The organism is Xanthomonas sp. NCPPB 2866, assembly GCF_041475745.2.
Classification (GTDB): Bacteria; Pseudomonadota; Gammaproteobacteria; order Xanthomonadales; family Xanthomonadaceae; genus Xanthomonas; species Xanthomonas arboricola.
Window position 1 is genome coordinate 1 of the sequence record NZ_CM192975.1, and the last position, 57,671, is coordinate 57,671.

Consider the following 57,671-nt stretch of genomic DNA (forward strand, 5'->3'; position numbering starts at 1 on the left):
ATGGATGCTTGGCCCCGCTGTCTGGAACGTCTCGAAGCCGAATTCCCGCCCGAGGACGTCCACACCTGGTTGAAACCCCTGCAAGCCGAAGACCGCGGCGACAGCATCGTGCTGTATGCGCCGAACGCCTTCATCGTCGACCAGGTCCGCGAGCGCTACCTGCCGCGCATCCGCGAACTGGTGGCGTATTTCGTCGGCAACGGCGAAGTGGCGCTGGCGGTCGGCTCCCGTCCGCGTGCGCCGGAACCGCAGCCGGCACCGATGGCCACGCCCAGCGCACCGGTTGCCGCGCCGATCGTGCCGTTCGCCGGCAATCTGGATTCGCACTACACCTTCGCCAACTTCGTCGAGGGTCGCAGCAACCAGCTCGGTCTGGCCGCCGCGATCCAGGCCGCGCAGAAGCCGGGCGACCGCGCCCACAACCCGCTGCTGCTGTACGGCAGCACCGGCCTGGGCAAGACCCACCTGATGTTTGCCGCCGGCAACGCGCTGCGCCAGGCCAATCCGGCCGCCAAGGTGATGTATCTGCGCTCGGAACAGTTCTTCAGCGCGATGATCCGGGCGCTGCAGGACAAGGCGATGGACCAGTTCAAGCGCCAGTTCCAGCAGATCGATGCGCTGCTGATCGACGACATCCAGTTCTTCGCCGGCAAGGACCGTACGCAGGAGGAGTTCTTCCACACCTTCAACGCGCTGTTCGATGGCCGCCAGCAGATCATCCTGACCTGCGACCGCTATCCGCGTGAGGTCGAAGGCCTGGAGCCGCGGCTGAAGTCGCGCCTGGCCTGGGGCCTGTCGGTGGCGATCGACCCGCCCGATTTCGAGACCCGCGCGGCGATCGTGCTGGCCAAGGCGCGCGAGCGCGGCGCCGAGATTCCGGACGACGTGGCGTTTTTGATCGCCAAGAAGATGCGCTCCAACGTGCGCGACCTGGAAGGTGCGCTCAACACGCTGGTTGCACGCGCCAACTTCACCGGCCGGTCGATCACGGTGGAGTTTGCCCAGGAGACGCTGCGCGACCTGTTGCGCGCCCAGCAGCAGGCGATCGGCATCCCCAACATCCAGAAGACCGTGGCGGACTACTACGGCCTGCAGATGAAGGACCTGCTCTCCAAGCGACGCACCCGCTCGCTGGCGCGTCCGCGCCAGGTGGCGATGGCGCTGGCCAAGGAACTCACAGAACACAGCCTGCCCGAGATCGGCGACGCCTTCGCCGGCCGCGACCACACGACCGTGCTGCATGCCTGCCGGCAGATCCGCACGCTGATGGAGGCCGACGGCAAGCTGCGCGAGGACTGGGAAAAGCTGATTCGCAAGCTCAGCGAGTAAGCCGGCAACGGTCTTGACCGCCCGCTTGGAGAAAAGCGTGGAAACGTTGGGGTCAAATGCGGGAGAATCTGTGGATAACGTTGCCTCGCAGGTCGGGCGGAAAACTATCCACAGGTTTTACCGCCAGACCAGGGGCACTAGTCCAACGACTTTCAGGCGCTAATTTGTCTTTGGAAACAAACAGTTATGGTGGTTATCCGCTGAAAACGGCCCTACCATCACCACCAAGCTTTTGATTTATTCCATTATCTTTTAAAGCATAGGGGCACGGAACCACATGCGTTTTACACTGCAGCGCGAAGCCTTCCTCAAACCATTGGCCCAGGTGGTCAATGTGGTCGAACGCCGTCAAACCCTACCGGTTCTGGCCAATCTGCTGGTGCAGGTCAAGGACGGACAGGTCTCCTTGACCGGTACCGACCTGGAAGTGGAAATGATCTCGCGCACGATGGTGGAAGACGCGCAGGACGGCGAAACCACGATTCCGGCGCGCAAGTTGTTCGACATCCTGCGTGCCCTGCCCGACGGCAGCCGCGTCACCATCTCGCAGACCGGCGACAAGGTCACGGTGCAGGCCGGGCGTAGCCGCTTCACCCTGGCAACGCTGCCTGCCAACGATTTCCCGTCGGTGGACGAAGTCGAAGCCACCGAGCGCGTTGCAGTACCAGAGGCGGCTTTGAAGGAGTTGATCGAGCGCACTGCGTTCGCCATGGCCCAGCAGGACGTGCGCTATTACCTCAACGGCTTACTGTTCGACTTGCGCGAGGGCTTGCTGCGGTGCGTGGCCACTGACGGCCACCGTCTGGCGCTGTGCGAGACCGAGCTGGAAAAATCCGGCGGTGCCAAGCGTCAGATCATCGTGCCGCGCAAGGGCGTAACCGAGTTGCTGCGTTTGCTGGAAGCGGCGGACCGCGAAGTGGAGCTGGAAGTCGGTCGTAGCCATATCCGCGTCAAGCGTGGCGATGTGACCTTCACCTCCAAGCTGATCGACGGCCGCTTCCCGGATTACGAGGCGGTGATCCCGATCGGCGCCGACCGCGAGGTCAAGGTGGACCGTGAGGCACTGCGCGCATCGCTGCAACGTGCGGCGATCCTGTCGAACGAGAAGTATCGCGGCGTGCGGGTTGAAGTGTCGCCTGGGCAGCTGAAGATCAGCGCGCATAACCCGGAGCAGGAAGAAGCCCAGGAAGAAATCGAGGCCGACACCAAGGTCGACGATTTGGCCATCGGCTTCAACGTCAACTATCTGCTCGACGCGCTGTCTGCACTGCGCGATGAGCACGTGGTCATTCAGCTGCGCGATGCGAACTCGTCGGCACTGGTGCGCGAGGCCAGCAGCGAGAAGTCCCGCCATGTGGTGATGCCGCTGCGTCTCTGACGTCGCGTTCCACGTGGAACACGAAGAGCCCGGCAAAAGCCGGGCTTTTTCGTTTTGGAGATAGAGAGCGCTGAAGTCGTTGCGGTGTAAGGCTTTGGGAGGCTTGAGCGTCCGTGGGCATCCGCTCTGCGCTGGTATTGGGTGCCCAGATGCGTCGGTGCCTTACCCGGAGCTACTTTGCCTTCGGGCATGAGGCTCAGAGCATCAATGCCGCACGTTTACCAAGCCAAGAACGGTTCGATAGACGCCACTCACGGATAGTCAGACTTCGACGACCGGACAAGGGCATTGGTTCGTTTGCTTGGATTGACGGGTGTGAGTTGGAACACGAGCGATATCAAAAAACTGGCATCAGTCCGGTGCGCTGCTGTCGTCAGCACGGATACTTTGCCCATCTGTGTTTCAGACATGCCCAAGGATCAGTGAGCTGTCTTGCCTAGGGAACGCGCCGCGTGAGATCGCTGTGCTCTGGGCAAGCAGGCAAACCCAACCGTGACCTGTCGAGTTACGAAGGCGTTGTTGGCACGTCCACGGGATACACGTGGAACAACGTGCTTTCTCCTCGTGTCACTCACCGCATTGGGACAAGCTGGTTTTGTCGCAGCTCCCGTGAGATTAGTTGGCCATACACGTTGCGGTTTGTCGTCCGGCGAAGTCGCACTGACTGGCGTCAGCCTGAATTAGTTCATGAAAGACAAAGTGGTCCGCTCCGACCGAGTACGTACAGCTGCGTCTGGCGTGAGCGTCCTTGAGCCGGTTTTTGAGTTATGCACATCGCGTTTTGCTTTTAAATCTATAAATAATTTAAGAGCTTGGTGGTGATGGTAGGGCCAGATTTCGCCGGAAACTACCCTATGTGTTTGTTCTTAAAACACTTTCTGGCCTCGAAACCCTGTGTCTAGACCCGTGTAGAGGGGGCGACAACCTGTGGATAAGCGGGAGCGGCTGCTCGGGCCTGCTTTTTATCCACAGGTTGTCCCCTGCCTGTCCCTCGGGTCGCCTCACGTCTGCACGGGCAGGATCCGCATCGATCACGTATCCTCCGCTCCGACCGGGATGCCGGATCACAGCGCAGAGCAGACCGATCGATGCACGTAGTGCGGTTGTCCATCCATCGACTTCGTCGTTTCGAGACCGTCGACCTCCACCCCGCCAGTTCCTTGAACCTGCTCACCGGCGATAACGGCGCGGGCAAGACCAGCGTGCTGGAAGCATTGCATCTGATGGCCTACGGCCGCAGCTTTCGTGGCCGTGTACGCGACGGGCTGATCCAGCAAGGGGCCGGCGATCTGGAAGTCTTCGTGGAGTGGCGCGAGGGAACCGCCGCGGTTGGGGAACGCACGCGGCGGGCGGGGCTGCGCCATAGCGGTCAGGAATGGACGGGGCGGCTGGATGGCGAAGATGTCGCCCAGTTGGGCGCCTTATGTGCTGCGCTGGCTGTCGTGACCTTTGAGCCCGGCAGCCATGTGTTGATCAGTGGCGGCGGTGAGCCGCGGCGGCGCTTCCTGGACTGGGGTCTGTTCCACGTGGAACCTGACTTCCTGGCGCTGTGGCGGCGCTATGCGCGGGCGCTCAAACAGCGCAATGCCTTGCTCAAGCAGGGCGCACAGCCGCGCATGCTCGATGCCTGGGATCACGAACTCGCCGAATCCGGCGAAACGCTGACATCGCGTCGCCTTCGCTATCTGGAGCGCCTGCAGGAGCGACTGATTCCGGTCGCAACCGCGATCGCCCCGTCGCTCGGGCTGTCCGCGCTGACGTTCGCACCGGGCTGGAAGCGCCATGAGGTGTCGTTGGCCGACGCGCTGCTATTGGCACGCGAGCGTGATCGCCAGAACGGCTACACCTCGCAAGGGCCGCACCGGGCCGATTGGGCGCCTGCCTTCGATGCATTGCCGGGCAAGGATGCGCTCTCCCGCGGCCAGGCAAAGCTCACCGCCCTCGCCTGCCTGCTGGCACAGGCCGAAGATTTCGCCCACGAGCGCGGCGAATGGCCGGTGATCGCCCTGGACGACCTGGGCTCGGAACTGGACCGCCACCACCAGGCGCGCGTGTTGCAGCGCCTGGCGTCCGCACCGGCGCAGGTACTGATCACCGCAACCGAAATGCCGCCCGGCCTGGCCGAATCCGGCAAGCTGCTGCATCGGTTCCACGTGGAACACGGCGAAGTGGCCGTGTTGACACCCTCCGCGTAACCGTCGGCGGCGCAGGTGGGCCGACTGGTATAATTTCCGGGCTATCCCCCTTTTCCCACGGTGCGATGCGGCTTCCGTCGCCTGCGCCCGTGTTGTGGAGCTAACGGCACACGCATGACCGACGAACAAAACACCTCGCCCACCCCCAACGGCACCTACGACTCCAGCAAGATCACCGTGCTGCGTGGCCTGGAAGCCGTCCGCAAGCGCCCCGGCATGTACATCGGCGATGTCCATGACGGCACCGGCCTGCATCACATGGTGTTCGAAGTGGTCGACAACTCGGTCGACGAAGCCCTGGCCGGCCATGCCGACGACATCGTGGTCAAGATCCTGGTCGATGGATCGGTTGCGGTGTCCGACAACGGCCGTGGCGTGCCGGTCGACATTCACAAGGAAGAAGGCGTCTCCGCGGCGGAGGTGATCCTCACCGTGCTGCATGCCGGCGGCAAGTTCGACGACAACAGCTACAAGGTATCCGGCGGCCTGCACGGCGTGGGCGTGTCGGTGGTCAATGCGCTGTCCGAACACCTGTGGCTGGACATCTGGCGCGACGGCTTCCACTACCAGCAGGAATACGCGCTGGGCGAGCCGCAGTACCCGCTCAAGCAGCTGGAAGCCTCGACCAAGCGTGGTACCACCCTGCGCTTCAAGCCGTCCGTGGCGATCTTCAGCGACGTCGAGTTCCATTACGACATCCTGGCGCGCCGCCTGCGCGAGCTGTCGTTCCTCAATTCGGGCGTCAAGATCACCCTGATCGACGAGCGCGGCGACGGCCGTCGCGACGATTTCCACTACGAAGGCGGTATCCGCAGCTTCGTCGAGCATCTGGCGCAGCTCAAGTCGCCGTTGCATCCGAACGTGATCTCGGTGACCGGCGAGCACAATGGCATCGTGGTGGACGTGGCCCTGCAGTGGACCGACGCCTACCAGGAAACCATGTACTGCTTCACCAACAACATCCCGCAGAAGGATGGCGGCACCCACCTGGCCGGTTTCCGCGCTGCGCTGACGCGTGTGCTGAGCACCTACATCGAGCAGAACGGCATCGCCAAGCAGGCCAAGGTCGCGCTGACCGGCGACGACATGCGCGAAGGCATGATCGCGGTGCTTTCGGTCAAGGTGCCCGACCCCAGCTTCTCCTCGCAGACCAAGGAAAAGCTGGTCAGCTCGGATGTGCGTCCGGCGGTGGAAAACGCCTTCGGTGCGCGCCTGCAGGAGTTCCTGCAGGAGAATCCGAACGAAGCCAAGGCCATCACCGGCAAGATCGTCGACGCCGCCCGTGCGCGCGAAGCCGCCCGCAAGGCGCGCGACCTGACCCGCCGCAAGGGCGCGCTGGACATCGCCGGCCTGCCCGGCAAGCTGGCCGACTGCCAGGAAAAAGACCCGGCGCTGTCCGAGCTGTTCATCGTCGAGGGCGACTCGGCAGGTGGCTCGGCCAAGCAGGGCCGCAACCGCAAGAATCAGGCGGTGCTGCCGCTGCGCGGCAAGATCCTCAACGTCGAACGCGCGCGTTTTGACCGCATGCTGGCCTCCGACCAGGTCGGCACGCTGATCACCGCGCTGGGCACCGGCATCGGCCGCGACGAGTACAACCCGGACAAGCTGCGTTACCACCGCATCATCCTGATGACCGACGCCGACGTCGACGGCTCGCACATCCGGACCCTGCTGCTGACCTTCTTCTACCGGCAGATGCCGGAGTTGATCGAGCGCGGCTACATCTACATTGGCCTGCCGCCGCTGTACAAGCTCAAGCAGGGCAAGAGCGAGCTGTATCTGAAGGACGATGCAGCGCTCAATGCCTACCTGGCCAGTAACGCGGTCGAAGGCGCGGCGCTGATCCCCGCCACCGACGAGCCGCCGATCACCGGCGAGGCGCTGGAAAAGCTGTTGATGCTGTTCACCAGCGCCAACGAGGCGATCGCGCGCAACGCGCACCGCTACGACCCGGCGCTGCTCACCGCGCTGATCGACCTGCCGCCGCTGGATGTGGACAAGCTGCAGGCCGAAGGCGAGGTGCATCCCACCCTGGATGCGCTGCAGGCGGTGCTCAACCGCGGCACCCTGGGCACGGCGCGCTACCAGCTGCGCTTCGACCCGGCCACCGATGGCGCCTCAGCGTCGCTGGTGGCGGTGCGCAGGCACATGGGTGAGGAATTCACCCAGGTATTGCCGATGGGCGCGTTCGAAAGCGGCGAGCTGCGTCCGCTGCGCGAGGTCTCGCTGGCCCTGCACGATCTGGTGCGCGAAGGCGCGCAGATCGTGCGCGGCAACAAGACCCACCCGATCACCAGCTTCGCCCAGGCGCATGCCTGGCTGCTGGAAGAGGCCAAGCGCGGCCGCCAGGTACAGCGTTTCAAGGGCCTGGGCGAAATGAACGCCGAACAGCTGTGGGAAACCACGGTCAATCCGGACACGCGTCGCCTGTTGCAGGTGCGTATCGAAGATGCCGTGGCCGCCGATCAGATCTTCAGCACCTTGATGGGCGATGTGGTCGAGCCACGCCGCGACTTCATCGAGGACAACGCGCTGAAGGTGTCCAACCTGGACATCTGAGCCACCGTTGCCCGTCGGCGCACCGCTCAGGCGCTGCGCTGACGCCTGCGGTTTTTTCAGGATGACGATGAGCGCAGATCCTTCTTCGCGGCCGGTAACGACGCCGGCCGCCGGCACCGGCCCGCTGCTGCCGCCATTGCTCGGCTTCGGTATCGATGTGCTGATCGCCACCGGCCTGCTGCTGTCGCTGAGCGTGGCCGGGTTTGCGCTCTGGGGCATATTCCGCGGCGTCAGTGCCGTGCAGGCCGCCAAGGCGCAGGGCCTGACGCTGTCCTCGAGCGAGATCATGGCCACCATCGGCCAACCCGGCGTGCTGGTGCAATTGCTCACCGCGTTGGTCAGCACCGCCTCGCCGGCGCTGCTGCTGTATTACTGGCGCCGCCGTGCGACCGCAGACGAACACCGGGCCTCGCGCGCCGCTGCAAGGCGTGCCTCCACCTGGGGTTGGACCGCGCTGATCGCGGTTGGCGTGTTCCTGCTCAGCAATCTGGTCAGCGTCGCGGCGTCGGCGTTGGGCATCAAACCGGTGCCGACCAACCTGCCGCTGATGGAAGAAGCCATCAGGCAATGGCCGCTGGCGCTGGTTGTGTTTGCCGTGGCGATCGCCCCGGCGTACGAAGAATTACTGTTCCGACGCGTCTTGTTCGGCCGCCTGCTCGCCGCCGGCCGGCCCTGGCTGGGCATCGCGCTGAGCAGCGCGATCTTTGCGCTGGTGCACGAAGTGCCCGGCGTCAGCGGTAACGGACCGGCTGCCATCGCGCAGCTATGGCTGGTCTACGGCGGCATGGGCGCGGCGTTCGCATGGCTGTACTGGCGCACCGGCACGCTATGGGCACCGGTTGTGGCGCATGGCGTCAACAACGCCACCGCCCTGGCGGCGCTGTACTTTTTTGGCATCGGCTGAGCCGTTTGACGAAAAGTTAAGACGAGCCTGCCAAAATGCCCCCAGGGTTCAAGGGGGATTGAATGAAAGCCAGGCTGTTGATCGTTGTCGCCGTCTTTGCACTGACGGCATGTGCCACCACAACCTCGCCGACCGGCCGCCGACAGGTGGTGGGAGGCGTCACGCAGGACCAGCTCGACAAGCTTGGCGCCGAATCGTTCGCGCAGACCAAGGCCAAGGAAAAAGTCAGCACCGACGGCAAGCAGAACGCCTATGTGCAGTGCGTGGTCAATGCGCTGGTGGCGCAGCTGCCGCCGCAGTGGCGCGAAACCCGCTGGGAAACCGCGCTGTTCGTGGATAACGAAGCCAACGCCTTTGCGCTGCCTGGTGGCAAGGTCGGCGTGAACACCGGCATCTTCACTGTCGCCAAGACGCAGGATCAGCTGGCTGCCGTGCTCGGGCACGAAATCGGGCACGTGATCTCCCGCCATCACGAAGAGCGCATCACCCGCCAGCTCGGCGCGCAGACCGGCCTGGGCATCATTGGCGCGCTAGCTGGTGCGGCCTACGGCGACGGCGCCGCCAGTGCGGTCAACCAGGTCGGCGGGATGACTGCCCAGACCGTGTTCCTGCTGCCCGGCTCGCGCACCCAGGAAAGCGAGGCCGATGTGGTCGGCCAGCGCCTGATGGCGCAGGCCGGCTTCGACCCTGCCCAGGCAGTCACGCTATGGCAGAACATGATGGCCGCCAGCGGCAATCGCCAGCCACAGTGGCTGTCCACCCACCCCGACCCCGCCAATCGCATCCGCGAACTGCAGGCAGACGTCAATCAACTTGAACCGGTTTACCAGCAGGCGCGACAGGACGGGCGCGTGCCGCGTTGCGGCTGATTTAGCAGCGCTTACGTACCGAATGTCGCAACACAGCATGGAAACCGTTTTCGGGAACTGAGACTTTCTGCTAAGTTTGCCGGCTCAGATTTTTCGTACAGCGTTTATTCCGCTTTTCGTACCGCCCGACGGCGGCTCGTCCGAGGTGAAACATGAAACTGCTCAACCGCAAGCAAGCCCTGTTGTCCCTGTTCATCGCCGCGTCCCTGGGCGGGGCTGTCGTCACCGACGCGGTTGCGCAGTCGGATCGGTCGTCCGAGCGCGCCAGCCGCAAGTCCAAGAACAGCGGCAAGGCCGAAGAGTTGTATCCGCAGTCCACCCGTGCCGCGCCGACGATCAAGCCCTCCTCCAAGATGGGCAGCAAGCTGCAGAAGCTGATCGAAACCTTCAACAAGGGCGAAGACTTCCCGGCCGTGCGCAGCCAGGCCGACGAGATCCTCGCCAATGGCTCGGCCAACGAAGCCGACAAGGCGCTGGCGTCGCAGCTGGCCGCCCAGGCGGCGTACAACATGGACGACACCGCCGCTGCCAAGAAGTACCTGCAGCAGGCGATCGGCCTGAATGCGCTGGACAACAACGGCCAGTTCCAGTCGATGCTGATGCTGGCGCAGTTGCAGATGCAGGACGACCAACAGGCCGAAGGCCTGGCCACGCTGGACAAGTATCTGGAAGAGAGCAAGTCGCAGCGCCCGGAAGACCTGATCCTCAAGGGCCAGGCGCTGTACCAGGCCGAGCGCTACAAGGAAGCCATTCCGGTGCTGAAGCAGGCCATCGCCGCCTCGCCCGAGCCGAAGGACACCTGGAACCAGTTGCTGATGGCGTCCTACGCCGAAGCCGGCCAGACCGGTGAAGCGGTGGCCGCTGCCGAAGCGCTCGCCGCCAAGACCCCGAACGACAAGAAGGCCCAGCTCAACCTGGCCAGCATGTATATGCAGGCCGACCAGATGGACAAGGCCGCCGCAGTGATGGATAAGCTGCGCGCTGCCGGGCAGTTGACCGAAGAAAAGGAGTACAAGCAGTTGTATTCCATCTACGCCAACACCGAGAACAAGGAAAAGGACGTCATCGCGGTCATCAATGAAGGTATGCAAAAAGGCATCCTTAAACCCGATTATCAGACATACCTTGCGCTGGCACAGTCGTATTACTACAGCGACGACGTGCCCAAGGCGATCGAGAATTGGCAAAAGGCCGCACCGCTTTCCAAGGACGGCGAGACCTATCTGAATCTGGCCAAGGTGCTGCATTCGGAAGGTCGCATCCCGGAGGCCAAGCAGGCCGCGCAGCAGGCAATCGCCAAGGGTGTCAAAAAACCTGATGACGCCAAGAAGATCATCAATCTGAAGTAAAAAAGAAAATAAACCCCCGAAATCCCTGTGTTTTTAGTGGTTACAGGACTCGGGATTGGTATAAGCTTGGGGGTTCCTGCGGTGTCAAAGCCGTCCGAAAACCTGGGGATCATCACAGTGATCCGGGGCCCCCACTGAAAGAGCCATTGGCGCATGACGGAACAACTCGTTATCCACAGGCATGACTATGATGCCGGGAACCAGGGTCTGAGCTGGGCCCGCATTATCGGCATTGCTTTCGTAATTGCCTTGCACCTCACTGCACTGATGATGTTGCTGATCCCTGCAGTGGCGCCGAAGGCTCCGGCAGAGAAGGAGCGCACCACCATGGTTACCTTGGTGGATGCACCGCCTCCTCCCCCGCCGCCGCCGCCGCCGCCGCCGCCGGAAGACAAGCCGCCACCGCCGGTCAAGAATCTGTCGCCGCCGAAGCCGTCACCGGTTCCGCCGCCGCCGGAAGCTCCGGTTGTCGATGTTCCCGAACCGCGTCCCAGCGATATCGTCACGCCGCCGAGCCCACCGGCTCCGCCGCAACCGCCGAGTGACATCGGCGCCAGTGTCGATATCTCGTCCAAGAACATGAACCCGCCGAAGTACCCGCCGGCTGCATTCCGTGCCGGTGTCCAAGGTGAGGTCATCCTGATCGTGGATGTGGATGCCAACGGCAACGTGACCAATGTGTCGGTCGAAAAGTCCAGCCGCAACCGCGACCTTGACCGTGCCGCGATGGACGCAGCACGCAAGTGGAAGTTCAACGCCTCCACTGTCAACGGGCAGAAAGCCGCCGGACGTGTCCGCGTCCCGGTCAACTTTGCTCTGAACTGATCCCACGGGCCGGCCACGGTCGGCCCAGGATCCTGTCTTCCTTTCGCTCCACCCTTCATCACCACACACAACAAAGGTAAGCGTCATGCTGCAGGAATTCTTTATCGCCGCCGCTGCAGGGGGCTCCAATCCGTCGGCCGCCCTGTCGCAGATGGGCTTCGAGCACTTGATTACTGAAATGACGTCCAGCCCCGGCGATTTCGCCGTGTCCTGGGTCGTTCTGATCACCCTGATCGCCATGTCCGCTGCCTCCTGGTACTGGACCGTCATCAACATCTTCCGTGCCACCCGTCTGAAGAGCGCGGCTGACCGCGTCACCACCGCGTTCTGGGATGCCCCGAATGCACAGGACGCCATCCGCGCCATGGAAGAGCAGCCGGCTTCCGAGCCGTTCTCCAAGATCGCACTGGACGCAGCGCAGGCTGCTGCTCACCACCAGCGCGCCGAAGGCAGCACCGGTGGCCTGGGCGAGAGCCTGAGCCGTTCGGAATTCGTCGATCGCGCCCTGCGTCAGGCCGTGACCCGCGAAAGCACCAAGCTGCAGTCGGGCATGACCCTGCTGGCCACCGTCGGTGCGACCGCGCCGTTCGTCGGTCTGCTCGGTACGGTGTGGGGCATCTACGGCGCGCTGATCAAGATCGGTGCAACCGGTTCGGCCTCCATCGACGCCGTTGCCGGCCCGGTGGGTGAAGCGCTGATCATGACCGCGATCGGTCTGTTCGTCGCCATCCCGGCCGTGTTCGCGTTCAACTTCTTCTCCAAGGTCAACAGCTCGGTGATCGCCAAGTTCGACACCTTTGCCCACGACCTGCACGACTTCTTCGCCACTGGTTCGCGCGTTCGCTAATCCGTAGTAAAGAACGACTTCGCAACGATTTAGACGGAGCCCGTTATGGCCTTCAGTAGTGGAAACAGCGGTGGCCCGATGGCCGACATCAACGTGACGCCCCTCGTGGACGTGATGTTGGTGCTGCTGATCATCTTCATCATTACGGCACCGCTGATGTCCCATAAGGTCAAGGTGGAGCTGCCAGAGGCCAACCTGATCCAGAAGGAAGATGCGGAGAAACGCGCCGCGCCGATCACCCTGGCCGTCAAGGAAGACGGGTCGCTGTACTGGAACGACGAGCCGATTTCCAAGGAAGCCTTGGAATCGCGCCTGTCCACCGCCGCACAGCAGACACCGCAGCCGCCGCTCAATTTGCGTGGCGACCGCACGACCAAGATGCGTACGATCAACGAGATCACCAAGATCGCGCAGGGTCAGGGCATGTTGGACGTCGGCTTCGTCGCAACCAAAGAGAAGGGGCAGTAAGCCATGGCATTCAGTACCGGTGGAAACCGCGGCCCAATGGCCGACATCAATGTCACGCCCCTGGTGGACGTGATGTTGGTGCTGCTGATCATCTTCATCGTGACCGCGCCGATCATGACTTACCCGATCGCCGTGGATCTGCCGCAGCGGGTGCTCAACCCGCCACCGCAGACGACCGAACCGCCGCCGCCGATCGAGTTGCGGATCGACGCCAGCAACCAGGTGTTCTGGAACAACAGCCCGACCCCGGTCGCGCAGTTGCAGCAGAAGATGGAAGAAGTGGTGCAGGCCGATCCGACCAATCAGCCGGAACTGCGCATCGACGCCAATGAAGATGCGGAGTACGAAGTGATGGCCAAGGTCCTCGCTGCGGCGAAGAACTCGCAGATGAAGAAAATCGGCTTCATGCAGTAAGACATCGCAAGACCGCAACACAACAGTCATGACGCGACTGCAACGCCACCGGAAACGGTGGCGTTTTTTTATGCTCGATCAATGGGGTGGTTGCTGCCGCTATGTTCGACGCGCATGCATGCGGCCGGCTGTTTGCCAGGACGTGATATCCGTTTCCCGGGCACCGGGCGAGTGATGCATGCAGTGATCCTCAGGTCGTCCGCACAAGCAAACCGCCGGAGCTGCAGCGGCAAGTCGCAACGGCACGCTTCGGGGCTCGGCCCGGCAGAGGCGTCTGCCCTGCCCTTCCCTCACTGCCGACCAGGTGTATGCTCGATCGTGCAGCACCCACGCTCATAGCACAGGAGGCAGTCATGGCTTTCAGTACGGCAGGCAATCGGGGACCGCTGGCGGAGATCAATGTCACGCCGCTGGTGGATGTCATGTTGGTGTTGTTGATCATCTTCATCGTCACCGCTCCGATGCTGGCGCGGCCGATCACGGTGGACCTGCCACAGCGCAGCGAGCAGGCCCAGTCACGCATGGACCCGCCTGCACCGATCGGGTTGCGTGTGGACGCCAGCGGGCAAGTGTTCTGGAATGCCAGCCCGATAACGCTGCAGCAATTGCAGCCCAGGTTGATCGAACAGATGCGCCAAGCAGCCGGCAATCAGCCAGAGCTGCGCATCGCCGCCAGTGCGGATGCCGAATACGCGGTGATGGCCAAGGTGCTGGCTGCAGCCAAGAATGCGCAGGTGGATCGCATCAGTTTTGTGCAGTAAATGGGTGATTAACCAGCCTGGTAAATCAGCCGCAAGTCATCGATAACGATTGCATCGGGGCAGAAGCCCTGCCCCGATGCAATACCTAGAAACTAGACAACGCATCCATATAATCGACTTGATTATCTCAAGCGCTGATCGATGCGCCGCGCAGTATGTCCAGATAGGCGCGCACGGTCGCATCCAGGCCTTGATACAAGGCTTCGCTGATCAATGCATGACCGATCGAGACTTCGAGTACGCCGGGGACAGCGCTCAGAAAGTCGCCGAGATTGGCCTGCGACAAATCGTGGCCGGCATTGATGCCCAGACCTGCGGCGGCGGCGCGCTGCGCTGCGTCGGAAAACAGCTTGAATGCAGCATCCGGCTGGCCGCTCAGATGCGCGTGCGCATATGGGCCGGTGTACAACTCGATCCGGTCTGCACCGAGTGCTGCCGCCTGCGCGATAGCGGGATTTTCGGCATCGACAAACAGACTGACGCGAGCACCGATGGCCTTGAACGAGGCGATCAGCGTGGCCAGTTGGGAGGTGTCCTGGGCAAAATCGAAACCGTGGTCGGACGTCAGTTGTCCATCGCCATCCGGTACCAGGGTGACCTGTTCGGGGCGGGTGGCACGACATAAGTCCAGCAGGCCCGGATAACCGTCGCGCGGCGGCGCGAACGGGTTGCCTTCGATATTGAATTCGACACCGTGCTCGCGTGTCAGCGCGCTCAGCGCCAGCACATCGTCGGCGCGGATATGCCGCTGGTCCGGGCGCGGGTGCACGGTGATGCCGTGCGCACCGGCGGCAATGCAGGTGCGTGCGGCCTGCACCACATCCGGATCGTGGCCGCCGCGCGAATTGCGCAACACCGCGATCTTGTTGACGTTGACGCTGAGCTTGGTGGTCACTGCGTCGGTCTCAGGCCTGCGGCTCGCCGTCGCGCGTGGCGTTGAGGGCGGCCGCCTTGCGGGCTTCGGCGATCTCGCGCAGGCGGCGCAGCTCGGCCGGGTCGATCAGGCTGCTGGTGTCGCGCTGGGTATCGCCCATGCGCGAGGCGAACCAGCCGCGCGTCCACAGCAACAGCAACAGCAGTGCCACCAGCAGCGAGGCCACCAGCAACCAGACGTGCGGCGTGCTGAAAGCCAGCACCAGCGCACCCAATGCCATAAGCAGAAACAGCCAGTGCATGACGAGCTCCCCGATCAGTGGCGGCAGTGTAGCGCCGCGCCCGGCATGGTTCCACGTGGGAGCGGCGATGCGGCTCAGAGCAGCGGTGACAGCAGCCGTGCGCAGGCTTCGGGCAGCCGCGATCGCCACAACGGCCGGTGGCGGGCGAAGCGCACTTCCTGCGCCTGCTGCAGGTCGGCGTCGATCAAACCGGCCAGCTCGGCGGCCACCGCCTGGTCGCGGAACAGCATCGACAGCTCGAAATTCAGGCGAAAGCTGCGGCTGTCGAAATTGGCGCTGCCGACGATGCAGACCTCGTCGTCGGCCAGCAGCGCCTTGGTGTGCAGCATGCGCGGGCCGTATTCGTAGATGCGCACGCCGGCCTCGAGCAGCTCGTCGAAATACGAACGCGCCGCGTAGGTGACCAGACGCGAGTCGCTGACGCGCGGCACCAGCAGGCGCACGTCCAGGCCGCCCAGTGCGGCCGAGGTCAGCGCCATGCGCGCGGCCTCGCCGGGCACGAAATACGGCGTGACCAGCCAGACCCGATGCCGGGCTTCGTGAATCGCAGCGACCATCAGCCGGTGGATGGACTCCCACGACGAATCCGGGCCGGAGACCAGCACCTGCGCGTCGACATCGCCCTGCGCACGGCTCGGCACGTCCTCGGGCCATAGCTGCTGGCCGTGGAAGGCAGCGCGGCCCTGCCCGGTGGCGTACAGCCAGTCTTCCAGGAACACCAGCTGCAGGCTGCGCACCACGTGGCCCTGCAGGCGCATGTGCAGGTCGCGGTAGGCATCGCTGCGGACCTGCTCGTTCTCTTCGTCGGTGACGTTGATGCCGCCGGTGAAGCCGATCCGGCCGTCGACCACGACCACTTTGCGGTGGGTGCGCAGGTTCAACCACGGCCGCTTGAACGGCTTGAGCAGCTGGGATGGATGGAACCAGGCGGTCTCCACCCCGGCCGCGCGCAGCGTGCGCAAGCTGCGCCGGGTCATCGCCGACGACCCCACCGCGTCCATCAGCAGACGCACCTTGACCCCGGCGCGTGCGCGCTCCATCAGCGCATCGCAGATCGCGGTGCCGCTGTGGTCGGGCTGGAAGATGTAGTACTGCAGATGGATATGGTCGCGCGCACCGCGGATGGCCTCGATGATGGCCGCATAGGTGGCCGCGCCATCGACCAGCCAGTGCACCTCGGTGGCGCTGCTGGGGGCCAGCCCGGTGGTGGACTGGGCGATCTTGGCCAGCTCGGTGCAGTCCGCATCCGGCGGGCAGACGCTGCTGTAGCTCTCCATGCCCGAGCGCGAACGGCCGCGCCGTAGCCGTTGGCGTTTGACCTTCTGCGGGCCGAGCCAGTAATAGATCAGCAGGCCCAGGTACGGCAGCGCCGCCAGCGACAGCACCCAGCTTAGCGTGGCCACCGGCTCGCGCTTCTGCAGCACGATCCAGCTGGCGATCCACAGCAGGTACAGCACGTAGGCGGCGAGGAGAAGCGCTTCGAGGTGGGGAATGGTGGCCAGCCACTCCCACGCGCCCTGTACGGATGCGAGCATGCGCGGATTCTACGGGGCGCACGCTCCGCTGCGGTGAGCGTGGGGACGATGCGATCGCCGCGCCGGGTCTGAAAGCTTCATCGTGGCGCGCCCCTGGTCGCATCGATTGAGACCTGCCGGCCGTACGATGCGGGGATGGCAACAGCGATCAAGGGCCGTGGGGCGACCGGCCATCTGCCCGGACGCTTCGAAACCACCACCCAACAACCGGTGGACGATGGCTGGTACGCCGACGACGGCGAGGAGTTCGCCGCGCCGGCATTGCGCACCCAGGTCACCGAGGAAACCGCGCGCAGCATCATCAGCCGCAATCAATCGCCGGACATCGGCTTTTCGCAATCGGTCAATCCGTATCGTGGGTGCGAGCATGGTTGCAGCTACTGCTTTGCGCGGCCTTCGCATGCCTACCTCAATCTGTCGCCCGGGCTGGATTTCGAGACCAAGCTGTTCGCCAAGACCAACGCGCCGGAGCTGTTGCGCCGCGAATTGTCGCGCCCGGGCTATGTGCCCAGCCCGATCGCACTGGGCATCAACACCGATGCCTACCAGCCGATCGAGCGCAAACGCGCACTGACGCGGCGCCTGATCGAGGTGCTGTGGGAGACCCGGCACCCGTTCACGCTGATCACCAAGAATGCGTTGGTCACCCGCGATCTGGACCTGCTCGCACCGCTGGCACGCGAGGGCCTGGTCAACGTGCATTTTTCGGTGACCACGCTGGACCCGCATCTGTCGGCCAGGCTGGAGCCGCGCGCGTCCGCACCGCATGCCCGCCTGCGCGCGATGCGGGCACTGCACGAGGCCGGCGTGCCGGTCGGGGTGATGGCCGCCCCGGTGATCCCGTGGATCAACGACCATGAGCTGGAAGCGATCCTGCAGGCCGCGTCCGCCGCCGGCGCGCGCAGTGCCGGCTATGTGTTGCTGCGGCTGCCGCACGAAGTGGCGCCGCTGTTCCGCGACTGGTTGCAGACCCATCACCCGCAACGCGCCGGGCACGTGATGAGCACGATCCAGCAACTGCGCGGCGGCAAGGATTACGACAGCGCCTTCGGCACACGCCTGCGCGGCCAGGGCGTCTATGCAGAGTTGCTGGCACGCCGCTTCGCCCTGGCCCACCGCCGCAGCGGTTTCGACGCCCGCGACATGCCGGCATTGGACACGACCAAGTTCCGCCGCCCCGCTCCGCCGGCCAAGCCGGTGCCGCAATCGCCGCAAGGCAGTCTGTTCTAGGGGCGGGGATTGGGGATTTGAGATTGGGGATTCGTAACAGCCGACGCACTGCAATGACCGGCCCTTATCAATCCCCAATCCCCAATCACGAATCCCCGCCGTACAAGGCACTCGCCGACTGGAACAGGATCCAGCTGGTGGCGATGAACTTGTCGCCGCCGACCGGGCGGTTGCCGCGGTGGGTGTGGGTGAAGGCGGTGGGGGCGATCAGCAGGCTGCCGGTGCGCGGGCGGGCCTTGCGCTGCTGGAACAGGAATTCGGTCTCGCCCTGTTCGAACTCGTCGTTGAGGTACAGCGTCCACAGCAGATGCCGGTGCAATGTGTCGGCGCTGGCATCGCGTGGATACAGCTCGCAATGCCAGTAGGGATAGCCGCCCTGGTCGGCGGTGTACCACTGCAGGTTGATCGCGCCCGGGCGCAGGCAGGTACGGGCCAGGTCGCCCAGCGCCTGGTCGCTCATCTGCGCGATGTCCTCGGCCACCAGCCGGTGCGGGCTACCGTCGGCGGTGGTGACCTGCAGCATCAGCGGTGAGATCAGGGCTTGTGGATAATGCCGCAGATAGGTCAGCACGCCTTCGAACACCGCTTGCTGCAGGCGGTTTTCCACCGCCGCCCACTCGGCTACGCCGCTGATGCGCAGGTCGCGGCTGTGTTTGAGTTCGGGAAACACGCCGCCACCGATACGGCCGGGATGCAGCTGCTGGCTGTCGCGCATGCGTTGCACGATGGCGGCGCAATCCTCGCGCGAGACGGCGTTGTCGGTGATCTGGATGAAGTCGGGTTGGCTCATGCGCACGACCATAGCAATCTGCGCTACCGCCTGCACAGCGCGCCCGGCGGCGCACGCAAGGCAGCAAAGAAAAACCCCGCCGAAGCGGGGTTTTTCGTTACACGCGTGGTGCTACGACGATCAGAACTTGTAGTTGACCGAAGCGGCCAGCACGTCGCCCTTCACCTTGTAGCTGCCCGCCAGGCGGTCGCCGGTGGCACTGCGGGTGTCGCTGGTTGGGTCGCTGGTGAACAGGTGGGTGTAACCGAAGTTGTATTCGGCCTGCTGCGACGGACGCCAGCTCAGACCCAGCGAGACCCACTTGCGGCTCGCATCCGGCACGCGCACGTCGCGGTGCTCGGCGGTGGTCGGGGTCTGGTCGTACGCCAGGCCGCCACGCAGGGTCAGCGTCTCGCTCATGCGGTAGTCGGCACCGATCGAGGCGAAGGTGGTGTCGCGGTAGGAGAAGTCCAGCACGCTGTCGGGCTGGTTGGAGGCGAAGTCCACCGTCACCTGGTCGAACTTGCTCCAGGCGGTGCGGGTGACGTCGGCCATGATCGACCACTGCTCGTTCACGTTGTGGGTGAAGCTGGCGGTGGCGCTGGCCGGCAGCTTGACGGTGGCGCGGCCCTTGGTGTCGACGAAGGTGCCCGGCGCGGCAACGCCCAGGACTGCCGCAGCCGGACCCGGCACGGTGAAGTCGGCATCGCCGTCGGTGATCTTGTGCTCCACTTCCGAGCGGTAGCTGAAGCCGATGTGGGTGTTCTCGTCGATGCTGAACAAGCCGCCGAGGGTGAAGCCCACTTCGGTGCTGTCGCCCTTGATGCGCGAGTAGCCATCGGCATTGCCCGGCGCGAAGCCCGGCACGCGGCGCGCGGCCAGCACGCTGCCGAAATCGACCGCATTGGCCAGGTCGATATCCAGACGCTCGGCGAACACCGAGGCACCGAAGGACACGTACGGGTTCACGTCATAGGAGAACGCGACATTGAAGTCGATCGCCTGCAGCTCGGTCTTGGTGCCGTGGTAGCGGCCGACCCAGTCGCGGTCGTATTCGGTCTTGAAGCCGAACGGCACGGTCAGCGAGGTACCCAGGTGCATGTTGTCGTTCTCGCCGAACGGCACGTGGAAGTACATCGCCGGGACCGGCGCGATCATGCCGGCGTCGCCGCCATTGCCGCCGGAGACCGGGGCGCCGTTGGCGTAGGTGGCGGTGTCGGGCTGGAACTTGGCCGAGAAGCTGATGGCGCTGACGTCGGCCTGGAACAGGCGACCGTCCAGCTGGCGCATGCCGGCCGGGTTGTTGGCGATGATCGAGGCATCGTCCGGGGCGCTGCCCGAACCGGCGAAGGCACGGCCAAGACCCTTGGCGCTGTTTTCCTTCAGCTGGAAGGCGGCGCCGTGGGCCTGGCCAACGGCGAGTACGCCGGCAATACCGACGGCCAACAGGGTGGCGCGGCTGAGAGTGGAAGCGGTAGACATAAGGTGGTGCTCTCCGGATAAAGACTGCAGTGGTCGGTACAGCGCCCGCGCCCAGCGCCAAGTGGCTGCTGGAGCGCGCCGGAGACCCCCCCCCGACATACGACGCCGTACGCAGTATACCCACCACAATTAACCGAACAATAACGAAGCACGTTTTGATCGTCTGGACAGGTTAGGGATGGGTTCAGGACCGTGAACCCGCTAGAGTGCCACTCCGATGTTCGTCTCTCTCCCTTCCCGCAAGAAACCCACCCCGCGCTGGGCAGTGCCGTTGCTGTTCGCAGCCGTCTGGCTGGCCTACCTGTGGTCGATCAGCCGGCCCGGCGAGGCACGCAATACGCTGTGGCTGGACTGGGGCGCGCTGTCCAGCGGCGTGTCCAACCTTGGCGACTGGTGGGCGACGCTGCGCGACGGCAGCGTGCTGCGGCTGTTCACCGCGTTGTTCCTGCATGCGGACTGGTCGCACCTGCTCGGCAACCTGGTGTTCCTGCTGATCTTCGGGCTGCCGGCCGAGCGCATCCTCGGGCCGTGGCGCCTGCTGTTGCTGTTCCTGGTCGGCGGCGCGGCCTCCAATCTGGCGGCAATCTTCGCGATCGGCACCCCGGACCGGGTGATCATCGGCGCCTCGGGCGCGGTGTCGGCGTTGATCGGCACCTATCTGGCACTGTTTCCCGGCGCCAAGCTGGGCGTGGTGCTGCCGCTGGGGCTGTTTCTGGAATTCATCCGGGTACCGGCGCCGTTGCTGATCGGCGCCTGGGCGCTGCTGCAGGTGGTGTTCGCCTATATCGGCCCGGCCTTCGGCATGGTGGCGTGGTCGGCGCATATCGCCGGGTTCGTGTTCGGCATCGTGTACGGGCTGTATGTGCGCGCGGCGATCGCGCGGCGGCTGCGCAAGCGCCACGGGTTCTAGCGCGGCGGCAATCGTGCAAGGCGCACCGGGGCGCCGTGTTGCGCCGGCTGCGCGCTGCGTCGCTGCGCGGTGGCGCGCCTATAATCGCCGCATGTCCAAGCCTCTGTACAAAGTCACCTTCCTCAATCACGGCAAGGTCTACGAGCTCTACGCCCGCCAGGTCACCGGCAGCCATCTGTGGGGCTTCAACCAGATCGGCGAGCTGGTGTTCGACGTGCACGACGGGCTGGTGGTCGACCCCACCGAAGAGCGCCTGCGCGAAGAGTTCGGCAACACCAAGACGCTGCATCTGCCGATGCAGAGCATCGTGCGCATCGAGGAAGTCGAGAAGAAGGGCCAGTCGGTGATCCGCGATGCCACCACCGGCGACAAGGTAGTCACGCCGTTCCCGTTGCCGACCAAGCCGCGCTGATGCGCATCCTGGTGCCCGACGATTACCAGGGCGCCGTGCGTCACCTGCCCTGCCTGCAGCGCCTGCACGGCCACGATGTGCAGGTGCTGGGCGCGCTGGCCACCGACCCCAACGAATGGGCCGAGCGGCTGGTCGAAGCCGATGCGCTGGTGCTGATCCGCGAACGCACCCGCGTGGACGCCACGCTGTTGCGGCGACTGCCGCGACTCAAGTTGATTAGCCAGACCGGCCGGATCGGTGCGCATGTGGATGTGGCCGCGTGCACCGAGTTCGGGGTGGCGGTGGCCGAAGGCGTCGGCTCGCCGGTGGCGCCGGCCGAACTGACCTGGGCCTTGATCCTGTCGGCCAGCCGGCGCCTGGGCGAGTACCAGCGCGCGCTGCACCAGGGCCGCTGGCAGGCGCTGGGCGATCCCGGCCTGGGGCGCGCGTTGCATGGGCGCACGTTGGGCATCTGGAGTTACGGGCGCATCGGCCAGCGCGTGGCCGGCTTCGGGCGTGCATTCGGCATGCAGGTGCTGGTGTGGGGCGGCGAGGCCTCGTGCGCACAGGCCTCGCGCGATGGCTTCGACATCGCCGCCAGCCGGCAGGACCTGTTCGAACGCAGCGATGTGCTGTCGCTGCATCGGCGCCTGACCGCGCAGACCCGCCACCAGATCAACGCGCAGGATCTGGCCTGGATGCGTCCGGATGCGTTGCTGGTCAACACCAGCCGCGCCGAGCTGATCGCGCCCGGCGCCTTGCTGGCCGCGCTGGATGCAGGCCGGCCGGCACAGGCGGCGGTGGATGTATTCGAACGCGAGCCGGTGCTGGATCCGCGCGACCCGCTGCTGCAGCATCCGCGCGTGCTGGCGACGCCGCATCTGGGCTACGTGGAGAGCGACAGCTATGCGCTGTACTTCGAAGCGGCGTTCGACAATGTGCTGGCATTTGCCGCCGGTGCGCCGCGCAACCTGGTCAATCCCGAGGCATTGGCGATTGCGCGATAGCGCGTGGTTGACGCGGTGGTGATCGTGCGATTGGGGAGGCTTGTCGCGACCGGGGTCGCTCCTACAAGCGCCTTGGGGTCCAAACCCGCCGGCGCTGTGGCGGCCGGGTGATCCAGGGATGCGTGCAGGTGGCGTGGCAGTGCCGATGCGTAGCGATCGGGCCTGGCGCGCAGCAGGTGATTCACCCGCTGCGCTGTGGCCGGATTACTTGACCGGTTCGGCCGGCGCAGGCGCGGCAGGTTCCACCGGCGGCGCGGGCTTGGCCTTGTCGGCCGGTTCGCTCGGCTTGTCGGCAGGCTTGGACTTGTCGGCTGCTGCCGGGCGCGCGGCGGCCGGCCTGGGCTCGGCTGCGGTCTTGGCGGCCTTGGCCTTCTGCGCTGCCTGTGCCTTGGCCTTGAGCGCGGCTTGCGCCTTGGCCGCCGAGCCGGGCTGTTTGAGCTCGGCCAGCGCGGAAGCGATCGGGCCATCGCCCGGCAGCACGTCGCCGGCTGTGTAGCCCTCCTCGCCTTCGGCATCGCCACGCAGATGGCCCGGCAGCGTGGCTTCGCTGAAGTCGGCCAGGCTGGCCGGCACGTCGGCATCGCCGGGCTGCGGTTCGGGGGTGAGCAGCACTTCCGGCACGATGCCGCTGGCCTGGATCGACTTGCCACTGGGGGTGTAATAGCGCGCGGTGGTCAGCTTGACCGAGTCGCCGTTGTCCAGCGGCAGCACGGTCTGCACCGAGCCCTTGCCGAAGGTGCGGCTGCCGATGATGCGCGCGCGCTGGTTGTCGCGCAGCGCGCCGGCCAGCACTTCCGAGGCACTGGCCGAGCCGGCGTCCACCAGCACCACCACCGGCGCGCCGCCGAGCAGATCGCCCGGGGTGGCGTCGAACTTGGCATCGCTGATGGAGATGCGCCCGCGCGTGCTGACGATGTTGCCCTTGTCGAGCAGGTCGTCGGCCACCTGCACCGCCGAGGTCAGCAGACCGCCCGGGTTGCTGCGCAGGTCCAGCACCAGGCCGCGCAATTTGCCGCCGGCCTGCAGCTGCTTGAGGTTCTTCTGGAAGTCGGCACCGGTGTCGGCCTGGAAGGTGCTGATGCGGATATAGCCATAGCCCGGTTCCAGCAGCTTGCTGCGCACGCTGGCCACGCGGATGGTCTGCCGCTGCAGGGTCACGTCGAACGGCTTGGGCGCCTTGTCGCGCACGATGGTCAGCACGACCTTGCTGCCGGATTCGCCGCGCAGCGGCTCCATCGCCTTGCTGGCGTCGATCGGCTTGCCGTCGATGGCCACGATGACGTCGCCGGCGCGGATGCCGGCACGTGCGGCCGGGGTGTCGTCGATCGGCGCGATCACCTTGAGCGTGTTGTCCTGCTGCTGCAGCAATTCCACGCCGATGCCGTCGTAGGCGCCGGTGGCCTGCTCGTCGAAGGCTTCGGCATCTTCCTTGTCGAAATAGGTGCTGTGCGGGTCCAGATCCGAGAGCAGGCCGCGCACTGCGGCGTGCATCAGCTTCTTGTCCTCGACCGGGTCGACGTAGGCCTGCTTGACCGCGTTGTACACCGCCACGAAGCGGCGGATCTCGTCCAGCGGCACCTTGGAGACGGCGGCTTCGTTGGCTTCCGGATCGTCCGCAGTGGCCTGGGCGGCGGCGGGACTGGCTTTCTGCGCCCAACCGGGTGAGGCGAACAACGCCAGCGACAGGGCAACGGACAGGACGGCTACGCGCATGAAGCACTCCGACAAAGAGATAAGACGCCCCGCAACGGAGCAGCCTGGATTATGCGCGAAGCCGCGGTAAATCCGCGTTGACTTGGCGGGGCCAGGTATGGCGGCGGTCATGCACCGGCACGCGCGCGGCGTGCGCGCCACTCAGCGGCGCTGCAACCAGCTCGACGGATCCACAGGCTGCCCGTTGCGACGCAGTTCGAAGTACAGCGCCGGCACGCCCTGCCCGCCCGAGCTGCCGACCTTGGCCACCGCTTCGCCGCGCTTGATCGACGCGCCGGCATCGCGCAACAGCGTGTCGTTGTGCGCGTAAAGGCTCATGTAGCCGTTGCCGTGGTCCACGATCAGGATCATGCCGTAGCCGGTCATCCAGTCGGAGAACACCACCGTGCCATCGGCCACCGCGGTGACGGTGCTGCCCTTGGGCGCGCCGATCAGCACGCCCTTGCTGGTATGGCCATCGGGCAAGGTGGCATTGAAGCGCGCCAGCAGGTTGCCCGCCACCGGCCAGCTCAGGCCGCCGACCTTGGGCGCCGGCGCACTGGCGATGACCTTGGGCGGGGTCTTGCCGGGACGCTCGGGGCGCTCGGTCTTGCTGCGTTTGGCCTGCGCGGCGGCTTCGGCGGCGGCGCGTCTGGCGGCGGCGCGCCGTTCGGCCTCGGCCTTGGCGGCGGCCGCGCGCAGGTTGGCGAGCAGCTGCTCCAGCGATTTGGCGTCCTGGCCCAGGGCTTTTTCGCGTTCGGCGCGCTGTTTGTAGCGGTCGTCCAGCAGCGCGACCGTCGCCGCCTGCTGCGAGCGATCCTTCTGCAGCAATGCGGCCTGCGCCTTTTGCTGCGCACGCGCCGCATCCAGTGCCTGGCGACGGTTGGCGATGTCCTGCTCCACCTTGGTCAGCGCATCCAGCTGCGTGGTCAGTGCCTGGATGCGCTGTGCACGCGCGTTCTGCACGTAGCGATGATCGGCCAGCATGCGCGTGGCATCGCCCACGGTGTCCTGCGACAACAACACCTTCAACGGCGCGTTGCGGCCGACCTGGTCGGCGGCGCGCAATAGCGCAGCCAGCTGCACGCGCTGGTTCTGCAGGCCGCGCTGCAGCTGCGCACGCTCCTGCTGCAGCTTGCCCAGATGCTGTTCCTGCTCGCGCATCGCCGTTTCGGTCTCGCTCAACGCACGCGAGGTCCTGGCCACCTTCTCATCGGCCTGGCGCAGTTGCTGGGCGGCAGTGCCGCGCTTGCCTTCCAGCTCGCGGCGGTCGGCGCTGATGGTCTTGAGTTCGTCGCGCAGCTGCTGCAGTTTGCGCTCGGTTTCGCGCTGGCTTTGCGCACCGGCCGCGGTGCTGCCCAGCAGCGTGCAGGCCAGCACGGTCGCCGCCAGCCACGCGCGGCAGCGGCCGGTGGCGGGGACGGACGGCAGGCGCGAGCGCGGGGCGGGCGACAGGGGCAACGAAAGGTCCAGTGACTTCAGGCAGGTGCGCGATTGTAGCCAAGCATGGTGTGATCACCGCCACGCCCAAGACAGCCGCCGCCGCGCAAGGTTCAGCATGAAGCCCCAGCATCTTCTTCTGGCATTGTCCCTGGTCTGCGCAAGCGCCTGGGCCGACGAGGACATCAGCAAGGTCAACGGCCGCATCAGCGCCGAGGCCGGCAAGGTCTATGGCGGGCTGGACACCGTCAATGGCTCCATCGAGGTCGGCGCCGGCGCGCAGACCCGGAGCGTGGAAACGGTCAACGGCAGTATCCAGATCGGCGACAACGCCCGCACCGGCGATGTCTCCACGGTCAATGGCGCGATCACGCTGGGGCAGAAGGTGGTGGTGTCCGGCGGGCTGGAGACGGTCAACGGCAGCGTGCTGGTGGAGCGCGGCAGCCGCATCAGCGGCGGTGTGGAAACCGTCAACGGCAGTATCGGCCTGGTGGAAACCGAGCTCGGCAAGGGCATCGAGACCGTCAACGGCGACATTACCGTCGGGGTGCGCTCGCATGTGCATGGCGGGATCGAGGTCACCAAGCCGAACTTCAGCTTCTCGTTCAAGCCTGCGCGCAAGCCGCGCGTGGTGATCGGCCCGGATGCGGTGGTCGATGGCCCGCTGGAGTTCGAGCGCGAGGTCAGCCTGTACGTGCACCGCACTGCGAAGATCGGTGCCGTCACCGGCGCCACCGCGCGCAGCTTCGACAGCGACGTGGCACCCAAGGACTGACGCGCTCACCACGGGGCCAGCGCCTAGAATCGGGGGACCTTCGCCGCACGAGGAGTCCCGATGCCCCGCAAGATCCTGTTGTGCCTGGCCGCGACGCTGGCCCTGGCCGGCTGCAAGCGCGAATCCGCCGACGCACCAAGCGCGCCCGCCGCACAGGCGCCGGTGGACACGGCGGCCAGCGCACCGGTCAGCCGCCACACCTTTTCGCCGGAGCTGACCGGCGACGACTTTGCCGAGCTGGTCAAGACGCTGGCCTCGGACGAATTCGAAGGACGCGGCCCCGGCACGCCGGGCGAAGAGAAGACCGTCACCTATATCCGCGATCAGATGCAGCGCATCGGCCTGCAGCCGGGCAACGGCGACAGCTGGTTCCAGGACGTGCCGATGGTGGAAACCACCGCCGATGCGGCCACCGCACCCAGCCTGCGCAGCGGCGAGCAGACCCGCACCCTGGCCTTCGGCACCGACATCGTGGTCGGCACCCGCACCGGCCAGGCCGAGGTCAAGCTGGACAACAGCGAGCTTGTGTTCGTCGGCTACGGCGTGGATGCGCCCGAACAGCAGTGGAACGATTACGCCGGACAGGACTGGAAGGGCAAGACGGTGGTGATGTTCGTCAACGATCCCGGCTTCCATACCGGCGATGCCAAGCTGTTCGACGGCAAGCGCATGACTTACTACGGCCGCTGGACCTACAAATTCGAGGAAGCCGCCCGCAAGGGCGCGGCCGCCGCGCTGATCGTGCACGACACCCCGGGCGCCAGCTATGGCTGGGACGTGGTCAAAAATTCCTGGGCCGGCCCGCAATACGACCTGCCGGCCAAGGACGATCCCGATCCGCGCCTGCCGGTACAGGGCTGGATCAGCGCCGAGACCGCCAAGCAGCTGTTCGCCAATGCCGGGCTGGATCTGGCGCAGGCCTACAAGGACGCCAGCAAGCGTGGCTTCAAGCCGGTGCCGTTGAAGGCGAGCTGGTCGGTGGACCTGAAGAGCACGATCGCGGAGAAATCCTCGCGCAACGTGGTCGGCGTGCTGCCCGGGACCACGCATGCCGACGAAGCGGTGCTGTACATGGCGCACTGGGATCACCTGGGCAAACACCCGGGCGAGAGCGGCGACAACATCTACAACGGCGCGGTGGACAACGCCACCGGCGTGGCCGGCATTCTCGAGATTGCCGACGCGTTTGCGCATCAGGATCCCAAGCCGGCGCGGTCGGTGGTGTTCGTTGCGGTGACGCTGGAAGAATCCGGCCTGCTCGGTTCCAAGTACTACGTGGCCAACCCGAGCTTTCCGCTGGACAAGATCGCGGCGGTGATCAACCTGGATGCGATGTCGGTGGCCGGGCGCGCACGCGATGTCACCGTGGTGGGCATGGGCAGTTCGGAGCTGGAAGACATCCTCAAGCCGATCGCCGCGATGCAGGGCCGCACCCTGCATGCCGAAGCCACGCCGCAAAGCGGCTCGTATTTCCGCTCGGATCATTTCAACTTCGCCAAGGCCGGTGTGCCGGCGCTGTATGCCGATGGCGGCGAAGACCTGCGTGAGGGCGGTACTGCGGCCGGGCGCGCCGCCGCCGAAGACTACGGGCGTAATCGCTATCACGCCCCGGGCGACGAATACGATGCGGCCAGCTGGAAGCTCGATGGCACCATCGAAGACCTGCAGGCGGTGTATGGCGTGGGCAAGGAGGTGGCCGCCGGCCAGCGCTGGCCCAACTGGTATGCCGGCAACCCGTTCAAGGCTGCGCGCGATCGCATGATGGCCGGCAAGCCCGCTGCGGGCGCCGCGGCAGCGGCGCCTGACGCCGAAAAGGACGCAGCTGCCGAGGGCAAGAAGGCGGCGCCGGCGCGTTGAACGACGCCAGCACCGCATGCGATGTCATGCAGCTACTGCATGGCGTCGTGATGCGGCCTGCAAGGGGCGCGGCAGCGGCGCGCCCGCGTATCGCGATCAACACAAAGGGCCTCCTGTTGGAGGCCCTTTGTGTTGGTGCGTCCTGATCGTTGCAGTTGCGGACGAGGTCACGATCCGTGTCGATGCAGTGCATCGATGCGGCAGATCACGTGCCACATCCCACTGAAGTATGTCTCTTCGTCGATGCTCTTCTGAGAGAGGATGCCACCGGCCTGGGAGAGGCCTTCAATCGTGCTGACGGCAATGCGTTGCCATCAACGCGGCGCATTGTCGGCGCGTCACCGACTCCGGGGGTGCGTTGGTCAATCGTTATCCACGCTCACCACGTGACCATCATCCGGGTCGACGTGCAGATCGACCTTCTGCCCACCGCGTTGCTCGGCATCGGCCTTCCACAAGCCGTCTTCGAACTTGAGGTCGTGCACGTTGGAATAGCCGCCGGCCGACAGCGCGGCGCGGATATCGGCCTCGCTCAGTTTGGAAGTGGTCTGATCGCCATAAACGCGGCCGGTCACCGGATCGATACGGACATCCACATCCTTGCCGTCGCCGCTGCGTGCGTCGGCGGTCCACACGCCATGTTCGAACTTGACGTCGTGCACCTTGGTATAGCCCTTGTCGGTCAGCATGCTGGTGACCTCGCGGGCGGTCAGCGCCTTGGCCGGCTTGTCGGCGGCGGCCTGCGCAAACGCGCCCTGCGCTGCCAAAGCGAGTGCGCCGATCAGCGCGGTCTTCATCAGTCGATGTGCCATGTGATGCTCCTGCAGTGAAGTGCGCCCATGCTGGACGCGGTCTTATCGCTGCCAGGTGAATGGCCGTCAGAAGCCGCAGCGAGAGTTCAGTGAGCTCAAGCTTCGGTGATGATGCGCTCCGGGTGCGTCCGATGGCGCACGCACGTTCGCACGTTCATCAGCCAGTGGTTTGCGGCATTGCGGTGCAATGGGCGCGTAGTGTGCTGGGAGCGACGTAAACGGTGTCACATCGAAACCGTCCTGCCCGGCCTGTCATCCAATAGATAGCCAGTGCGAAGATGCAAAAGAAGCGAGCCGCCTTGCGGCGGCTCGCTCGACTCAACCCACCTGCCTCACGTCACGGAATGGCGCGTGTGGCGCGCACCGCCTGCGGCGAGAGGATGGACATCTGCGGCTTGTCGGTGCCGTCCTTGTTGGGATGCACGCTGTACTGATAGCTGACATTCCACCACGAACCGGCAGCCCACCAGGTCCAGCCCGACCAGACATCTGCATTGGCATCGATATAGCGGAGCATGCCGCGCAGTGCTTCATTGCAGACGGGGTTGTTGGCGGTGCCGAATTCGCCCAGAAACCCGCGCCTGTGGTTGGTGCGCAGCCACTCGGTGAAACTACGCAGACGCTCGACACCGATGGTGGCACTGACGCAGACATTGGTGGTGCCGCTGGAATCGGCATCCAGGTATTGATGCACTTCGAACGCGTAGCGATCGAGCGGATCGTAGATCGAAACCAATGCGGTTGCGTTGGAATAGCCATCGTTGGTGGGCGAATACCAGCTGTGCGCACCGGTCCATAATGCGCCCGGCACCAGAATCAGGTTGTTCGCACCGGTGGCACGAATCGCATTGATGCCTGCCTGTGCAGTGGCAGCCCAGGCGCTGGCCGAGACGCCATTGGGCTCATTCATCAGCCCGAAGATCACCGCGTTGTCGCTGGGAAACGCCAGCGCAAGGCGGCGCCACAAATCGGCGAATGTGGCGATCGGCACTTCGTCGCCACCGATCTTGTAGCCGTAGTATTTGCCGTAATTGTGGATGTCCAGCACCAGATACATGCCCGATGCCTTGGCGCGTGCCACGGCTTGCTGCACCAGGGCCAGTTGGGTCGGATCCAGTTCACCGCGTGCACTGGGCTGCAGACGTTCCCACAGCACCGGCAGGCGGATCGTGTTCATGCCGACGCCGGCGAAATAGGTGTAATCGCTGGCCGAGGCATACATATAGTCCTTATTGAGGACGCCGGGTTTTTTGGACGATGCGAATTCGGCGCCGGATAAATTGACGCCGGCATACGTCAGTGCGCGTGTTTGTGCGTAGACGGGTGCGAATGTGCCGAACAGAATGCAGAGCAGGGCGCAGCGGAAAACGGTGCGCAGCGTTTGAGAGACAGCAGACATGAAACAACTCCTTCGACGACGGGGATGGTGTGTCGCAGCGGTTTGCGTGCGATCTGCGCGAGGTGCGCCACACCTGTCGTAACCAATGCATCTGCCGTGCCTAAACGCTCACCACATCGAATGTGAATTAAATGTGTAGGCTGGGTCGCAGTCACTTACCGCAAGGGTCACGTTCTGGAACAGCACGCTGTGACGCGCCGCGCTGAAAAGCGGTCGCGCACGCTTGTCGACACCGCCATCGCATGCATGGCGCTGTCGAAAAATCGGCGGATGGATGCGCTCGCCGTCAACGGCGCGGCGCCGGATCACCGACGCTGCACTGCTGTTGCGCACGCACACGTAGCGAGCGCTAGAGCGCGCGCTGAGTGCTGGCGTTTTATTGCGTGAGGACAGTGCTCACCGCGGCTGGGCACGGCTGCTGCCTGGCATCGGCATGTACCGGGCGTACATGCGTGAGCTGGGTGTTTGCTGCGCAGCGTGCGACGGTTGCCCATCGCACGCTGCTTGCTCCGACTACTGGGTGATGCGTTTTGCGCGCGCGCTCAGGATCGACATCTGCGGCTTGTCGCGGCCCTGCGCATCGGGCTGCACGTTGAAGGGGTAGCTGCGGTTCCACCACGCGCCGGCGGCCCACCAGGTCCAGCCCACCCATACGTCGCGGTTGGTTTCCAGATAGCCCAGCATGCCGTTGAGTGCGCTATTGCAGGTGGCGTTGTTGCCGGTGCCGAACTCGCCGAGAAAGCCCTGCTTGTGATTCAGACGCAGCCATTGGGTGAAACTGCGCAGGCGTTCGGCACCGGCGGTGCTGCTGACGCAGCCGGCACTGGTGCCGCTGGAGTCCGTGTCCAGGTACTGATGCACTTCGATCGCGTAGCGATTGAGGGGGTCGCGAATGGAGGCCAGCGCCACTGCGTTGGACTGGCCGGCAACGGTGGAATACCAGCTGTGCGCGCCACTCCATAGCGCCCCGGGCACCAGGATCAGATTGTTGGCACCGGTCTTGCGGATGGTGTCGATCGATGCCTGCGCGGCGTTGGCCCAGGATTGCGGATTGATGTCGTAAGGCTCGTTCATCAGCCCGAAGATCACGCTGTTGTCGTTCTTGAAGGCGATCGCCAGGCGTCGCCACAGATCGTTGAAGGTGCTGATCGGCACGTGCGCGCTGCCGATCTTGTTGCCGTAATACCGGGCGTAGTTGTGGATATCCAGGATCAGGTACACCTTGGCCGCCTTCGCGTTGGCCACGGCCTGGCGGATCAGTGCCAGCTGCGCCGCATCCAGCTCGCCACCGGCCTTGGGTTGCAGGCGCTCCCACAGGATCGGCAGCCGGACGATGTTCATGTGTTTACCGGCGAAGTAGCGGTAATCGCTGGCAGCCGGATACAGATAGTCGACGTTGAGCACCCCGGGCTTTTGCGAGGATTTGATTTCGGCACCGGAAAGATTGACGCCTGCGTACTTCAGGCGGTTCTGTGCCTGTGCGAACGGCACACCTGCAAGCAGCACGATGACAAGCAGCAGCAATGACAACGCACGGCTGGACAGCCGGCGCGTCGGCGTGGGGGAGGGCAACATGGGTGACTCCTGAAACATTCGCGGGGGAGATGCATTGCCCTGGCGTGGACCTGCCACGTGCATGACGACACTGCATCGCGTTTCACCCTAAGCGCATCGAGACATTCAAACTACGAATGCGAGCTATCACTTAATTGGAGCTGTGAGCGACTTCGCGTTTATTGCCAAACATGCGCACGCTTTGTTGTGGTAAGGCGACACCGCACGGTCCCACGCATTGCATGCCGATTGCAATCTGCGCCGAATGGCTGCGGAAATACGCCGCATCCCGCATCGCTGGCCGGCCGTGGTGCGATCGCAACGCTGCAGGTCGATGGCGCCGTGCGCCTGGCAGTGGTGCGCATCGCAATTGCGACGTACGCCGCATTGCGCGGGGAATTATCACAACGCAACGCGCAACGCGCGGCGCCACCTGCAATCGCCACCGCGCTGCTGTGCGATCAATGCGCACGCACATGCAAAAGTCACCTGGTGCGGTCGCGCAACCTCGGCACTTGCCATGTGCACCGCGCACTAGGTGTGGGCGGCGTCATGCTTTCGGCAGCGGGCAGCCAGTGCACCTGGTGCAATAAGAAGATCGGATTGCGGCTGAGATGGATGCAGCGCGCGGTCTGCAATCGCTGGTGGATGTCATCGGTGACGCGTGGCAGGACATGGCGGATGGCGCAAAAAAACGGTGGCCGCAGCAACCGCTGCGACCACCGTGATCGACCTTCCCGCGCGGCTTACTTGGTCGCGCGGCGGGCGTACTTGCTCAGAATCGACATCTGCGGCTTGTCGCTGCCGTCCTTGCCCGGCTGCACGGTGAAGAAATACTCCGGCTTCCACCAGGCGCCAGCGGCCCACCAGGTCCAGCCCAGCCACACGTCGCTGTTCTTTTCCATATAGGTCAGCATGCCTTCCAGCGCCTGGTCGCAGACCGGATTGTTGGCGGTGCCAAACTCGCCCAGAAAGCCCTTCTGCTTGTTCTCGCGCAGCCATGCGGTAAAGCCGCGCAGCTTTTCCTCGCCGACCGTGGCGCTGGTGCACACCGGCTTGGTGCCGCTGTAGTCGTTGTCCAGATATTGGTGCGCTTCGAAGGCCAGGTTATTGCCCGGGTCCTTGAGGATTTCCAGCGCCTTGGCATTGGAGACGCCATAGTTGGAGCTGCGCCAGCTGTGCGCGCCGCTGTAGGCGGTGCCCGGCACCAGGATCAGGTTTCTGGCGCCGGTCTTGCGGATCGCGTTGATCGCACCTTGCGCCGCACTCGCCCAATCGGTGGCGGAAATGCCGTTGGGCTCGTTCATCAGCCCGAAGATCACCGACTTGTCGTCCTTGAATTCGAGCGCCAGCCGGCGCCACAGATCTGCCACCGCGGCGGTGGGCACCTCGCTGCTGCCGATGCGCTTGCCGTTGTACTTGGCGTAGTTGTGCACATCCAGGATCAGGTACTGCTTGTTGGCCTTGGCCGCATCCACCGATTTCTTCAGCAGCGCCAGTTGCGCCGCATCCAGATCGCCATTGAGCTGTGGCTGCAGGCGTTCCCACAGGAACGGCAGGCGAATCGTGTTCATGCCCTTGCCGGCGAAATAGCTGAAATCCGACGCGGCCGGGTAGGTGTAGTCCTTGAACAGGGTGCCGGGCTTCTTGCGTGAGTTGAACTCGGCGCCGGACAGATTGACGCCGACATACTTCAGGCCGCTGGATTCCTTTCCGGGGCGCGCAGGCTCCTTGGCGTGCGCCAGCGGCAGTGCGGCCAACAAGGTCAGTGCGAGTGCGGCACTGCGCAAGGATGGGAGGTTGGGGGGAGAGCGGAACATGGAAGCCTCCTTCGGCATCGACGTAGGCGGCCGCAGGGGGAGGGCACGGCCAGCAGGGATGGTGCAGCGCAGGATGGTGGTTGGTCAGCGTAGAAGCTCCGGCGTTAGCGCGCCATTCACGCCGGCGAACGCCGATTTGATCGCGCGCAAACACCTGCAGGGCGCACCATGCCGCTGCGGTCGCGTCCGCAACCCGCCAGGCAAGACGCACTGTCGCAGGAGTGCGACAGGCGCCTGTCTTAAGCTAGCGCCACCCTTTTCTAGTCTCCCGCACTGTCGCGGGGGACGTCACATCTGGAGTCTCCCCCATGAGCCAAGCCCACGCGTACGCCGCCCAAACTGCCGATCAGCCGCTTGCACCGTTCGTGTTCGAACGGCGTGCGCCAGGCCCCAACGATGTGCAGATCGATATCGCCTACTGCGGCGTGTGCCACTCGGACCTGCACACCGCACGCAACGAATGGCACAACACGCGATACCCGTCGGTGCCCGGCCACGAGATTGTCGGACGCGTCACTGCAGTCGGCGATGCGGTCACCGGCTTCAAGGTTGGCGATCTGGCCGGCGTCGGCTGCATGGTCGATAGCTGCCGCAGCTGCGCGTCCTGTCAGGAAGGCGAAGAACAGTATTGCGAGCAGGGCTTCACCGGCACCTATAACGGCCCGATGTTCGGTGGCGGCGAGAACACCTACGGTGGTTACTCGGACCACATCGTGGTCGACCAGAAATACGTGCTGCGCATCTCGCACAGCGACAACCTGGCCGCAGTAGCCCCGCTGCTGTGCGCCGGCATCACCACGTATTCGCCGCTGGCGCACTGGAAGGTCGGTCCCGGTCAGAAGGTGGGCGTGGTCGGTCTGGGTGGCCTGGGCCACATGGCGGTAAAGATCGCCAAGGCGATGGGCGCCACCGTGGTGCTGTTCACCACCTCCGAGAGCAAGCGCGCCGATGCGCTGCGCCTGGGCGCCAGCGAAGTAGTGGTGTCCAAGGACGAGGCGCAGATGGCCGCACAGGCCAACACGCTGGACTTCATCCTCAACACCGTGGCCGCGCCGCACAACCTGGACCCGTTCCTCAATGCGCTCAAGCGCGACGGTGCGATGGTGCTGGTGGGTGTGCCCGAGGAATCGCATCCTTCGCCGAGCGTGTTCAATCTGGTGATGAAGCGCCGCACCCTGGCCGGTTCGTTGATCGGCGGCATCCGCCAGACCCAGGAAATGCTGGATTTCTGCGCCAAGCACAACATCGTCTCGGACATCGAAACCATCCGCGCCGACCAAATCAACGAGGCCTACGAGCGCATGCTCAAGAGCGACGTGAAATACCGCTTCGTGATCGACATGGCCACGCTGGACAAGGCGGCCTGATCGCCTGGCTTGCAGCCCTGCCACAGGGCTGCAGGTCGGTTGCCGGCGCTACGGTCGGCCCAGGTGATGCGGCATGGAATGCATCACCCGGGTTAGGACGGCGGTGTGTGGTCGTATGACCGCACGACATCAGCCGTATCAGCCGGATCGGCAGCGCCGCTGGGCGGCACTGCCGGCAAGGACTGCGGCTATGCGGACACCGGCGAGGCGTGCAGCTTGCCGGCGACAGGCAAGCTGCGTGGGCGACGCACCGGCAGCGGTGCGGAGAACAGCAGGTTCAGCGCGGGCAGGCGGCCCGGTGCGCGCAGCAGGCACAGCACCGCCGGCCCCAGCACGCCGACACTCAACAAGGCGAAAAACAGCACCGTCCCCTCGTCGATCCAGCGCGGCAGCAGGTAGGCCAGCACGATGAACGGCGGAAAGTGGCTCAGGTAGAACACCACCGAGTTGCGGCCCACATAACGGATTGCCTGCGCGGCCGGTTGCCGGTTCGCCCACATCGCCGCGGTGATCAGCAGCGGCAGCGCGACCAGCACCAGCGGCAGGTAGCCGATCCAGATGCTGTGCAGCGCGGTGAGATTGGCGATCAGCACGATGGCGCACAGGCTCAGGCACGACAGCGGCCAGATCCAGCGCGGTGCCTGCCGCAGCAGTGCCGGCACCCGGCCGGCCAGCAGCGTGCCGATGTAGAAGAACGCAAAGTAATAGAACGGATCGGCACCCTGACGCAGCAGCGGACCCAGGCAAACCGAGCCCAGCACGGTCGCGGCCAGGACCAACGGCGCCGGCAGCCGGCGCAGCAAGGGCATCAGCACCAGAAACACGAACAGGTAGAACAGGAACCAGGTCAGTGCCACGTTGCCCACTGCGATCTTGCCCAGGTCCACCCAGGCGATGGGTTCGGCCTTGGCCAGCACCGAGCCGGCCTCGCGCAGGGCGAAGATCAGCACCGACCAGAGCAGGTAGGGATACAGCACGTGCCGCAGCTTGCCGCCGAGGTAGGGCGCGATGCCCTTGTCCAGCCCACGCGCCACGAACAGGCCCGAGAGCAGGAACATCAGCTGCATACGCAGCGGCGCCAGCGAGCGGTTGAGGCGCTCGATCGACAGCATCAGTGCGCTGCTTTCTTCAGCAGCGCCGCCGCGCAGTTCCGGGTAGGCATCGAAGGCAAAGCCGTAGGCGTGCAGCACGATCACCATCAACACGCTGGCACCGCGGAGCCAGTCCACCCAGTCGTCGCGTCCGTGTTGGCCGGTAGTGAGTTGCTGTGTCATGAGGTTGCTTCCTTGGTGGGGCCCACGGCTTCGCCGCCGCGGGGCGCGGCGACAGATGAATGAGGTCTGGAGTCCGCGGCGGCGGTATCGCGCACCGGGATGGGACCGACTGCCGTCATCGCCGAGCACATCCGGCTCGACGCAGGGCGTGCTGCGCGTCGCTGGTGAGTCGGCAGCATCGCGTTGGACGGCGACAGCAGATATGTGACTTAAATCACACTTCTATAGTGGGTGCAATCGTCGAGGCTGCAGATCGATGCAGGCCCGGGTGCATGCCGATGGCAGGCTCAAGCGTATGTGCGAAAGGCTGCATGGCGGCTGGGCGCTTGCGTTTGCTGGCACTCCCGTCCGGCGCGCCGTGTGTCCAGCGAGATGCCGATCGCGGAAGAGGCGTGCGTGTGGCCTCGCGCGCTGCGGGTCGGACAAGCCACGACCTTGCGGATGCGATATCGGCGTTACGCCACGAGGCGTGTGGCCTGCGTGGCAAGCAGGTGGAACCCTGGGGCATGAGTCAGGCGAGAGTCTGGTCGCCTACAGGAGCGTTTTCCGCGCGGTAGGTCGCGGTGGATGCGCTGCATCGAGCAGCGTCATGCGGCCTGGCCGCCAACGCAGCGTGCGGGTTGCCCGCACGCGAGCCGGTAACCAGCGGTGGGCGCCGAGCCCACGCGCTGGTCGGCACTCAGGCGGCGGCCGGTTCCTTGACCTGCGCCTTGACGCCCAGCAGCTGCACGATGCTGCCGGCCGCATCGCGGCCTTCGGCCACCGCGGTGACCACCAGGTCGGCGCCGCGCACGCAGTCGCCACCGGCGAACAAGCGCGGATTGCTGGTCTGGTAGGGCAGGCGGCCGTTGTCGTCGGCCGGTGCGACGATGCGGCCGTTGTTGCCGGCTTCCACGCCCTGCGCTGCCAGCCAGTCGGGCAGGGTCGGCGAGAAGCCGAAGGCGATGATCACCACGTCCGCTTCCAACAGCGATTCGCTGCCTTCCACCGGTACCGCGTTGCGCCGCCCGCTGGCATCTGGCTCGCCGAGCCGGGTTTCCACCACGGTCACGCCGATCGCTTCGTCGTCGGCGCCGGATTCGATCGACAGCGGCTGACGGTTGAACAAAAAGCGCACGCCTTCCTCGCGCGCGTTGGCGACCTCGCGTGCAGAGCCGGGCATGCTGGCCTCGTCGCGGCGGTAGGCGCAGGTAACCTTGGCCGCACCCAGGCGGATGGCGCTGCGCACGCAGTCCATGCCAGTGTCGCCGCCGCCCAGCACCACCACGCGCTTGCCGTTGAGATCGGGCAGCGCCATCTGGTCTTCCCAGCCGGCGATCGGCCGGCCGTGCGGGTCATTGCCGCTGACGATGCGGCTGTTCTGCACCAGGAACGGCAATGCCGGCAGCACGTTCTTCAGGTCCTGCCCGGGCAGCCCGCCATCGGTGTAGCGGTAGGCACCGGTGCCCAGGAACACCGCATCGAACTCGCCCAGCAACTGCTCGATGTTGACGTCGCGGCCCACTTCCACGCCCAGGCGGAACTGCACGCCCATGCCTTCGAGGATCTCGCGGCGCTTGCCGATCACCGACTTGTCCAGCTTGAAGCTGGGAATGCCGAACTGCAGCAGCCCGCCGATCTGCTCGTAGCGGTCGTAGACCACCGCCTCGATGCCGGCACGCACCAGGCGGTCCGCGCAGGACAGGCCGGCCGGGCCGGCGCCGATCACCGCCACCCGCCACCCGCTCGGCTGCACATTGCCCAGGTCCGGGCGCCAGCCCATCTTGAAGGCGGTATCGACAATGTATTTTTCCACCGCGCCGATGGTGACCGCGCCGAACTCCTCCAGCGTGCAGCTGCCTTCGCACAGGCGGTCCTGCGGACACACCCGCCCGCACACTTCCGGCAGCGGATTGGTGGAGTGGCACAGCGCGGCGGCTTCTTCGATGCGGTTTTCCTGCACCAGCTGCAGCCACTGCGGGATCGCGTTGTGCACCGGGCATTTCCAGCTGCAGTACGGGTTGCCGCAGTCCAGGCAACGGCCGGACTGGTACTGCGCGTCGGCCTTGTCGAACTTGCCGTACAGCTCGCCCCAGTCACCGGACGTACGCAGCTCCACCGGAATGCGCGTGGGCATGGTCCGGGGCAGGTCGAGGAATTGGAAGGCTTGCTTGCGGCTCATAGGGCTGGGATTCGGGAGTTGGGATTGGGGATTCGCAACAGCGGGCGACGGGGGGCGGACGCGGTGCGAATCTCGAACAAACAATCACGACGCTGGAAGGCCGGGAGTGGAGATTCGGGAATCGGGATTCGCATAGCTTGAGCGAATCCCCAATCCCGACTCACCAATCCCATCACTCAAGCGGCACGCCTGAGCGACTCTGTCAGCGACTCGATGCTGGCGGCCTTGGGTTTGACCAGCCAGAACTTGCCGATGTAGTCGCGGAACTCGTCCAGGATCTGCTGCGCCCAGATGCTGCCGGTCAGCTCGCGGTGGCGGCTGATCAGGGTGTGCAGGTGCTGGCGATGGTTCTCGAAGCCCTCGGCGGAGACGCGGTGGATGTCGATCAGCTCGTGGTTGTAGCGGTCCACGAAGTCGCGTTCGATATCCAGCACGTAGGCCAGCCCGCCGGTGAAACCGGCGCCGAAGTTCAGGCCGACCTTGCCCAGCACCAGCACCACGCCGTCGGTCATGTACTCGCAGCAGTGGTCGCCGGCACCTTCCACCACCGCCAGCGCGCCGGAGTTGCGCACCGCAAAGCGCTCGCCGGCGCGGCCAGCGGCGAACAGCTCGCCGCCGGTGGCGCCGTACAGGCAGGTGTTGCCCACGATCGGCGTGCTGCGCGCCTCGAAGCGCGCCCCGCGCGGCGGGCGCACCACCAGCCGGCCGCCGGCCATGCCCTTGCCGACGTAGTCGTTGGCTTCGCCTTCCAGCTCCAGCTGCAGGCCACCGGCGTTGAACGCGCCGAAGCTCTGCCCGGCGGTGCCGCGGAAGCGCAGATTCAACGGCGCATCGCTCATGCCGTGGTTGCCGTGCACGCGCGCGATGGCGCCGGACAGGCGCGCGCCGATCGAGCGGTCGGTGTTGTGGATCAGGAAACGGTGGTCGCCGCCGCGCTTGTTGGCGATCGCATCGGCGAGCAGGCCGTCCATCTGCGTGGCCAGGCTGTCGGGCGATTCGTACAGGCGCTGGGCCGCGCAATGGCTGCCGTCGTACTGCGCATGCGTGAGCAGGCGCGAGAGATCGACCTTGACCCCGGCACGCGGCGAGACCTCCAGCTGTTCGAGCAGGTCGGTGCGGCCGACGATGTCGTCCAGCGAACGCACGCCCAGGTAGGACAGCCACTGGCGCACCTCTTCGGCCAGCAGGCGGAAGAAATGCTCCACGCGCTCCGGCAGGCCGGTGAAGTAGTTCGCGCGCAGGCGCTCGTCCTGGGTGGCCACGCCGGTGGCGCAGTTGTTGAGGTGGCAGATGCGCAGGTACTTGCAGCCCAGCACGATCATCGGCGCGGTGCCGAAGCCGAAGCTGTCGGCGCCCAGCAACGCGGCCTTGACCACGTCCAGGCCGGTCTTCAGGCCGCCGTCGGTCTGCAGGATGGTGCGCTCGCGCAGGTCGTTGGCCACCAGCGCCTGGTGCGACTCGGCCACGCCCAGTTCCCACGGCACGCCGGCATAGCGGATCGAGCTGACCGGGCTGGCGCCGGTGCCGCCGTCGTGGCCGGACACGGTGATCAAGTCGGCGCCCGCCTTGACCACGCCGGCGGCAATGGTGCCGACGCCGGCATGGGCCACCAGCTTCACCGACACCAGCGCGGTCGGGTTGACCTGCTTGAGGTCGTAGATCAGCTGGGCCAGATCCTCGATCGAATAGATGTCGTGGTGCGGCGGCGGGCTGATCAGGCCGATGCCGGGCTTGGCGTAGCGCAGCCGCGCGATCAGCTCGTTGACCTTGTGGCCGGGCAGCTGGCCGCCTTCGCCGGGCTTGGCGCCCTGGGCGACCTTGATCTGCAGCACCTCGGCGTTGACCAGGTATTCCGGAGTCACGCCGAAGCGGCCGGAAGCCACCTGCTTGATCTTGGAGCGCTTCTCGGTGCCGTAGCGGGCCGGATCTTCGCCGCCTTCGCCCGAATTGCTGCGCCCGCCCAGGCGGTTCATCGCGATGGCCAGCGCCTCGTGCGCTTCGGGCGACAACGCGCCCAGGCTGATCGCGGCGGTGTCGAAGCGACGCAACACATCTTCGGCCGGGGCCACCTCGTCCAGCGGGGTCGGGGTGTCGGCGCGCTTGAGCTGGACCAGATCGCGCAGCGTGGAGGCCGGGCGCGCATGCACCGCATCGACGTACTTCTGCCAGTCGCCGGCATCGCCGGTGCGGGTGGCGCGCTGCAGCGTCATGACCACGTCGGGGTTGTACATGTGGTACTCGCCGCCGTGCACGTACTTGAGCAGGCCGCCCACTTCCGGCTTGAGCTGGTCGTTCCAGGCGCGTGCGGTGAGCTCGCGCGCCTCGGTATCCAGCCGTGACAGGCCCACGCCGCCGATGCGTGCGGGCGTCTCGGCAAAGCACAGCTCCACCACGTCCGGGTCCAGCCCGACGATCTCGAACAACTGCGCGCCGCGGTAGCTGGCGATGGTGCAGATGCCCATCTTGGAGATGATCTTGGACAGGCCCTTGTAGATGCCCTTGCGGTAGCGGCGGCCGATCTGCGACTGCTCGCCGCCCTTGCTCAGCTGCAGGATGCCGCGCCGGCCCAGGTCGAACAGCGTCTGGTAGGCCAGGTACGGATACACCGCGGTGGCGCCGAAGCCGAGCAGGCAGGCCATGTGGTGCGCATCGCGCGCGGTGCCGGTTTCGATGATCAGGTTGACGTCGCAGCGCAGGCCCACCTTGCACAGGTGGTGGTGCACCGCGCCGGTGGCCAGCAGCGCATGCGCCATCGGCCGGTCCGGGACCGGGTAGCGGTCCGACAGCAACAGCATGACGGCGCCGGCGCGCGCGGCCGCTTCCACTTCCTGGCAGATGCGTTCCAGGCCGGCCTTGAGGCCTTCCTCCACGCTGTAGGACAGGTCGATCAGGCGGTTGCGCTCGACGTACTGCTCCATCTTCAGCAGCTGGCGCAGCTTGCGCTGGCTGAGTACCGGCGAGTTGAGGATGACGTGGTTCACCGTCTCCGCGCCGGCGTGGAAGATGTTGGTCTCCTTGCCGAGCTGGGTGGTGAGCGACATCGCGATGCCTTCGCGCAGCGGGTCGATCGGCGGGTTGGTGACCTGCGCGAAGGCCTGGCGGAAGTAGTCGTACAGCGGCCGGGTCTGGCGGCTGAGCACCGCCATCGGGGTGTCGTCGCCCATCGAGCCGGTGGCTTCCTGCTCGGTCTCGGCCAGCGGGCGCAGGATCTGCTCCACTTCCTCGGTGCTGAGCTGGAACAGCTTGTGGTAGCTGCGCAGGGTCTGCTCGCTGAAGGGTTCTTCCACCAGCGAGGGGTCGATCAGCTCGGTCTGCAGATAGGTCACGCCCTGCTGCAGCCATTGCTTGTACGGCGCGCGCGCACGGTTGATGCGGTCGATGGCGTCCGAGTCCAGCAGGTCGCCGCGCTTGAGGTCGATCGCCATCATCTCGCCCGGGCCCAGCTTGCCCTTGCGGGTGATGCGCTCGGCCGGCAGCTCCCACACGCCGGCCTCGGAGGCGACCAGGAAATGGCGGTCGGAGGTCAGCATCCAGCGCGCCGGGCGCAGGCCGTTGCGGTCGAGCATGCAGGCGGCATAGCGGCCGTCGCAGGCGACGATGCCGGCCGGGCCATCCCACGGCTCGGTGTTGAGGCCGTAGAACTCGTAGAACGCAGCCAGGTCGGCGTCCTTGAACTCCAGCGACTGGGTCGCCGGCGGCACCAGGATGCGCAGCGCCTGCAGCAGGTCCATGCCACCGGCGATCAGCAGCTCGAGCATGTTGTCCAGGCTCTGCGAGTCCGAGCCGTGCATGGAGATCACCGGGTCGAACTCGGCGATGTCGAAACGCGGGGTCTGCCACACCTTGCTGCGCGCCTGCGCCCAGCGGCGGTTGCCTTCGATGGTGTTGATCTCGCCGTTGTGGGCGAGCAGGCGGAACGGATGCGCCAGCGGCCAGCGCGGCAGCGTGTTGGTGGAAAAGCGCTGGTGGAAGACGATCGCGCTGGAGGACAGGTCGCTGCGCTGTAGGTCCGGGTAGAACGTGCTCAGCTTGTCCGGCAGCACCATGCCCTTGTAGCTGATGCCGTTGGGCGAGAGCGTGGTGACGTAGAAGTTTTCCACCTCGCGCAGCGCCTGCTCGGCGCGGCGGCGCGCCAGGAACAGCGCCAGGGTGAAGCCGTCTTCGCTCTGCTCGGCGCCGGCATCGACGAATACCTGTTCGATGCGCGGCAAGGTGTCGCGTGCCAGCTGGCCGCAGACGCTGTCGTCGGTGGGCACCACGCGCCAGCCGCGGAACTGCACGCCGGCGCTGTGCAACTGGGTTTCCAGTTCGGTGCGACAGCGTGTGGCATCGGCTTCGTCCAGCGGCAGGAACACCACACCGGCCGCGTAACGCGTGCCCAGGGCGATGCCGGCATCGCGCGCCAGCCCGCGCAGGAACGCATCGGGCTTGCGGATCAGCAGGCCGCAGCCATCGCCGGTGAGGCCGTCGGCCGCCACGCCGCCGCGGTGGGTCATGCGCGAGAGCGCCGCAATTGCGGTGTCCACCAGCGAGCGGGAAGGTTGGTCGTCCAACTGGGCGACCATGCCAAAACCACAGGCGTCGCGCTCATCGCGCGCGCTGTTGTAGAGACCGTGGTCGTTGAGCCCTTGGCGAGTGCGGGGGGCCATGTCTGCCTCTTTGCGATCTGGGAGAGCGGCGACGACGTTGCAGCGCTCGATCCGTGGAGCGTTTCGAAGAGGTCACCGGATGATCGACTAGACCACAGTTGATGCGGTGCCGCAATACACCGTTACAGCTGCAACGAGGGCGGCTGCAAGGCCTTGTGCCAGCTGGCTTGGCGCCTGTTCGTCAACAGGCGCCAACCTGTGCTCAGCCGCAACGCACCGAGGCGATCACGTTCTTGGCATCCACTTCCAGATTGAGCCGTTCGCCGTTGAACTCCATCGTGGTCATCTGGCCGGGTTTGAGCACGCGCACCGACTTGGCGCCTGCGTCTGTGCGGGCCTGGTCGCTCACCGCATCGGTCAGCGCCTGGCCCACCAGCGATTGCACCTGGGTGGCATCGCAGCTGCCGATCGGCGGCGCTTCGGGCGCGGCCGCCGGTGCCGGTGCGGCGGCCTGTTCGGCGGCTTGCTGCGCCTTGGCGGAGACGGCTTCCTGCTCGTCCGGTTGCGGCGAACCGCAGGCAGTCAATGCCGCCAGCACGACCAGGGTACAGGCCAGACGGGCGGTAGGCAGGACAGCGCGCATCGATGACTCCAGCACAGTAGGGGAGGCCCAAGCATAAGCAGAAAACCCGCTCGCGGGCATCGCTTGCCCACATGGCGTTGTCGCAGCGTTGACGCGGCCTAGTCCTGACCGGCTCAACAATCGGCGCCTGTCCTTCGATCCGTGCGCAATGAAAGCCAAACGTGTTCTTCGCAATGCCGCCGCCACCGCCAGCGCGGCCGGCAAGCTGGCCACCGTTGCCGCCGGCGCGGTGGCCGCCACCGCCGCGGTGGCGAGCGTGGCCGCGGTTGCACAGGCCAAGGCCACCGCGCGCGCGGCCGGGCTCACCTACGTCAACGATCAGCAGCCCGGCATCAGCCGCCGCAAGGCCGGCAAGAGCTTCAGTTACCGCAGCGCGGATGGACAACGCGTAGCCGATGCCGACACGTTGCAGCGCATCCGCGCGCTGGCGATTCCGCCGGCATATACCGAGGTGTGGATCTGCGCCAAGCCCAACGGCCATCTGCAGGCCACCGGCCGCGATGCGCGCCGGCGCAAGCAGTACCGCTACCACGCCGATTGGGCGCAGGTGCGCGGCGAAGGCAAGTTCGAACGGGTGATCGCCTTCGGCCAGGCGCTGCCCAAGCTGCGCCGCCGGCTACGCCGCGACCTGGTCTTGCCGGGATTTCCGCGCGAGAAGGTGCTGGCGATCGTGGTGGCGTTGCTGGCCGACACGCTGGTGCGCGTGGGCAACGCCGAATATGCGCGCAGCAACCGGTCCTACGGGCTGACCACGTTGCGCAACCGGCACATGGAATTCCTGCGCGGGGGACGTGCGCGGCTGAAGTTCCGCGGCAAGAGCGGCCAGGATCACGATATCGAGGTGGACGACAAGCAACTGGTCAAACTGATCCGCGAGTGCCAGCAATTGCCGGGGCAATCGCTGTTCCAGTACCGCGATGACGACGGCCAGCTGCAGCCGGTGGACTCGGGCGAGGTCAACGACTACCTGCGCGAGGCGATGGGCGAGGATTTCACCGCCAAGGATTTCCGTACCTGGGGCGGCACGCTGGCGGCATTGCAACGCTTGGCACGGTTGCCGCTGCCCGAGCGCATGAGCGAGCGCGCGCTGACCCAGGTGCAGAACGATGTCATCCGCGAAGTGGCCGATGCGCTGGGCAATACACCCTCGGTGTGTCGCAAGGCGTATATCGACCCGTGCGTATTCGAAGGCTGGCGCGCCGGTCACTTGCAGGCCATGGCCACCGGCGTGCGCGGCGAGCGCCAATGGGAGGCGGCCACGCTGAAGTTCTTGAGCGCTTCGCGTAACAAGCCCAAGGCGCGGGCAAGGCCTGCATCAAAGCGGAAGTCCGCTTGAAAACGGCGACAAAAACGACTGCGCTGACCCCCAGGCGGGCGCGGCAGGTGCCACAAGTACAGTCCGGTTGCTGCTCGCCGTCCACGCTTACGTGAAGCCGACGCGCTAGATTTTGTCAGCCACTCCAAGTGGAGGACCGGGAGCCGGATAGCAACAGTGCCTTACCGAATCCCGAATCTCCAATCCCGAATCCCAAACGACTCAGCCGCAGTAGATCGCGGTGATGTTGTTGTTCGGGCCGGTCTCGACGGTGAGGTGATCGCCACCGCTTTCGCTGGCGCCCTGGGCCGGGTCGGCCAGGCCGCTGGCAGTGGTGCCACCGGTGGCGCGCTCGCCGCGGCGCACGCTGACCTGCAGGCTGTCGCTGTCCACGCGCGCGCGTTCGATGGTCTGTGCCGCCGCGGCCAAGCCGACTGCGCCGCGCACCTTGTCGATATGGCACTGCCCGGAAATGGCCCCGTCGATGGGCTGCACCTGCACGACCTGGTTGGAGGCACAGGCCGAGAGCAACAACACGGCAGCGAGCGGAGCAAGGGTACGGATCATCGGAGATCTCCAGCGGAAGAATGGCGCAAGCGTGAAGAAAGCGTTGTTGGCGTGGCATGAAGACTGCCCGCAGCCCGTGCACACGCCGGCTGACGCTGTTGGGCGTGGCGCCCCAGTCGGCGCGCGGCCCCGGCAAAACCGGCGCTGCGTACCATCTGCACGTACAGCGCAATGTCACCGAGATCGACCACCAGCGGCCTTGGCGCGTGCGGAGACTGCCTGCGTGCTTACTGCGTCCGCGTCAGTCCGTGACGGCGCAGCAGCTGCCGCAGGCGGCATTGCACCCGCTGCAGATCGGCTGCAGCCGCCTCATCCAGAATGCCTTTGGCCAAGGCATCGAATTGCGGCCAGAACTGGCTGGGGTCGCGCACCCGCTGCGGCCAGACCGACAACATCTTGCCCAGATCGGAAAGCTGGTGATTGGTGTGGGTGCGTATGCGTGTGCTCATGTTGCGTCTCCCGGCCAGTCCAGGGCGACAGCGTGGACCGTACCGTCGTCGACCAGAGTGAAAGCAAGCTCGGCTTGCTGTATGCCGTCGATTTCCAGCCGTGGCTCGACACCGGGGCGCTGGGTGACGTCGATGACGTAGGTGCTGGTGCCGAAGCGATAGCGCAGCTGGTACTGGGACCAACTGGCCGGGATGCACGGCACGAGGTGCAGGCGCTCGCCGTGGCGTTGCAGGCCGAGCAGCGATTCGGTCAGCAAGCGGTACATCCAGCCGGCTGCGCCGGTGTACCAGCTCCAGCCGCCGCGGCCGGCGTGCGGCGCCACCGCGTAGACATCGGCCGCCAGCACATAGGGTTCGGCCTTGTAGCGCTGCACGCCCGCCGCGTCGCGGGCGTGGTGGATCGGGTTGATCAGGCCGGCCAGTTGCCAGGCCCGCGCGCTGTCGCCCAGATGCGCGAAGGCCATCGTCGCCCACACCGCCGCATGCGTGTACTGGCCGCCGTTTTCGCGCACGCCGGGGACGTAACCGCGGATATAGCCGGGGTCGTGCCCGGTGCGATCGAACGGCGGCACCAGCAGCTTGACGATGCCGGCGTCGGGATCCACCAGCTGCTGGTGCATCGCGTCCATCGCCTGTGCGCTGCGTGCCGGGTCCATCGCACCGGACAGCACCGCCCAACTCTGCGACAGCGAATCGATGCGGCATTCGTCTGAATCGCTCGAACCCAGCGGCGTGCCGTCGTCGAACCAGGCCCGCCGGTACCACCGCCCATCCCAGGCATGCTGCTCCAGCGCGGTGCGCAAGGCCTGCGCGTGCGTGCGGCAGGTCGCCGCGAATGTCGCATCGTCGCGCTGCACGGCCACGTCTGCGAACCTTAGCAGCGTGTCGTAGAGGAAGAACCCCAGCCACACGCTCTCGCCCTTGCCGTCCTTGCCGACCCGGTTCATGCCGTCGTTCCAGTCGCCGCTGCCGATCAACGGCAGGCCGCGTTCGCCCAGCCGTGCCATGCCGCGTTGCAGGGCGAGCACGCTGTGCGCGTACAGCGACTGCATGTTGCCGGCGATCTGTGGCAGGTCGTAATACGATTCCTCGTCGGGCTTGAGGGCGCGCCCGTCGATAAAGCTCACCCGCTCGTCCAGCACACTGGCGTCGTTGGTGACATCCAGATAGCGGCATAGCGCCTGCGGCAACCACAGAAAATCGTCCGAGCATTGCGTGCGCACGCCGCGGTCCTGTGGCGGGTGCCACCAATGCTGCACATCGCCCTGCACGAACTGATGCGCGGCGCAGCGCAGCAGATGCGCGCGTGCCAGCGCTGGCTGCGCGTGCACCATCGCCATGCTGTCCTGCAACTGGTCCCGGAAGCCGTACGCGCCACCGGACTGGTAGTAGCCGCTGCGTGCCAGGAACCGGCAGGCGATGGTCTGGTAGAGCAGCCAGCCGTTGGCCAGCAGATCCACCGCCGGATCGGGCGTGGTCACCTGCACGGTGCCCAGAATCTGCTGCCAATGCGCGCGCACCGCCAGCAAGGCGGTGTGCGCGGCGGCCACGCCACGGCTCTGGCGGGCCAGTGTCAGTGCGGTGTCGCGATCCACCGCCGCGCCCAGGCGGAATACCGTTTCGAAGCTCTGTTCGGCCGCCAGCGTGACCGGGATCTGGATCGCCGCGCACGGGTCTAGGCCGGCACCCACGCGCCCGGACAGACGTTGCCGGCTGAGTGCGGCGGGCGCGGCCAGGCTGCCATTGCGCCCGATGAATTCGCTGCGGTCGGCAGTGATGCTGCGGCTGGGTGCATCGGCATCGAAGAACGCCACGCGCCCGTCGAACTCGGTGTTGTACGGGTTGCGCGCGGTCAGCACGCTGCTGCCCAGATCCACCTCGCTGACCACGTGCAACTGCGAGCGGGTGCGGATGTCGCCCAGCACCCATTCCACGTACCCGGTGACGCTGAGCCGGCGTGGGCGGCCGGAAAGATTCTTCAACCGCAGATGGCTGAACTTGATCGGGCGCTCCACATCCACGAACACCCACAGCTCGCTGCCGATGCCGTGTTCGATATGGCTGTAGACGCTGTAACCGAAGCCGTGGCGCACCGTGTAGCGACCGCTGCCGCGGCATGGCAGCGCCATCGGCGACCACACCTGGCCGGTGTCTTCGTCGCGCAGGTAGAACGCTTCGCTGGAGGCATCGCCGACCGGGTCGTTGTGCCACGGCGTGAGCCGGAATTCGTGCGCGTTTTCGGCCCAGCTGTAGCCGGGGCTGCTGTCGCTGACCACGCTGCCGAACTGCGCGTTGGCCATCACGTTGCACCACGGCGCCGGTGTGGCGGTGCCTTCGTCCAGGGTGATGCGGTATTCGCGGCCGTCGGCGGCGAACGCGCCCAGGCCGTTGTCGAACAACACCGGTTCTTCGGCGGCGGCCTGCAGGGTTCGGTCCAGGTAGGCGGCGTGGGTGCTGCTGAGGTAATCGGCGCTGTCCAGTTGCTTGATGGGCTCCAGCAACGGCGGATGCGCACGCGCGCTGGGGTGGCGCTGCAATTGCGCGTCCAGGCTGCCGTTGGCATCGCTGAGGATCGCGCGCGCCACGGTCTGCAGCAGCACGCGGTCCTCCTGCGAGATGTGTTCGATGGCGCGCACGAAGATGCCGCCGGGGCGGTCGAGCACATTGGCCTCGGGGTCTGCGGCGATCAGGCCCAGGATGGCGTCCTGCAGCGATTGCCGATAGCCGGCCTGGCTTTCGTTCCAGATCACCAGATCCGCGCGCAGGCCTTTCAGGCGCCAGTACGCGTGTGCCTGCACCAGCTGGCGCACCAGCTCCAGATTGTCCGGGTCGGCGATGCGCAACAGCACGATCGGCAGATCGCCGGAGATGGCGTGACTCCACAGCGCCGACTGGCCGCGATGGTTGTGCAGCAGCACCTCGCTGTCGGCGCGCAATTGCGGGTCGACGAACAGCACGCGTGCGGCCAGCCGTTCGTAGAGCATCGCGTCTTCCAGCGAGGCGTTGATCTGCCGGCGGATGACCTGGCTCTGGGTCAGCGCCAGGTCGAACACGCGGTCGGCCAGACGGCGGTCGCGGTACTTGTCGATCAACGCGGTGCAGGCCGCGCGTTGGGTGCCGACCCCGTAGACCATGTCCACCTGCGCCTGTTGATCCGGCGCCAGCGAAATGCGGCAGCGGATCGCCACGATCGGATCCAGCACCGAGCCGGCCGCGCCGGACAGGCTGGCCTGATCGCGCAGGGCCAGCGGATTGCGGGTGCTGCGCCCGCGCCCGACAAATGCAGCGCGATCGGTCTCGTAGGAGATCGACGCCACGTCGGCATCGTGCACTGCCACCAAATGCAGCATCCACGGCTGCGCCTCGTCGTGCCCGCGCGGGCGACGCGTGCACAGCAACGCCTGTTTGTCGGCCAGGATTTCGGTCTGCACGAACAGGTTGCTGAAGGCCGGATGCGCCTCGTCGGCCTGCGCCGGTGCCAGCACCACTTCGGCGTAGGTGGTGATTTCGATCACCCGCGTCTGCCGCGAGCGGTTGCGGATGCGCAAGCGGCGCAGCTCCACATCGTCTTCGGCGGAAATGGCGATTTCCAGATGGCTGTCGTAACGCTGGTGGCTGCCCTTGAACTCGGCCTTCGCATCGGAAAAGATCGCCTCGTACCGTTCCACCGGTACGCAGGTGGGCTGATGCGCGGCCGACCACACCGCGCCGCTGTCCACATCGCGCAGATAGCAGAACGTGCCCCAGTGATCGCGGGTGCCGTCTTCGCGCCAACGCGTCACCGCCATGTCGCGCGCGCGGCTGTAGCCGCCACCGGCCGACGTCAGCATGCCGTGGTAACGCCCATTGGAGAGCAATTGCAGCGCCGGCTGCGGCAGATTGGGGTCGCGATGGATGCGCAAGGCCATGCCGGCTTCGGTGGCCACAGGGCGCTCGGCGGCGTCGGCCAGGCCTTTGACATACACGCCAGCGCGCGGTGCACGCTCCTGCAACAGCAACAGCGTGGCCTGGAATTGCGGGTCGGCGACAAAGCGCTTCTGCATCGGCCCGTCGCGCAACACGTGGTCCAGCGCCAGCAGCGCCATGCCCTGGTGATGCGACATGAACGAGCGCACCAGCGCATGCTGTTCGCCACGCGGCACGCGCGAGGGGGTGTAGTCGATCGCCTCGTACAAGCCGAAGCGCCCGCCAAATCCCAGCGCCTGCAGTTGCTGCAGATTGCGGCAGGCCGCATCCGGCTCGACCATCAGCGCCATCGCGCTGGCGTAGGGGGCGATCACCAGATCCTGGCCCAGGCCACGCTTGAGCCCCAGGCCGGGCACACCGAACGCGCGGTATTGATAATTGCGCTGCGTATCGACGGTGTTGTAGCCCGATTCGGACACGCCCCACGGCACATCGCGTGCGGTGCCATAGCGGATCTGCGCCTGTACCGCACCGCGCATCGAACGGCTCAGCAAGGTCTGCGGGTAGCTGGGCATGACCAGATCGGGCATCAGGTACTCGAACATCGAGCCGCTCCACGACAGCAGCGTGGGCTCGGCGCCGGTGTCGGTGAGCGTGCGGCCGAGTGCGAACCAGCTCTCCTGCGGCAACTTGCCCTGGGCGATCGCCACGAAGATGCCCAGGCGCGCCTCGGAGGCGAGCAGATCGTAATGGCCGCTATCCAGGCGCTGGTCGTCGACGTTGTAGCCGATCGACAGCAACTGCTGGGCGGGGCTGTAGAGGAACTCGTAATCCAGCTGCGCCAGCTGCCCGGCGATATGCGCAAGCCGTTGCAGCTCCTGCACGCGTCCGGCGGCCCAGGTCTGCACGCCGGGTGCGTGGTCGCTGACGGCGAGTTGCCGCAGCGTGGCGACCGCATCGCCGGGTTGTTCGGTCGCCTGCGCAGCGCTGCCGGCAGGCGCCGCCGTGCAGTGGCCCACTTCGGCCAGGGCCGCCTCGCAGCTGTCGATCAAGCGTTGCGGCCACGGCTCGTCATTGTCGCTGTCCGGCATCAGCGCCAGGATCGTGTGGCTCTGCGCCAGCAGCAGGCGCAGCGCTTGGTCGGCCTTGTGCAGGCTCGGCGCGGGCTGGCTGCGGATGCTCTGCAAGCTCTGCGACATTGCGTCCAGCGCATTGGCGGCGGCGTCGCTGCGTGTCTGCGCTCGCGATGCCAGCACGCCCAGGGTGTCGGCCAGCCCATCGAACACCGCCATCGACACCGCCGGCGCATCCACCAGTGCCAGCAGGCCTTGCCGCAGCGTCAGCAGATGCCCGACCAGGTTGCCGCTGTCCACGGTGGAGACGTAGCGCGGCAACAACGGCACCAGCGTTTCGGTGTCGTACCAGTTGTAGAAGTGGCCGCGATAACGCGGCAGCGTTTCCAGCGTGGTCAAGGTATCGGCCACGCGGGTCATCACGCCGGCCACCGTCAGGTAGCCCAGATCGTAGGCGGCCAGATTGGCCAGCAGGCCCAGCCCGATATTGGTCGGCGAAGTACGGTTGGCCACCACCGTGACCGGGTATTCCTGCACGTTGTCCGGTGGCAGCCAGTGGTGCTGCGCGGTGCAATGGCTTTCGAAGAACGCCCAGGTGCGCCGCGACAATCCACCGAGGAAAGCGCGTTGTTCCTGCGACAACTGCGCCACCGGTGCGGCGGGTTGTTCGCCCAGCCAGGCCATCAGCCAGGGCGCGGCCATCCATGCCAGCCCCAGCGGCAATGCCGCCCACAACGCCAACGGCGCCCACCACGCCACCGCGGCGATCGCCAATGCCGCGCTGCACGCGGCGCCGGCCATCAGCTGTTGCTCGGCATTGCCGCTGCGCGCGCTGCGCTCCACTTCGCTGGATGGCGCCCACTGCAGCAGATGGCGCCGGGTGATCGACATCCGCACCAGCGTGCGGGCGATGGCGGCCAGCTGCATCCCTGCTTCGAACGGCAGGCAGGCCAGCACCACGCCGGTGCGCAGCAGATGCTGACGCAGCCCCACACCGACCTGGCGCGCGTGATGACGCAGCCCCAGACCCTCGGGCGGATGCGCCAGCGCATACAGCGCCGAACACAGCCCCGGCAGCAGCCATAGCACCAGCAGCCACAGCGTCCAGCGCAATGGCGTGGGTGAGCAGAACCAGCCGATCAGCAACAGACTCAGCGCGGCCGGGGCCACCAGGCTGCGGCGCAGGTTGTCCAGCAGCTTGCCGCGCGACAGCCACGACAAGGGATTGCGCGCACGCCGGCCACCCCGGTCGGGCACCCACGGCAGCAACCACGGCAGCAACTGCCAGTCGCCACGCACCCAGCGCGCACGGCGCTTGGCATCGGTGGCATAGCGTTGCGGGTGGCGCTCGTACAGACGCACGTCGCTGAGCAGCCCGGCGCGCACGTAACAGCCTTCCAGCAGGTCATGGCTGAGCACGCGATTATCGGGAAAGCGGCCGGCCAGCACCTGCTCGAAGGTGGCCACGGCATAGATGCCCTTGCCGATGAAGGAGCCTTCGCCGAACAGATCCTGATACACGTCCGAGACCACACGCGTGTACGGGTCGATGCCCGGCTCGATGCCGAACATGCGCGCAAACCGCGACTCGCCGCCCTCGCTCATGCCGGTGCCCAGGCCCGGCTGCAGAATGCCGTAACCGGCCTCGACGATCTGCCCGGCCGCATCCATGCGCGGCGCATTCAACGGATGCGACATCGCCCCGACCAGCGCGCGTGCCGCATCGCGCGGCAGGTGGGTGTCGCTATCGAGCGTGATCACATAGCGCACCTGCACCAGCGCGGCGACATCGCCTTGCACCTGCAGGAATTCGCTGGCCGCCTGCAGCCGCGCGTCGTCGGCGCAGAGCAGGCGGTTGAGCGCCTCGAGCTTGCCGCGCTTGCGCTCTGCACCCATCCAGCAGCCCTCGCCGGCGTTCCACCGGCGTGCGCGATGCAGCAGGAAGAAACGATCGCCGTGCGCATCGGCATAGGCCGCGTTGAGCCGGTCGATATGCTGCGCCGCATGTGCCACCAATGCCATGTCGCCAGGCAACAGCGCTTGCGCGGCATCGAGAAAATCGGTGAGCAGCGCGAAGTACAACTGTGCGTCGCGGTTGGCCAGGTAATGCATCTCCAAGGCGCCGACCAGCTCGTCGATGGCCTCGTGACTGGCCAGCATGCTCGGCATCACCACCAGCGTGCGGCAATCGGGCGTGATGCCGGCACGCAGGTCCATGCGCGGCAACGGATGCGGGCGCACCCACAGCGTTGCCACCCAGTTGACCAGCGCAATGCCCAGCTCGCTGGCGGCCAGCAGCGCGATGCCAGCGGTGATCCACCACAGCGCCGGCGGCAGTGCGCTCACGCCCTGCAGCAGCACGCCGGTCCACAGCAACGCGATCGCTGCGATCGGCAACAGGTAGAGCGGCAGCGCAACGCGATGCGCGCGCGGGCGAGGGGGGGGCGGCGTATCTGCCGCAGCTGGGTCGCGAAGCGCGGCACGCAGCCGCGGCAATCCCGCATCCACCAGGTAATAGCCCACGTGGTTGGCCACCGGCATCGCGGCATCTGCGTGCGCCGCCAGCTGCAGCACGGCCTCGGCCACGTCCGGCTCGTCGCGGTCCAGGCGCTGCGCCAGCTGTTCCACCACATGCCGGTAGCTATCGCGGGTATGGAAATCCATGCATGCGTAGACGTCGGCCGGATCCTTGCGCAAGGTCTGCTCGACCACGCTCATGGCCTCGACGAAATCGCGCCAATCCATGTCGTCCAGGAACCGCAGGCTGCCGATGCTGTTGCTGATCGAGACCTGCTCGGCTGCCTGGCGCTGGCTTTCGGCGTGCACCAGCGCTTCCACACTGTGGCCCTCGCTTGCCAGCCATTGCTCCACCCAGGCGCTGGCCATCGACAACACCGGCCCACGGCCCTGGATGCCGCGCGTCAGCTCGGCCACGAATGCACCGGTCGCTGGCGGCTGCGACCGCGCCAGGTCGGCCACCACCACCACCACATCCTTGGGTTGGGTGGCGGCAGTGGCGTTGAGCAATGCCGCCCACTGCGCCGCCAGGCTACTGTCGCGTCCATCGTGCATGATGTCGTCGGCAACGCGGCGCAGGTTGTCGATCAGCGCCAGCCGCAACATGATCGGAATCGCCCACAACTCGCCGAGCTTGAGCGGTGCCACCTGTTGGTAGGCGGCGATGAAACGGCTCAGCGTGATGACATCCACGCGCCCGTCGCCATGCGCCACCACCTGCAAGCCCAGCTCGTAGACGCGCGGCAGGCCCACCGACGTTGGCGTGCGCAGACGCGGTAATTGCCGGCTATACCCGGGCGGAAGATGCTGACGCGCCAGGCGCATCTGCTCTTCCACCAGATAATAGTTGTCCAATAACCACTCACCGGCCGGATGCAGGCGCAAGCCATCGGCAGACATTTCGGCCAATCGCGCTGCGGCCGTGCCGAGCGAGCGCTCGTTGAATTTGAGTTGCGACAGCAGCAGCTCGCGGGTAGGCCCGGTATAGAGCACATGCGCCTGCGCCAGGCTGTGCCCCAGCGCCTCCATCTGCTCGTCGCCAAGCAAGGCCGCGCCTTCAGGCACGGCATTGCGCACCGACGGGTGCTGCAGGGTTGCTGCTGGCTGGGTAATCGACTGCCACCAGAGAGAAAACGCAGAAGCCTTCCGCTGTGGCGGCATCGAGACATGACCTGTGCAGCATAAGAGCCGCTAGAACCACGATCATGCGCGCCGGCATGGTGGCGCACGTGAAGGCCGCCCGCTTCATCGCGATGGTTTCTCCCTGGCACGCGCTAGTGGCAGCGGCGCTGGCTAGTTCTCCGCACAGGAGGCTCCATCTGCCGCACACATCACGCCATCGATCCAGGTGACATAGCGTGAGATGCGGACGTTATAGACCATTTGCCCATAGAAACCAGCCTCTAGCTCGTGTTCCGTAACTGCCGTGATCCAAGATCCCAGTCCAATGACTTGCCAGGCGCCCTGAGCTTGCACCACGAGCGGGCCGCCGCTGTCACCGCTTCCCAACACACCTTCGAGGGGCAGCCCCTGTGCAGGGGGATCGAAGCGATACCAGAGATAGCGGTCGTTCGCTCCAGTAATGGCGTTGTAGGCCCGCCTCAACGCGCCACGATGTGGAGAGCCGGGAATCTGCCCCTCGATGCCATTGCCGGTTGCCCCCTTTCCTCCAAACATGGCGACTTTTGTGACCTCATCGCCACCTCGATAAAGAGCGACCGGTACAACCTGCTCAACAGGCGCATCCAACTCGATCAAAGCAATGTCATCCGAACCTGCCAGAAAGGCATGAATTCTGGACGGATCGCCGGACTTTAACGCTTCTTGGCCCAATGCGTCGGGCATGCGCTTGTAGCCAGGATGGACGAAGACCCGAGCAACTTTGTAGGCATTCCCGTTGATGGCCACCTCCGCGTCCATGCCTTCCATGGGAGCTGCGTGTGCGGCGGTGAGGACCCACTTCCGCGCGATAAGGACGCCGTGCCCTTCGCCTGGCATGTCCGCCAGAGCTGGAAACGCGGATTGATCGATTCGATAATTTGAGTCGTCAACATCGGCACGAATGACAACGCCGTTCGCCCCGAATGAAAGGGTGAGCAAAGCAACAAACAGCCAGCGTTTCATGTGTCCGCACGTCCTTGTAGGTATTGATCTGAGCCCCATCTGCAATGTGCTTGCAGATCCCGGCGCAACATAGCTGAGCAGGCTCAAGACAGGGCACGCAATCTGACGAAACGCACTGGTGAGCGACGAAGTCCAGGAAACGATGTCTGAAGCCGGTAGCAGCCTTTGACTCCATCGCCAACCTTGAGATGCATGCATGCGCGGCAGCAAGTTCGAGTCGGCTGCCCGCTGAGGGGCGATAACTGACGCAGCCTCGATTCCCCGGTTGGCTCCGTCAGGTTGGTAAATCTTGCAGCGGGGAACGGTCCGTCGGAGGCGCCAATCTTGGCGAACCTCTTCTTCACGGCTTTCCGTCTGATTCTTCATCTGTACCGCCTCCTGCCATCCGACCTATTGACTACAGTTGTCGTCACACTTACGGTAGCGACAACTGTAGTCATGGAGATCGGCATGCGTGGCAAGACCATCGGGGACCAGGAGCTGGCCCTGCTGCAACACATCGAAGAACAACGGCAGGCCAGTGTCGGCGAAGTGGCGGCCGCGTTCGGTGAGCCGCGTGGGCTGGCGCGCTCGACCGTGCTGACCATGATGGAGCGCTTGCGCGCCAAGGGCTTCCTGCGCCGCGAGCAGGTAGACGGCATGTACCGCTACAGCGCCACCAGCGGGCAGGACGCGGTGGTGCGCTCGGCGGTGGGGCAGTTCGTGGAAAAGACCTTGCAGGGTTCGGTGTCGCCGTTCGTGGCGTGGATGTCGCAGCGCGCCGAGGTCAGCGACAGCGAGCTGGCCGAGCTCGAAGCCCTGGTCGCCAAGCTGCAGTCGCAGCGCAAGGAGGATTGAGCATGTCGCCGATGATCGAAGCCTTGCTCTGGAAACTGGGTGCCACCAGCGTGCAGACCGCCGTGCTGGCGTTGGCGGTGTGGGCGCTGTGCCGCAGCGTGCGGCGGCTGCCGGCCACCACGCAGACCTGGTTGTGGTGGCTGGTGGGAGTGCAGGCGGTGGTCGGCCTGCTGTGGAACGCGCCGCTGCAGTTGCCGGTGTTGCCCGCAGCCACGTCCACGCCTGCCTTGATTGCCGGCGACAGCCTGGCGCCGATGGTGATGGCCAATGCCAGCGCATCCGGCGCCAGCGCGGTCGCCAGTGCGGGCGCGGCAGACGTGCTGCAGGGTGCAAGCGGTCCGTCCTGGGCGCTGTGGCTGGCCGCGTTATGGGTTGCCGGCGTTGCAGTGATGGCGCTCGGCACAGTGCGCGCATACCGACGCAGCCGCGCCCTGGTACGCGCTGCCGCACCGTGCACCGATCGCGCCCTGGTCGCCGCACTGCGCATGGCCGCAGAAGCGCATGGCCTGTCGCAGCCGCCGGAAATACGTCTGTCGCAGCAGATCGCCTCGCCGCAGTTGATCGGGCCCTGGCGCCCGGTGTTGCTGCTGCCCGCCGCACGCCTGCCGCACATGGCCGACGACGATCTGGATATGGCGCTGACCCATGAACTGATCCATCTGCGCCGGCGCGATCTGTGGTGGGGCTTGTTGCCGTCGCTGGCCCAGCACCTGTTCTTCTTCCACCCGCTGGTGCATCTGGCCGCGCGCGAATACGCCACTGCCCGCGAGGCCGCCTGCGATGCCGCGGTGGTCGCAGGCCACCGTCATTGCCGCCACGACTATGGCCGGCTGTTGCTGCAACTGGGCGTGGCACCGCGCCCGCACGGCGGCGTGGCCAGCGCCTCACCGTCCTTCCTCAGCCTCAAACGGAGATTGCTCATGTTGCAGAACCCGACCTCGTTCCCGCGGTTTGGCGCGGCCCTGATCCTGGGCGCGGTGGCCATCACCGGCGTGCTGCCGCTGCGCCTGGTGGCCATGCCCGCCGCGCCGGCTGTTGCTGCCGCATCAGCGGCCGCACCGGCCAAATCAGCTGCCGGCGTGTCCAGCACAGCTGCACCGGCC

Annotated in this window: 41 protein-coding genes (1 of these 41 running past the window's edge); 22 read left to right on the top strand and 19 right to left on the bottom strand. The window is 65.8% G+C overall.

Annotated elements, in window-relative coordinates; genetic code table 11:
- The 12 genes from dnaA to ACCQ04_RS00060 all read left to right on the top strand — a co-directional run bounded on the left by dnaA (position 1) and on the right by ACCQ04_RS00060 (position 13,898).
- Entirely contained in the window at positions 1-1,329 is a 1,329-nt protein-coding gene (gene dnaA, locus ACCQ04_RS00005) for a chromosomal replication initiator protein DnaA (protein WP_024939149.1), read from the top strand.
- Positions 1,330-1,606: 277 nt separating this feature from the next.
- Positions 1,607-2,707, top strand: a complete 1,101-nt coding sequence (gene dnaN, locus ACCQ04_RS00010; protein ID WP_016901842.1) for a DNA polymerase III subunit beta — start codon at positions 1,607-1,609, stop codon at positions 2,705-2,707.
- Positions 2,708-3,795: 1,088 nt separating this feature from the next.
- Positions 3,796-4,902: a DNA replication/repair protein RecF gene (gene recF, locus ACCQ04_RS00015; RefSeq protein WP_102255251.1), complete on the top strand. Its 1,107-nt coding sequence runs from the start codon at positions 3,796-3,798 to the stop codon at positions 4,900-4,902.
- Positions 4,903-5,016: 114 nt separating this feature from the next.
- The gene (gene gyrB / locus ACCQ04_RS00020; RefSeq protein WP_016901840.1) at positions 5,017-7,461 is read left to right on the top strand and encodes a DNA topoisomerase (ATP-hydrolyzing) subunit B; all 2,445 of its coding nucleotides are present in this window, start codon (positions 5,017-5,019) and stop codon (positions 7,459-7,461) included.
- A gap of 67 nt (positions 7,462-7,528) precedes the next feature.
- The gene (locus ACCQ04_RS00025) at positions 7,529-8,365 is read left to right on the top strand and encodes a CPBP family intramembrane glutamic endopeptidase (RefSeq protein WP_372358621.1); all 837 of its coding nucleotides are present in this window, start codon (positions 7,529-7,531) and stop codon (positions 8,363-8,365) included.
- 62 nt (positions 8,366-8,427) lie between these two features.
- Positions 8,428-9,234: a M48 family metallopeptidase gene (locus ACCQ04_RS00030; RefSeq protein WP_016901838.1), complete on the top strand. Its 807-nt coding sequence runs from the start codon at positions 8,428-8,430 to the stop codon at positions 9,232-9,234.
- A gap of 152 nt (positions 9,235-9,386) precedes the next feature.
- Positions 9,387-10,583 (top strand): tetratricopeptide repeat protein, encoded by a 1,197-nt coding sequence (locus ACCQ04_RS00035; protein WP_024939146.1) that lies wholly within the window; start codon positions 9,387-9,389, stop codon positions 10,581-10,583.
- 153 nt (positions 10,584-10,736) lie between these two features.
- The gene (locus tag ACCQ04_RS00040) at positions 10,737-11,408 is read left to right on the top strand and encodes an energy transducer TonB (protein ID WP_046345197.1); all 672 of its coding nucleotides are present in this window, start codon (positions 10,737-10,739) and stop codon (positions 11,406-11,408) included.
- 85 nt (positions 11,409-11,493) lie between these two features.
- Entirely contained in the window at positions 11,494-12,255 is a 762-nt protein-coding gene (exbB, locus tag ACCQ04_RS00045; protein WP_005912445.1) for a TonB-system energizer ExbB, read from the top strand.
- Positions 12,256-12,300: 45 nt separating this feature from the next.
- Positions 12,301-12,723, top strand: coding sequence for an ExbD/TolR family protein (locus ACCQ04_RS00050; RefSeq protein WP_011035268.1), 423 nt, complete (start codon positions 12,301-12,303; stop codon positions 12,721-12,723).
- Between the two features lie 3 nt (positions 12,724-12,726).
- Complete coding sequence (locus ACCQ04_RS00055) at positions 12,727-13,137, top strand: ExbD/TolR family protein (RefSeq protein WP_011035269.1); 411 nt, start codon at positions 12,727-12,729, stop codon at positions 13,135-13,137.
- Positions 13,138-13,490: 353 nt separating this feature from the next.
- Positions 13,491-13,898: an ExbD/TolR family protein gene (locus tag ACCQ04_RS00060; RefSeq protein ID WP_102255313.1), complete on the top strand. Its 408-nt coding sequence runs from the start codon at positions 13,491-13,493 to the stop codon at positions 13,896-13,898.
- Positions 13,899-14,025: 127 nt separating this feature from the next.
- Here ACCQ04_RS00060 and ACCQ04_RS00065 read toward each other — a convergent pair whose 3' ends face one another.
- The 3 genes from ACCQ04_RS00065 to cls all read right to left on the bottom strand — a co-directional run bounded on the left by ACCQ04_RS00065 (position 14,026) and on the right by cls (position 16,608).
- Entirely contained in the window at positions 14,026-14,793 is a 768-nt protein-coding gene (locus ACCQ04_RS00065) for a pyridoxine 5'-phosphate synthase (RefSeq protein ID WP_126966813.1), read from the bottom strand.
- A 10-nt stretch (positions 14,794-14,803) separates the two neighbouring features.
- Positions 14,804-15,073 carry a hypothetical protein gene (locus tag ACCQ04_RS00070; protein WP_024939143.1) on the bottom strand — a complete coding sequence of 90 codons (270 nt, stop codon included), beginning with the start codon at positions 15,071-15,073 and terminating at the stop codon, positions 14,804-14,806.
- A 74-nt stretch (positions 15,074-15,147) separates the two neighbouring features.
- Entirely contained in the window at positions 15,148-16,608 is a 1,461-nt protein-coding gene (gene cls, locus ACCQ04_RS00075; protein WP_046345200.1) for a cardiolipin synthase, read from the bottom strand.
- 135 nt (positions 16,609-16,743) lie between these two features.
- Here cls and ACCQ04_RS00080 point away from each other — a divergent pair, with 135 nt between their 5' ends.
- A complete protein-coding gene (locus tag ACCQ04_RS00080) occupies positions 16,744-17,838 on the top strand; it encodes a PA0069 family radical SAM protein (RefSeq protein WP_102250627.1) in 1,095 nt (364 codons plus the stop codon).
- Between the two features lie 85 nt (positions 17,839-17,923).
- Here ACCQ04_RS00080 and ACCQ04_RS00085 read toward each other — a convergent pair whose 3' ends face one another.
- Positions 17,924-18,628, bottom strand: a complete 705-nt coding sequence (locus tag ACCQ04_RS00085) for a 2OG-Fe(II) oxygenase (protein WP_104591067.1) — start codon at positions 18,626-18,628, stop codon at positions 17,924-17,926.
- 120 nt (positions 18,629-18,748) lie between these two features.
- On the bottom strand, positions 18,749-20,089 hold the full coding sequence (locus ACCQ04_RS00090; RefSeq protein WP_024939140.1) for an outer membrane protein transport protein: 1,341 nt from the start codon (positions 20,087-20,089) through the stop codon (positions 18,749-18,751).
- Positions 20,090-20,306: 217 nt separating this feature from the next.
- On the opposite strand from ACCQ04_RS00090, the gene ACCQ04_RS00095 reads away from it, so the two are divergent.
- The 3 genes from ACCQ04_RS00095 (at position 20,307) to ACCQ04_RS00105 (ending at position 22,397) form a co-directional block, all read left to right on the top strand.
- Entirely contained in the window at positions 20,307-20,999 is a 693-nt protein-coding gene (locus tag ACCQ04_RS00095; RefSeq protein ID WP_024939139.1) for a rhomboid family intramembrane serine protease, read from the top strand.
- 91 nt (positions 21,000-21,090) lie between these two features.
- Positions 21,091-21,411 (top strand): DUF1820 family protein, encoded by a 321-nt coding sequence (locus ACCQ04_RS00100; RefSeq protein ID WP_016901574.1) that lies wholly within the window; start codon positions 21,091-21,093, stop codon positions 21,409-21,411.
- Complete coding sequence (locus ACCQ04_RS00105; RefSeq protein ID WP_226427988.1) at positions 21,411-22,397, top strand: D-2-hydroxyacid dehydrogenase family protein; 987 nt, start codon at positions 21,411-21,413, stop codon at positions 22,395-22,397. Before ACCQ04_RS00100 ends, ACCQ04_RS00105 begins: the two co-directional genes overlap by 1 nt.
- Before the next feature lie 204 nt (positions 22,398-22,601).
- Here ACCQ04_RS00105 and ACCQ04_RS00110 read toward each other — a convergent pair whose 3' ends face one another.
- Both ACCQ04_RS00110 and ACCQ04_RS00115 read right to left on the bottom strand, forming a co-directional pair.
- Positions 22,602-24,110 (bottom strand): S41 family peptidase, encoded by a 1,509-nt coding sequence (locus ACCQ04_RS00110; protein WP_046345203.1) that lies wholly within the window; start codon positions 24,108-24,110, stop codon positions 22,602-22,604.
- Positions 24,111-24,251: 141 nt separating this feature from the next.
- On the bottom strand, positions 24,252-25,520 hold the full coding sequence (locus ACCQ04_RS00115; RefSeq protein WP_345778040.1) for a murein hydrolase activator EnvC family protein: 1,269 nt from the start codon (positions 25,518-25,520) through the stop codon (positions 24,252-24,254).
- A gap of 127 nt (positions 25,521-25,647) precedes the next feature.
- Between ACCQ04_RS00115 and ACCQ04_RS00120 the strand changes: the two genes are divergently transcribed.
- Complete coding sequence (locus tag ACCQ04_RS00120) at positions 25,648-26,304, top strand: DUF4097 family beta strand repeat-containing protein (protein ID WP_046345204.1); 657 nt, start codon at positions 25,648-25,650, stop codon at positions 26,302-26,304.
- Between the two features lie 60 nt (positions 26,305-26,364).
- A complete protein-coding gene (locus ACCQ04_RS00125; protein ID WP_104569394.1) occupies positions 26,365-28,161 on the top strand; it encodes a M28 family metallopeptidase in 1,797 nt (598 codons plus the stop codon).
- Positions 28,162-28,523: 362 nt separating this feature from the next.
- Here the strand turns inward: ACCQ04_RS00125 and ACCQ04_RS00130 are convergent, their stop codons facing one another.
- From ACCQ04_RS00130 to ACCQ04_RS00145, 4 genes are all read right to left on the bottom strand, one after another.
- Positions 28,524-28,973, bottom strand: coding sequence for a PepSY domain-containing protein (locus ACCQ04_RS00130; RefSeq protein ID WP_065033291.1), 450 nt, complete (start codon positions 28,971-28,973; stop codon positions 28,524-28,526).
- 337 nt (positions 28,974-29,310) lie between these two features.
- Complete coding sequence (locus ACCQ04_RS00135) at positions 29,311-30,372, bottom strand: glycoside hydrolase family 5 protein (RefSeq protein WP_054591745.1); 1,062 nt, start codon at positions 30,370-30,372, stop codon at positions 29,311-29,313.
- Positions 30,373-30,885: 513 nt separating this feature from the next.
- Positions 30,886-31,875 carry a glycoside hydrolase family 5 protein gene (locus ACCQ04_RS00140; RefSeq protein ID WP_208412930.1) on the bottom strand — a complete coding sequence of 330 codons (990 nt, stop codon included), beginning with the start codon at positions 31,873-31,875 and terminating at the stop codon, positions 30,886-30,888.
- Positions 31,876-32,672: 797 nt separating this feature from the next.
- Positions 32,673-33,746: a glycoside hydrolase family 5 protein gene (locus tag ACCQ04_RS00145; RefSeq protein ID WP_039815629.1), complete on the bottom strand. Its 1,074-nt coding sequence runs from the start codon at positions 33,744-33,746 to the stop codon at positions 32,673-32,675.
- Positions 33,747-34,054: 308 nt separating this feature from the next.
- On the opposite strand from ACCQ04_RS00145, the gene ACCQ04_RS00150 reads away from it, so the two are divergent.
- Positions 34,055-35,113, top strand: coding sequence for an NAD(P)-dependent alcohol dehydrogenase (locus ACCQ04_RS00150; protein ID WP_016901586.1), 1,059 nt, complete (start codon positions 34,055-34,057; stop codon positions 35,111-35,113).
- Positions 35,114-35,301: 188 nt separating this feature from the next.
- On the opposite strand, the gene ACCQ04_RS00155 is transcribed toward ACCQ04_RS00150, so the two are convergent.
- From ACCQ04_RS00155 to ACCQ04_RS00170, 4 genes are all read right to left on the bottom strand, one after another.
- Positions 35,302-36,387, bottom strand: coding sequence for an acyltransferase family protein (locus ACCQ04_RS00155; protein ID WP_184432739.1), 1,086 nt, complete (start codon positions 36,385-36,387; stop codon positions 35,302-35,304).
- Positions 36,388-37,066: 679 nt separating this feature from the next.
- Complete coding sequence (locus ACCQ04_RS00160; RefSeq protein ID WP_226427990.1) at positions 37,067-38,548, bottom strand: glutamate synthase small subunit GltD family protein; 1,482 nt, start codon at positions 38,546-38,548, stop codon at positions 37,067-37,069.
- 176 nt (positions 38,549-38,724) lie between these two features.
- On the bottom strand, positions 38,725-43,197 hold the full coding sequence (gene gltB, locus ACCQ04_RS00165; protein ID WP_184631293.1) for a glutamate synthase large subunit: 4,473 nt from the start codon (positions 43,195-43,197) through the stop codon (positions 38,725-38,727).
- A gap of 202 nt (positions 43,198-43,399) precedes the next feature.
- Positions 43,400-43,780 carry an I78 family peptidase inhibitor gene (locus ACCQ04_RS00170; protein WP_016901590.1) on the bottom strand — a complete coding sequence of 127 codons (381 nt, stop codon included), beginning with the start codon at positions 43,778-43,780 and terminating at the stop codon, positions 43,400-43,402.
- Positions 43,781-43,838: 58 nt separating this feature from the next.
- Between ACCQ04_RS00170 and ACCQ04_RS00175 the strand changes: the two genes are divergently transcribed.
- On the top strand, positions 43,839-45,116 hold the full coding sequence (locus tag ACCQ04_RS00175) for a DNA topoisomerase IB (protein ID WP_179464965.1): 1,278 nt from the start codon (positions 43,839-43,841) through the stop codon (positions 45,114-45,116).
- 201 nt (positions 45,117-45,317) lie between these two features.
- Here the strand turns inward: ACCQ04_RS00175 and ACCQ04_RS00180 are convergent, their stop codons facing one another.
- The 4 genes from ACCQ04_RS00180 to ACCQ04_RS00195 all read right to left on the bottom strand — a co-directional run bounded on the left by ACCQ04_RS00180 (position 45,318) and on the right by ACCQ04_RS00195 (position 55,731).
- Positions 45,318-45,662, bottom strand: coding sequence for a hypothetical protein (locus tag ACCQ04_RS00180; protein WP_024940425.1), 345 nt, complete (start codon positions 45,660-45,662; stop codon positions 45,318-45,320).
- Positions 45,663-45,889: 227 nt separating this feature from the next.
- A complete protein-coding gene (locus tag ACCQ04_RS00185) occupies positions 45,890-46,111 on the bottom strand; it encodes a hypothetical protein (protein WP_046345213.1) in 222 nt (73 codons plus the stop codon).
- A complete protein-coding gene (locus tag ACCQ04_RS00190; RefSeq protein ID WP_372358622.1) occupies positions 46,108-54,768 on the bottom strand; it encodes a glycoside hydrolase family 94 protein in 8,661 nt (2,886 codons plus the stop codon). Before ACCQ04_RS00190 ends, ACCQ04_RS00185 begins: the two co-directional genes overlap by 4 nt.
- 132 nt (positions 54,769-54,900) lie before the next feature.
- The gene (locus ACCQ04_RS00195) at positions 54,901-55,731 is read right to left on the bottom strand and encodes a trypsin-like serine protease (protein WP_372358623.1); all 831 of its coding nucleotides are present in this window, start codon (positions 55,729-55,731) and stop codon (positions 54,901-54,903) included.
- 438 nt (positions 55,732-56,169) lie between these two features.
- Between ACCQ04_RS00195 and ACCQ04_RS00200 the strand changes: the two genes are divergently transcribed.
- Positions 56,170-56,568, top strand: a complete 399-nt coding sequence (locus ACCQ04_RS00200; RefSeq protein ID WP_181097819.1) for a BlaI/MecI/CopY family transcriptional regulator — start codon at positions 56,170-56,172, stop codon at positions 56,566-56,568.
- 2 nt (positions 56,569-56,570) lie between these two features.
- Positions 56,571-57,671 carry the 5' portion of a M56 family metallopeptidase gene (locus ACCQ04_RS00205; protein WP_226427992.1) on the top strand. Its footprint extends 699 nt past the window's final position, so the window shows 1,101 of its 1,800 coding nt (coding positions 1-1,101); it begins with the start codon at positions 56,571-56,573; its stop codon lies off the right edge, out of view.

What these genes read in the sequence shown, in the direction of transcription:
- ACCQ04_RS00180 (WP_024940425.1), bottom strand. Translation starts at nt 45,662, where the DNA reads ATGATCCGTACCCTTGCTCCGCTCGCTGCCGTGTTGTTGCTCTCGGCC.
- dnaN (WP_016901842.1), top strand. Translation starts at nt 1,607, where the DNA reads ATGCGTTTTACACTGCAGCGCGAAGCCTTCCTCAAACCATTGGCCCAG.
- ACCQ04_RS00125 (WP_104569394.1), top strand. Translation starts at nt 26,365, where the DNA reads ATGCCCCGCAAGATCCTGTTGTGCCTGGCCGCGACGCTGGCCCTGGCC.
- cls (WP_046345200.1), bottom strand. Translation starts at nt 16,608, where the DNA reads ATGCTCGCATCCGTACAGGGCGCGTGGGAGTGGCTGGCCACCATTCCC.
- ACCQ04_RS00030 (WP_016901838.1), top strand. Translation starts at nt 8,428, where the DNA reads ATGAAAGCCAGGCTGTTGATCGTTGTCGCCGTCTTTGCACTGACGGCA.
- ACCQ04_RS00080 (WP_102250627.1), top strand. Translation starts at nt 16,744, where the DNA reads ATGGCAACAGCGATCAAGGGCCGTGGGGCGACCGGCCATCTGCCCGGA.
- ACCQ04_RS00060 (WP_102255313.1), top strand. Translation starts at nt 13,491, where the DNA reads ATGGCTTTCAGTACGGCAGGCAATCGGGGACCGCTGGCGGAGATCAAT.
- ACCQ04_RS00040 (WP_046345197.1), top strand. Translation starts at nt 10,737, where the DNA reads ATGACGGAACAACTCGTTATCCACAGGCATGACTATGATGCCGGGAAC.
- ACCQ04_RS00155 (WP_184432739.1), bottom strand. Translation starts at nt 36,387, where the DNA reads ATGACACAGCAACTCACTACCGGCCAACACGGACGCGACGACTGGGTG.
- ACCQ04_RS00200 (WP_181097819.1), top strand. Translation starts at nt 56,170, where the DNA reads ATGGAGATCGGCATGCGTGGCAAGACCATCGGGGACCAGGAGCTGGCC.
- ACCQ04_RS00195 (WP_372358623.1), bottom strand. Translation starts at nt 55,731, where the DNA reads ATGAAACGCTGGCTGTTTGTTGCTTTGCTCACCCTTTCATTCGGGGCG.
- ACCQ04_RS00185 (WP_046345213.1), bottom strand. Translation starts at nt 46,111, where the DNA reads ATGAGCACACGCATACGCACCCACACCAATCACCAGCTTTCCGATCTG.
- ACCQ04_RS00135 (WP_054591745.1), bottom strand. Translation starts at nt 30,372, where the DNA reads ATGTCTGCTGTCTCTCAAACGCTGCGCACCGTTTTCCGCTGCGCCCTG.
- ACCQ04_RS00160 (WP_226427990.1), bottom strand. Translation starts at nt 38,548, where the DNA reads ATGAGCCGCAAGCAAGCCTTCCAATTCCTCGACCTGCCCCGGACCATG.
- ACCQ04_RS00085 (WP_104591067.1), bottom strand. Translation starts at nt 18,628, where the DNA reads ATGAGCCAACCCGACTTCATCCAGATCACCGACAACGCCGTCTCGCGC.
- dnaA (WP_024939149.1), top strand. Translation starts at nt 1, where the DNA reads ATGGATGCTTGGCCCCGCTGTCTGGAACGTCTCGAAGCCGAATTCCCG.
- ACCQ04_RS00090 (WP_024939140.1), bottom strand. Translation starts at nt 20,089, where the DNA reads ATGTCTACCGCTTCCACTCTCAGCCGCGCCACCCTGTTGGCCGTCGGT.
- gyrB (WP_016901840.1), top strand. Translation starts at nt 5,017, where the DNA reads ATGACCGACGAACAAAACACCTCGCCCACCCCCAACGGCACCTACGAC.
- exbB (WP_005912445.1), top strand. Translation starts at nt 11,494, where the DNA reads ATGCTGCAGGAATTCTTTATCGCCGCCGCTGCAGGGGGCTCCAATCCG.
- ACCQ04_RS00055 (WP_011035269.1), top strand. Translation starts at nt 12,727, where the DNA reads ATGGCATTCAGTACCGGTGGAAACCGCGGCCCAATGGCCGACATCAAT.
- ACCQ04_RS00190 (WP_372358622.1), bottom strand. Translation starts at nt 54,768, where the DNA reads ATGCCGCCACAGCGGAAGGCTTCTGCGTTTTCTCTCTGGTGGCAGTCG.
- ACCQ04_RS00050 (WP_011035268.1), top strand. Translation starts at nt 12,301, where the DNA reads ATGGCCTTCAGTAGTGGAAACAGCGGTGGCCCGATGGCCGACATCAAC.
- ACCQ04_RS00170 (WP_016901590.1), bottom strand. Translation starts at nt 43,780, where the DNA reads ATGCGCGCTGTCCTGCCTACCGCCCGTCTGGCCTGTACCCTGGTCGTG.
- ACCQ04_RS00035 (WP_024939146.1), top strand. Translation starts at nt 9,387, where the DNA reads ATGAAACTGCTCAACCGCAAGCAAGCCCTGTTGTCCCTGTTCATCGCC.
- ACCQ04_RS00120 (WP_046345204.1), top strand. Translation starts at nt 25,648, where the DNA reads ATGAAGCCCCAGCATCTTCTTCTGGCATTGTCCCTGGTCTGCGCAAGC.
- ACCQ04_RS00070 (WP_024939143.1), bottom strand. Translation starts at nt 15,073, where the DNA reads ATGCACTGGCTGTTTCTGCTTATGGCATTGGGTGCGCTGGTGCTGGCT.
- recF (WP_102255251.1), top strand. Translation starts at nt 3,796, where the DNA reads ATGCACGTAGTGCGGTTGTCCATCCATCGACTTCGTCGTTTCGAGACC.
- ACCQ04_RS00130 (WP_065033291.1), bottom strand. Translation starts at nt 28,973, where the DNA reads ATGGCACATCGACTGATGAAGACCGCGCTGATCGGCGCACTCGCTTTG.
- ACCQ04_RS00110 (WP_046345203.1), bottom strand. Translation starts at nt 24,110, where the DNA reads ATGCGCGTAGCCGTCCTGTCCGTTGCCCTGTCGCTGGCGTTGTTCGCC.
- ACCQ04_RS00105 (WP_226427988.1), top strand. Translation starts at nt 21,411, where the DNA reads ATGCGCATCCTGGTGCCCGACGATTACCAGGGCGCCGTGCGTCACCTG.
- gltB (WP_184631293.1), bottom strand. Translation starts at nt 43,197, where the DNA reads ATGGCCCCCCGCACTCGCCAAGGGCTCAACGACCACGGTCTCTACAAC.
- ACCQ04_RS00025 (WP_372358621.1), top strand. Translation starts at nt 7,529, where the DNA reads ATGAGCGCAGATCCTTCTTCGCGGCCGGTAACGACGCCGGCCGCCGGC.
- ACCQ04_RS00095 (WP_024939139.1), top strand. Translation starts at nt 20,307, where the DNA reads ATGTTCGTCTCTCTCCCTTCCCGCAAGAAACCCACCCCGCGCTGGGCA.
- ACCQ04_RS00100 (WP_016901574.1), top strand. Translation starts at nt 21,091, where the DNA reads ATGTCCAAGCCTCTGTACAAAGTCACCTTCCTCAATCACGGCAAGGTC.
- ACCQ04_RS00145 (WP_039815629.1), bottom strand. Translation starts at nt 33,746, where the DNA reads ATGTTCCGCTCTCCCCCCAACCTCCCATCCTTGCGCAGTGCCGCACTC.
- ACCQ04_RS00150 (WP_016901586.1), top strand. Translation starts at nt 34,055, where the DNA reads ATGAGCCAAGCCCACGCGTACGCCGCCCAAACTGCCGATCAGCCGCTT.